This is a genomic window from Amycolatopsis sp. NPDC005003, from assembly GCF_053600695.1.
Map to the genome: position 1 here is coordinate 1 of NZ_JBSGAI010000019.1, position 57,671 is coordinate 57,671.

Consider the following 57,671-nt stretch of genomic DNA (forward strand, 5'->3'; position numbering starts at 1 on the left):
TCGTGTGGGGGTCCGGGTGGCGGGGCCCCCGGCTCGGGGCGCGGTCCCGGATGTCACTGACCTCGTGTGGGGGTCCGGGTGGCGGGGCCCCCGGCTCGGGGCGCGGTCCCGGATGTCACTGACCTCGTGTGGGGGTCCGGGTGGCGGGGCCCCCGGCCCGGGGCGCAGCCCCGGATGTCACCGATCCGCGCTCAGGGGTGGTCGAGCGGGGCCAGCTCGCCGAACGGCCGCCGCACGCGGACCTCGGTGTCCGACACGTCCAGGTCTTCCCAAGGCACGTACCGGCTGTGCCGGTGCAGCCACCGGATCAGCGCCACCAGCGGAGTCGGTCCGCGCTGGTCGTGCCGTTGGTAGCCGAACAACCGGACCCGGCTGCGTCCCACGATCACCCCGCGCACCACCAGCTCCGGCAGCCCGTCCCCACCCGGCGCCGCTTCGGCGCGGAGGTCGCGGATCGCGCCGAGGTCGCGGCCCGCCGCGTCGCGGACCGGGCGGCCGATCAGCTCACCGGCTCGCACGGCCCGCTCCCGGGATCCGGCCGATGATCCGGCGGCGCAGCCAGTCCTCCGACGGGCTGTCCGTCGCCTGGGCGACCGCCGTCGTCACCACGATCGTCGGCTCGATGCGGCGGACGGCGTTCAGCGGGATGCGTTGCGGTGCCTGGGCGCGGAAGCCGCGGCCGATGTGCCGCAGGAGCCTGCCGATCGGGCCGCCGAGGCGGTCGGCGAGCGCCTCCGGGCCGACGAGCAGTGCGTCGACGACGTACGTCCCGTTCTCCTCGCGGAGTTCGAGGTCGTCGACCTTGCCGACCACCGTGCCGTCTTCGCCGACGATCTGCCGGTCGAGCAGCGCGTCGCCGAGATCGATGGGGCCGAGGTCGGGGTTCATCGGCCCGCTCCGGTGAAGATCATCAGCGGGATCGCCACCAGCGCCGCGACGGCGATGACGACGAGCATGCCGAACCCGACGACGTTGCTGAAGCGGCCGTTGGCGTGCTCGCCGAGGTACTCGCGGTCGTTGGCCACGATGAGCACCGGCAGGTAGGTCAGCGGCAGTGCCACCGCCGAGAAGATCAGCGAGATCTCGGTCAGCCCGACCGGGTCGAGGCCGGTCTGCACCACCAGCACCGCGACCAGCAGGCCGGCGCCGACGGTCAGGTGGAAGCGGGCGGCGTTGCGCGGCGCGCGGCGCTTGCCCCAGTCCCAGCCGAAGTACTGCGCCAGCATGTAGCCCGACGACAGCCCGGTCTCCAGCGCCGCGCCGAAGGTCGCGGCGAAGATGCCGATCAGCACGATCACCAGGCCGGCGGTGCCCAGCGCGAGCGTCACCGGCAGCACGATCTGGCTGACCTGGCTGACGTCGACCCCGGCCGGGAACAGCACGGTCGCCGCGCACGCCATCACGGCGACGGCGAGCAGGCCGCCGAGGGGGAACCCCAGCAGCACGTTGGCGCGCTGCACGGACAGGTCCTTGACCGTCCAGCCCTCTTCGACGCCGCCGGAGGAGAAGAAGAACACCTCGTACGGCGTCATCGCCGACGCGAACAGGGCCACCGCGTGGTAGGCGTAGGTCGGCAGTGCCTGGTCGGGCGGCGGGGCGAGCCCGGCGACCTGCGCGCCGAGCGACGACCAGTCGGGGTGCAGGAAGAACACCGCGACGGCGAACACGCCGATCGCGAGCCCGCCGAGCCCGAACCCGGTCTCCATCCGCTCGAAGCCGACCCGCCACACCACCAGCCAGATGAGCACGCCGACCGGCAGCACCCAGACCAGCCGGTCGACCCCGGAGGCCAGCTCGATGACGATCGCGACGCCGCCGATCTCCGCGCACACCGTCAGCAGCGTGATCAGGAACGAGCCGGCGAGGTTGAGCAGCGCCATCCGCGGGCCGAGGCGTTCGCGGATCAGGTCGAACACCGGACGCCCGGACATCGCCACGATCCGCCCGGACATGTCGGCGTAGACGCAGATCCCGAGCACGCCGAGCACGGTCACCCAGACCATCGCCATCCCGTAGCGGGCGCCGACGACGCCGCTTTCGACGAGGTCGCCGATGTCGACGAACCCGCCCACCGCGGTGAGGATTCCGAGGGTGACGGCGAGGAACTTCTTGCTCACGAGGTCACGCCCCAGCGGGCCAGCTCGCCGATGAGGCCCTGCAGTTCGGCGTCGATCCGGTCGAGCCCTTCGTCGGTGCCGTCGCCGAGGCCGTCGTCGAGCCGGTGGGCCACCGCGACGGCGCGGTCGGTGATCGACGCCAGTGCCGCGCGGGCGCGGTCGTCGGTCAGCTTGCCGACGTCCTGGCCGGCGGCGCCGAGTTCGTCGGCCGCGTCGCGGACGGTGACCGACAGGCTGGGCACGGGGGGCACCTCGGCGCGGTCGGCGGTCACCACGAGCCGCAGGAGTTCGAGCTGACCGCGGATCTCCCGGCCGGCGTGCACGGTCTCGGCCTGCGCGTCGGCGCCACAGGCCGCCGTCAGTGCCGCGACCGCGAAGACGGCGGTCACCGCGCAGAGCCGGGTTCGCCGCAGCGCAATCACTGGGCGGGGGTACCCGATCGCGGAGCCGACAAACGTCCGCGCGCTCCACCGTGGACAGACGGGTGATTGAACCGGTGCCAGGGTGGGAGATCCGGGGCCATGCCGAGCGAAATGTCCTTTCGTGCCGGGGACGGACCGGACGAAAACGACCTTCCGGTCACCCGCCCGGCGTGGCCGGTCACAGCGCTCAGCGCGGTGGCGCAGGGCGGCCTGCTGTGGGTCCTGGTGGCCGGGGTGCTGGCGTGGCGGCCGGGGCCACGGCGGCGGGCGGCGGGCCGCGGGCTCCTCGCCGGTGCGGCCGGGATGGCGTTCGGGCACGGCGTGAAGGCCGTGGTCCGCCGGCCCCGCCCGCCGGCGCAGAGCCTGCCTGCCCGCCGCGCGTTGCTCGAACAGCCGAGGTCGTCGGCCTTCCCGTCCACGCACGCGACGACGGCGGCCGCGTTCACGGTCGCCGTCACGCTCACCGCGCCCGCGACGGGAGCCGCGATCGCGCCGCTGGCGGCCGCGGTCTGCTACAGCAGGCTCCGGACGCGGGCGCACTGGCCGACCGACGTGTACGGCGGCGTCGCGATCGGCGCCACCGTGGGCGGCCTCGCGCACCGCAGGCTCAGGCGCGGAAGTACGCCCGGAAGGTGGTGCCGTCGTCGTCGGCGTGCAGGCGGACGAGGTCGGCGAGGTGGTTGACGAGCAGCAGCCCGCGCCCGCGGGGCTGGTACGGGGTCGCCGGGTGGCGGCCGGCCAGCGGATCGGTGAGCCGGCCGCGGTCGTGGACTTCGCAGACGAACTCGCCGCCGCCGCCCCAGAACCGGACGGTGCCCGACCCGCTGCCGTGCTCGATGCTGTTGGACAGCAGTTCCGTGACGACCACCTCGACGTCGGCGACCTGGTCGGCGCCCAGCCCGCAGGCGGCCGCGCGGACGTGGGCCAGCGCCCGGGCCGCCGCGAGGTCGGTGGTGTCCGCCAGTTCGAACGCCCCGGCCGGCACCGGGAGCGGCCGGTTGTACCGGTCGATCAGCCCGCGCGGGTCGTAGGCGGAGCTGGGGCGGCGCCCGGTGCCGTCGACCAGGACCGGGTGCGTGACCTCGGCGTCGGCCAGGACGTCCGGGGCGAGCGCGCCGGCGTCGTACGGGCAGAGGATGGTCCCCTCGCGACCGGTGAAGGCGAGGTTGATGAGGGCCTCGTGCTGGGCGCACGCCGGGTACTCGTCGGCCGAGCGCGCCGCCCAGATCGGCTCGCCGATGATCCGCACCGGCCGGCCGGGGTGGCTGTCGGCGAAGGCGCGCAGCACGCCGGGGATGATCCGCCCGGGGTTGCGCCCGGCGTCGGTCATGTCCAGCATCCGGACCCGCGCGGCGTCGGCGCCGAGTTCCCGCCGCAGCAGCTCGAGGTTCTCCCCGGGGACGGCGACCGCGACCGGCTCGTCGGCGGCGAGGCCGCCCAGGACGAACGGCACGGTGCCGGCCAGGTATTCGGCGGCACCGCGGTAGAACAACGCGGGGTGGCCGAACGCGCCGGTGCCCGTCTCCGCGGTTGCGCTCAAGCTGCCTCTCCTTCCGCCGGGACGTCACCAGTATGCGCGAAGAGGTCACCGCATCGGGCGATCCCCGGTCACCGGGCGCTACAGTGCTGACGGTGCCGATGGCCTTGGCGGGGTTTCCGCTGGTTTCGGGGCCGGATGCGCTGGAGCCGGTGGCCGGGAATCACCGCGATGCCGTCGGGTTCCGCCGCCGCCCGTGGTCGATGACCGGCGTGCCCGGTTCGCGCAGGAACCGTTTCGCGGGTTCGGCGCCGGCTCCGTGCAGCAGCACGCTGCCGAGGACGCACGTCACCGTGATCGACAGGATGGTGTCCGCGGTCCCGCCCTCCGGCAGGCGGTTGAACGCCAGCAGGCCGAACACGATCGACGTCGTCCCGCGCGGGCCGAGCACGCCCACCAGGAGCCGCTCCCGTGCCGAAAACGCCGAGCCGGCCAGGGACAGGAACACCGGCAGCACGCGGGCCAGGGTGAGGGCCACCAGGCAGTACAGCACCACCTGCCAGGAGACGCCCAGCGCGACGATGAGCACGGCCGACACGCCGACCATGAACCACATCACCGTGGTCATCAGCGTGGTGACGTCCTCCAGCAGCCGCAGGTCCGGGCCGAGCACCAGGCCGCCCGTGCGCTGCCCGGCCGGCGCGCTGCGGAGGAAGTGCGCCTGCGCCTGCCGGTGGACGTAGCGGAACGCGATGCCGCAGACGAACGACGCGACGAAGCCGTTGCCGTCGATGCCGACGGTCACCGTGTAGGTCAGCAGCGGCGCGAGCAGGACCGCGATGCGGGAGGACTGCGCGGTCATCCAGTTCCGGCGCTGCGCCCGGTCCATCAGCCACGCCAGCAGGGCGCCGATCACCACGCCGGCGACGACGGCCTTCAGCGCGAACGGCACCACGGTCCCCAGCGCCGCCAGTGGCGTCCGGTGCTGGTCCTGATCACCCGCCAGCACGAGGGCGAAGAGGAACAGCGGGGAGACGATCCCGTCGTTGTACCCGCTCTCGACGTTGACGACGCTGCGCACGCGCGCCGGGACGGCCCGGTCGCGGACCAGCCGTTCGGCCGGGGCGAAGTCGATCGGCATGACGACCCCGGCTATCAGCAGCAGCACCGGCCAGGACAGGCCGGGGAACAGCGCCCAGCCGAGCACCATCGCCAGGCCGAGGCTCAGCGGCAGCGCGATGAGCAGGAGCCGGGCGACCGAACCCGGCGAGCTGCCCCAGAGCCGTCCGCCGCGCACCTCGGTGGCGTCGGTGAACAGCAGCACGGCGAGGATGATCTCCGCGACCTGCTGCACGGCCTGGGTGTTGAGCAGTGCGCTGATCGAGTCCTCGATGAAGAGGCCGGTGGCGACCCCGGCCAGCACCATGACCAGCGGCGCGCCGAGGTACCAGCGGTCCAGGCGGGTGGCCAGCAGCGAGCGGACCACCAGCGCGGCGGCGATCGCGAGGAACAGGGCGTTCATGGGACCTCGGTTTCGGACGGCGGCGGAAAGTCCACAGGGGACTGTCCGAAGAAGACTAAGGGCGCCGGGCGGGCAGCGGCAGGCGCAGTTGCAGCCGGTAGCCGCCGTCGGGCCGCGGCCCCGCCCGGACCGTGCCGCCGAGCAGGGCGGCGCGCTCCTGGAGGCCGACGAGCCCGTGTCGCGCACTGGGCAGCGGCAGGGTCGGCCGGGTGGGCGCGGTGTTGCCGACGGTCACCGTGAGGTCGGTGTCCTCCTGGGCGAACTCGATGGTCGCCGTGCTGCCCGGGGCGTGCTTGCGGACGTTGGTCAGCGCTTCCTGGACGGTGCGGTAGATGGTGCGCTGGACGGCCGTGTCGATCCCGCCCGGTGCGGTGCCTTCGAGGCGGCACTCGATGCCGCTGCCGTCGATCAACCGGTCCAGATCGGACAGGGTGGGCTGCGGGGCGAGCTCGGTGGCCGAGCTGCCGGAGGCGCGCAGCAGGTTGACCATGTGCCGCAGCTCGTCGAGCGTGTCCACCGACAGCCGCCGGACGTTCTCGGCCGCCGCCTTCAGGTCCGGGTCGCGGGTGGAGACGCCCATCGCGCCCGCTTGGACCGCGATCAGGCTGACCTGGTGGGAGACGACGTCGTGCATCTCGCGGGCGAGCTGGTTGCGTTCGGCGGCCAGGATCGCCTGGGCGTCGAGGACGCGTTCGTGCTCGCGGGCCTGGCGGATGTCTTCGAGCCGCAGCGCCAGTTCCTGCCGCGCGTGGACGAGCCTGCCGAAGAAGATCGGGGCCGCCGCGGTCATCGTCGCGTAGATGAGGGTGAGCGCGAGGTCGGTGCGCTGGTACTGGAATTCGAGGCCGGGGATGAAGTAGCCGACCGCGGCCAGCACCCCGCAGGCGGTGAGGAGGACCCGGTTCGCGTACCGCACGGCGACCACGTAGAGCGCGACGAGCGTCGCGATCACCGACCCCACCAGGACGAGCGCGGGCAGGGTCAGCACGAAGGCGGGAACGGGCCACCGCCGCCGGACGAGCAGCGCGCCGACGGCCAGCACCGCCGCGCCGATCTCCCAGGGCTCGGCGGGCTGGTTGAACACGGCGTCGAGGGCGGCGAGGCCGATCAGCCCGGCGTCCGCGAGGACGGTCCGCACCCGGTTCACGACGGCCGGTTTTCCAGCAACCCGGCGCGTTGCGCGACGAGGGCGGCTTGCACGCGGCTGCCGACGCCGAGCTTGGTCAGGATCGCGGAGACGTGGTCCTTGACGGTGCCGACGCTGACGTGGATCTGCTTGGCGATGTCGGTGTTGGACAGCCCGTCCGCGATGAGGACGAGCACCGCGCGTTCGCGCTCGGAGAGCTCGCCGACCTGGGTGGCCGCCGCCGACCCGGCCCCGGAATCGAGGTAGCCGTCCACGACCGTGCGGGTGACCTTCGGCGACAGGACGACGCCCCCGGCGGCCAGCGTGCGGACGAGCTGGGCGAGCTGCTCCGGTGCGGTGTCCTTGAGGATGAACCCGGCCGCGCCGGAGCGCAGCGCGGTGGCGATGTACTCGTCGGAGTCGAACGTGGTCAGCATCGCCACCACCGGCGGGCTCGCCAGCCCGCGCAGCTGCCGCAGCACGGTCAGGCCGTCGACGTCGGGCATCCGGATGTCGAGCAGCACGACGTCGGGGCGCTGCAGGCCCACCTCCTTGACCGCCTGCGCGCCGGTGACGGTCGCCACGACCTCGATGTCGCCCGCCGCCTGCAGGATGAGCCGGAAGCCCGACCGCACCAGCTCCTCGTCGTCGACGACGACCACTCGAACCATGCGCCCAGTCTCGCCGGGCGCGGCCCGGGCCCGCCACCCGGAGCCCGGCGACCGCGGCCCGCCGACCGGCTGGACCGCTCCAGCCGGTCGGCTGGCGGTTCGGGCCGGTTCACCGGTACCGGCGCACTCCGGCCGGCCGCCACGATGGGGTGAGCCGACGGAAGGAGTCTGCTGTGGACAGGCAGCACCGGACGCCCGGCCGGCCCGCTCGATGAACCCGTCGGTGCCCGCCGAGGTGGCCCGCCACGCCAAGGAAGCGGGCCCGCTCGAATCGCCGTGGACCTGGCTCGCCTGCGCGGCGGTGGCCGTCGCGTGCCTGGCGGTCACCCTCCTGGTGCGCCGCCGCCCCGGCGCGCGGCGGTTCGGGATCGCCGTGACCACGGTGTGCGTCCTGCTCACCACGACCGCCGCGGTCAACGCCCACGTCGGCTACGTGCGCTCGGGACCGGACCTGGTGCTGCTGCTGCAGCGCGGCGGCGGCCCGTTCCACGGGATCGGCCGGGCGTTCGAGAGCGAAGGGTCGATGCCCGGGACCCAGCGGATCCGGCTGGCCGACCCGGCGGACCCGGACGCCCCGCTCGTGGAGCGGATGGTCATCGCCGACCCGGCCAACGCCGTGCTGTCCGGCCGGAACTTCCTGCTCCTCCCGCCGGGGTACACCGACGCCGGCAACGCGAACCGGCGCTACCCGGTCGTCTACCTGGTACACGGCAGTCCCGGCGGCCCGGAGGACTGGCTGGCGGCGGGCGATGCCCCGGGGACGCTGCGGCTGTTCTACCGGAACCGGGCGCTCCCGCCGATGATCGTGGTGAGCGTCGACCTCAGCGCGGGCAAACCGGGTCGCAACTGGGAAGGTCTCGACGTCCCGGGCGGGCCGCGGCTGGAGACGTACCTGGCGCGCAGCGTGGTGACCGCGATCGACCGCCGGTACCGGACGCTGGCCGATCGGGAGCACCGCGCGCTCGGCGGCATGTCCGGGGGCGCGTTCGCGGCGTTGAACATCGGCCTGCGGCACAGCGGCGAGTTCGGTTCGCTGTTGCTGAGCATGCCCTACGACACGCCGGAGAACGGCAAGGCGCTCGGCGCGTCGGCGGGCGCCAACACCCCGCGGGAGTACCTGGGCACGATGCCGTTCCCGCGGCCGGTGACGGCCTTCCTCGCGGCGGGAACGGGAGCGCCCGGTGACGTCGCCGACGCCCGCCGGATCGGGGCGGCGTTGCGGTCGCGGGGGCAGCAGGCGGTGGTGCACACCGAGGACGGCTTCGGGCACACCTGGCGCACCGCCCGGGCGACCCTTCCGCACCTGCTCGCCTTCGCGGCCGGGGTGTTCGAGCGGCCGCCCGGGTAGGTCCGGCGCCGGATGCCCGGTTCATCCGGTCCCGGATAGCAGCCGGTTGTTGAGAGGACCCTGAGAGGGGCTCGTGAACTCCCCGGAGCCGGCCCGCGTGGCCCTGGTCAGACGATCAACTCCCCGGGAGGTCACGGATGACTGACATCATCGAGGCGCGGCGCGCGGCCGTCGTCCGCAGCGAGGGTGAGTACCGGCTGGTCACCAACCAGGCCGTGCCGGCGGGCACCCTGCTGTTCACCCTCGAAGGCGAGCTCACGGCGACGCCGACGCGCTTCACCGTCCAGCTCGACGAGCGGCGCCACGTCGACATGCCCGCCGGCTGCCCGCTGGAGGAGGTGCTGGACCGCTACTACTGGCGGTTCATGAACCACGCCTGCGAGCCGGCCGCGGTGATCCGCGACCGCTCGGTGCTCAGCCTGCGCCCGATCCCCGCCTGGTCGGAGATCACCTTCCACTACGCCACCACCGAGTACGACATGGCCGAACCCTTCGACTGCCGCTGCGGCAGCGAGCGTTGCGAACGCGTCGTCCAGGGCTTCCGCTACTTGACGCCGCAGCGGCGCGAGGACCTGCGCGCCCTCCTGTCGCCGTACCTGCTGGCCGTGCTCGACGGCCGCCTCGCCGAACCCGTCGGGGCGTGAGGGGTGAGCGAAGCGCTCCAGCGGGGCAGGGCCGCCGAGGCCCCGCTCCTGCACCACTTCTTCGAGCAGTCGGCCCGCCGGTGGCCGGACGCGATCGCCGTCGACCTCCCGCCGTCGGCCGGGCGGCCGCGGCGGACCGTCACCTACCGTGACATGCAGCGCCGGTCCTCGGCCGTCGCCCGTGCGGTGCAGCACGCGGTCCGGCGGCCGGGGATCGTCGCCATCCTGCTGTCCCGCGCCACCGAAGACCTCTACCTGGCCCAGCTCGGCGTGCTGCGCGCCGGCTCGGCGTACGTCTGCGTCGACCCGTCGTTCCCCGACGAGCAGCTGGGCCACATCCTCGGCGACGCCGCGCCCGCCCTGCTCGTCACCGATCGGGCGGGGCACGAACGGGCCCTGCGCGCCGGCTACACCGGGGCGGTGCAACGCGTCGACGGCCCTGCCGAGCCCGCGGCGCAACCGGTCATCGCTCCGGCGGCGCCGCCGGGACTCGCCTACGTCATCTACACCTCCGGGACCACCGGCAAGCCCAAGGGCGTGCTCATCGGGCACCAGGGCGTGGTCAACCTGATCCGGTCGGACGTCGCCGAGTTCGGCCTCGGGCCGGGGGACCGCGTGGCCCAGGGTTCGTCGCCCGCGTACGACTCCTCGGTCGAGGAGGCGTGGATGGCGTGGGCGTGCGGCGCCGCCGTCGTGGTGATGGACGACGAGACCGCGCGCCTGGGCCCCGACCTCGTGCCGTGGCTGCGGCGCGAGCGGATCACCGTGCTGTGCCCGCCGCCCACCCTGCTGCGCGCGACGGCGTGCGAAGACCCGCGGCGGGAACTGCCCGACCTGCGCCTGCTCTACGTCGGCGGCGAAGCGCTGCCCGACGACGTCGCCGAGCGCTGGGCCCCGGGCCGCCGGATGGTCAACGGCTACGGGCCGACCGAGTGCACGGTGACCTGCCTGCGCGCCGACGTCGTGCCGGGCCGGCCGGTCGCCGTCGGCAAGCCGGTGCCGGGCATGCGGGCCTGGGTCCTCGACGAGCGGCTCGAGCCGGTCCGGCCGGGGGAGCGGGGCGAGCTGTGCATGAGCGGCGCCGGCCTGGCGCTGGGCTACCACGGCAAGCCGGAACTCACCGCCGAGAAGTTCCCGCAGCACCCCCGGCTGGGGCGGCTCTACCGCACGGGCGACCTCGTGCACGCCGAAGCGGACGGCACGCTGTTCTACCACGGCCGCATCGACTCCCAGGTCAAGCTGCGCGGCTACCGGATCGAGCTGGAGGCCATCGAGGCGTCGCTGGCCCGGTTCCCCGGCGTGCGGGAGGCGGCCTGCCGGGTCCAGGGCGAGGGGGCCGGCCAGGTGATCGCCGCGCACCTGGTGCCCGACGGCCCGATGCCGGACGCCGGGGCGCTCAAGGACCACCTGCGCAAGGCCCTGCCGGTGTACATGATCCCGGCGGTGTTCGCGGCGGCGGAAACCTTGCCGCGCAGTGCCGGGGGCAAGCTCCGCCGCAACGACCTCCCGGTGGTGGCCACCGGACGGCGGCACGCGGCCGAACCCACCGCCGCCGAACCCGCCGCGGACCGGCCCGCGGGCAGCGAAACCGAGGAGTTCATCGCGGCCGCCCTCCGCGAAGTGCTGGAAACCCCGGACATCGGCCTCGAGGACGACTTCTTCGACGACCTCGGCGGCAGCTCGCTGCAGGCGGCGATGCTCATCTCGAAACTGCGCGTCAACCCGCTGACCGAAGCCATCGCCGTCCGGGACGTCTACCGGGCCCGCACGGTGTCCGGACTGGCGCAGCTGGCCGCCCCGGTGACCCACGACGAGATCGACGCGGTCGCGGCCCCGGCCCGCAACGCGGTCGCCATCACCCTGGCCCAAGCGGCGTGGCTGACCGCCGAACTGGCGATCGCCGCGCCGATCGGCTGGTTCGCCGCGTTCGTCGCGCTGCCGTGGCTGGCCGAGCGGATCGGCCTGGTCCCGCTGCTCGTCCTGCTGCCGTTCGCGCTGGTGGCGATCGGGTTCGGCTGGACGCCGATCGCGGTGTTCCTCGCCGTGCGCGCGAAGAAGCTGCTCATCGGCAAGTTCGAACCCGTGCGGGTGCCGGTGTGGAGCGGGTTCCACCTGCGCCTGTGGATCGTGCGGCACCTGCTGCGGTTCGTGCCGTGGGGCACCATCGCCGGCACCGAGTTCCAGAACATGGCGTTGCGGCGGCTCGGCGCGCGGATCGGCAAGCGCGTGCACATCCACCGCGGGGTCGACGTCGTCCAGGGTGGCTGGGACCTGCTCGACATCGGCGACGACGCCACCATCGGCCAGGACGCCCAGCTCGGCCTGGTGCAGCTGACCGAGGGGCACCTGGTGATCGGCCGGATCACGGTGGCCGGTGGGGCCACCGTGGACGTCCGCGCGGGGATGTCTCCCAACACCCGCCTCGGCCGCGGCTCCTGGCTGGCCGCGTTGTCGTCGCTGCCGTCCGGGACCGCCGTGCCCGACGGACGGCGCTGGGACGGCGTCCCGGCCCACGACGCCGGTCCCGCCCCGCAGGCGCCGGTTCCCGTCGTCACGGGCAGCATGCTGTCGCCGTTCATGCACGGGCTCGCGACCATCGCCGCCCGGGCGCTGTTCACCTGGGTGTTCGCGCTGCCGCTGTCGATCGTCCTGATCGCCTTGGTACTGGCCTTCGACGTCACCTACCCGGCGCTGCTGGAGGCGGTCACGCAGCCGTGGGCGCACGTGGGGTTCATGCTCGTCTTCGCGCTGGCGAGCTGCCTGTCGCTGCTGATCGGGGTCTGGGTCGAGGCGCTCTGCGCCCGCGCTCTCGGGCGCGTCGAGGAAGGCGTGATCAGCCGCTGGAGCCCGGCCTACATCCGGGTCGGCCTCAAGACCGGCCTGGTCACCACGGCCGGCAACTGGCTCTCCGGCGGGCTGTTCTGGCCGGTGTGGCTGCGCTGGGCCGGGATGAAGGTCGGGCGCGGCTGCGAGATCAGCACGATCATCGACGTCGTCCCGGAGCTGGTCGAGATCGGGCCGGACACCTTCTTCGCCGACGGCATCTACCTCGGCGGTCCCCGGATCCAGCAGGGCACGGTCACGCTCGCGCGGACCAGCCTCGGCCACGACACGTTCCTCGGCAACCACGCCGTCATCCCGGCCGGGCAACGGCTGCCACCGGACATCCTGATCGGCGTCTGCACGGTGGCCGACGACCGCATCATGCGGCCGGGCACGTCGTGGTTCGGCCATCCGCCGATGTTGTTGCCACGCCGCGAAATCGTCGAGACCGACCGGAGCCTCACCCACGAGCCGTCGTTCGCGCGGGTCGTCACGCGGGTGTTCTGGGAGTGGCTGCGGTTCGCCATCCCGGTCGTGCCGCTGGCGGTGATGACCGCGTGGTTCGTCATGATCGCCTACGCCGCAAAGGCGTTGCCGCTCGCCGCGTTCATTTTCCCGGGCGCCGCCTTGGTGACCGTGGTGACCGGGCTCCTGCCGTGCCTGGTCGTCCTCGCGCTGAAGTGGGGGCTGCTCGGGCGGGTCAAGCCGGGCGTGCACCCGCTGTGGTCCTGCTGGTGCAGCCGGTGGGATTTCCTCTACGTCGCTTGGGGGGTCATCGCGGGCGGCGTGCTGTCGGCGCTGGAGGGCACCCTGATGCTGCCGCTCTACCTGCGCCGCATCGGCATGGACATCGGCAAGCGCGTCGTGCTCGGCGAAGGGTTCGCCCAGGTCGTGGACCCCGACATGCTGCACTTCGGCGACGGCGCGACGGTGAGCGCGATGTTCCAGGCTCACACGTTCGAGGACCGCGTGCTCAAGATCGACCACGTCCACGTCGGGGCGCACTCGACGCTCGCGCACGGCACGGTTCCGTTGTACGGGGCCGAAATCGGTGAACACGCGCACGTCGCCCCGCACAGCGTGATCATGAAGCAGGAGCACCTGCTGCCGCGGTTGCGCTACGCGGGCGTGCCGACGAAGGAGCAGAAAGCTCCCTCGCCGCGCACGAACCCGGAGCCGCGGACCGAGCCGCTGCGGAAGGGCAGGCACCGGCCCGCCCCCGAGCCGCCGACCCAGGCGTTCTGGCAGGTCGACCGGACCTTCACCGTGCCCGGCGAGCAGCCGGGCCGGCGAAGTGCCCAGCCTATGGTTCCGTCAGGTCGAACCGCTGGAGGGTGACCGCGCCGCCGAGCGCCTGGGTGGCGTGGTTGAAGACGGCGAAGCGGTAACCCATGAAGAACTGCCAGGCGTTGTTCAGCGTGAACGCCGAGCCCAGCGGGGTGAAGGTCACCCCGTCGGTGCTGTAGGAGAACCGGGCCTGGCGGCCGGTGCCGGGGCGGATGTCGGCGGTGGTGCGCAGCCAGATCTTGGTGCCCGCGAGGGCGGCGCTCGCCACCTCCGTCCCGGTGCCGGTGGTGTTCCAGTTGCCGTCCATGGTGAGGCCGTTGACCATGACCACCCGGTTGTGGCCGCCGTCGCGCTTGACGCCGATGTAGGCCGAGGAGTCCCGCAGCATCGCCAGCCCGGTGCGGTCGCCGTCGCGCATCGACGTCAGGTCGAGTGTGGCGGTGGCCGTGGACGACGGGCCCTGGATCCGGTGGGTCAGGGTGTTGCGGGCGGAGTACAGGTCGTTGGTGACCGTCGCCGTGGACAGCTTGAGCCCGTTGCCGACGGAGAACTTCGTGGTGTCGGGGTTGTGGTTCCACTCCCACTGCGGGCTCAGCGCCGGGCCGGGGAACGTGTCGGTGCCGGTCATCGGCTCGACCTGACGCGGTGGCGGCGGCAGGTTCGGCGCCGGGTAGGTCGTGCCCCAGCGGCCGTTGACCGTCTGGAGTTTCGGCCAGCCGTCGGCCGTCCAGGTGACCGGGGCGAGCGCGGGGACGCGGCCGCCCGGGTAGGCGTCGACGAAGGCCAGGTAGTACCAGTCGCCGTTCTGCGTCTGCACCAGGCCGCCCTGGTGCGGGACACCGCCGCCGGAGATCGGGCCCGGCAGGTCCAGCAGCACCTGCTGGATGGTGTACGGCCCCCAGGGGCTGCTCGCCTTGAGGATGTACTGGCCGTTGGCGGGACGGGTCACGAAGATGTAGTAACTGCCGTTCCGCTTGTAGAACCGGGAGCCTTCGAGCGTGCCGATGTTCGACGGGGTCTGGAAGACCTGCTGCGAACGGACTTCCGTCTTCCCGTCCTTGGAGAGCTGGGCGACGCTGAGGGTGGTGTTGCCGTAGGCGACGTACATCGTGTCGTCGTCGTCCACGAGCATGCCCGCGTCGTAGTAGCACTTGTCGATCGTCGTGTGCTTCGACCACTGACCGTCGACCGCGGTGGCGGTGTAGATGTAGGTCTTGGCGAAGTCGATGCACCCGCCCCAGTAGTACGTGTCGTTGCTGGCGCGGTGGTTGAAGAACGACGCCCAGATGCCGCGCACGTAACCACGGCCGCCGTTCAGGTCGTACTTGGCGCCGAAGTCCAGCTTGGGCACGGAGTGGCCGGCGAACTCCCAGTGCACCAGGTCGTAGGAGCGCAGGATCGGCGCGCCGGGGGAGTAGTGCATCGTCGAGGCGGAGTAGTAGTAGGCGTTGCCGACCCGGATGATGTCGACGTCGGCGAAGTCCTGCCACAGCACCGGGTTCGTGAAGGTGGTGGGCTGGTTCGGGGTCGTCGTGGTGGTCGGGGTCGTCGTCGTGGTGGTGAGGGTGGTCGGGGTCGTCGGCGTGGTCGGGGTGGTGGGTTCGACGCCGCCGGTGCAGAGGGTGCCGTTGAGCCGGAACTCCGCGGGCACCGGGTTGGCCGAGGTGAACGTCCCGTTGAACCCGAACTCCGCCTTGCCGCCGGTGGGGATGGCCGCGTTGTAGGAGACGTTCTTCGCGCTGACCGCGGTGCCGGCCTGGGTGATGGTCGCGTTCCAGTGCTGGCCCACCTGCTGGCCGGCGGCGAACGACCATTCCAGCGTCCACCCGCCGCTGATCGCGTCACCGAGGTTGGTGACCGACACGGACGCGCCGAAGCCGCCCTGCCATTCGGAGGTCTTCGCGTAGGTGACCGAGCACCCGGCCGCGGCGTGCGCGGCCGGGGTCGCCACCAGGACGGCGCCGGCGAGGCCGGTCGCGGCGAGCAGGGCCGAGGCGGCCGCCCGGGATCGTCGGCGTGACACAAGTGTCCTTTCTGGTCGGTGGGGGAGCTCAGGCCGTGAACTGCCACCAGTTCACGTTGAACAGGTAGCCGCTGCCGCCGGTGAACCGCAGGACCAGGTCCTGCGTGCCGGTCACTCCGCTGACCGGGCAGGACACCGACGTCCACGTCTGCCAGCCGCCGGTGCCGGGCACGGTGCAGCGGCCCACGACCGTGCCGGTGGCGCTGCCGAGGCGTACCTCGATCGTGCCGCCGGAGCTCGCCGAGGCGACGCGGGCGGTGAACGTCTTCGCCCCCGCCCCGAAAGCGACGTTGCGGACCTTGACGTTGTCGCCGTTCTCGATCCAGCCGATGTTCATGCCGCCTTCGGAGGCCGGCTCGGTCTCGATCCCCGAGCCCCAGTTGATCGTCTCCGCTTCCTGCCGGGTGTAGGGGTCGAGCGTGTCGGCCGGCGGCGGTCCGCCGGTCGTCATGGTGATCGTCGGGATGCTGCCGTCGGCGTTGTAGGCGAACTTCTCCACCGCCACCGAACGGGTGTAGCCGCCCCCGCCCGGCAAAGCGCCGTTGTGGTAGAAGAAGTACGAGCCGCCCTTGTAGTCGATGATCCCCGGGTGGTTGGTGAAGCTGCTGCCCTGCGTGGGCATGACGGTGCCGCGGTAGGTCCACGGCCCGGTCGGGCCGGGCGAGGTCGAGTAGGCGATGAACTCCGAGCAGCACTTGGCCGCGAAAACGTTGTAGTACGTGCCGTTGCGCTTGTAGACCCAGGGGCCTTCTTCGTACAGCGTCGGGCGGTTGCCGCCGTTCGGGCGGGTGCCGAACCCGGCCGTGGTGAGCGGGATCTGGTTGATCCCGCCCGAGTACGACGTCATGTCGGTGTTGAGCCGCACGTACGACAGGTTCGGGTTGCCCCAGTACAGGTACGCCTGGCCGTTGTCGTCGATGAAGACGGTCGGGTCGATCTCGCCGTTTTCCACCAGGGGACGGCCGATGGCGTCGCGGAACGGCCCGGTCGGGCTGTCCGCGACGCCGACCCCGATCGCCATCCGGCCGGTCGACCGGTTGACCACCGGGACGTACCAGTAGAACTTGCCGTTGCGCTCGACGGCCTGGCCGGCCCAGGCGTCCTGCTTGGCCCAGCTGAACGTCGCGAGGCTCATCGGCGAGCCGTGGTCGGTCCAGTTGACCATGTCCGCCGACGACCAGACCCGCCAGTCCTTCATGGTGAAGTAGGTCGAGCCGTCCTCGTCGTGTCCGGTGTAGAGGTAGACGCGTCCATTGTGGACGAGTGGGGCCGGGTCGGCGGTGTAGATGTGCTGCACGATCGGGTTGTCGGCGTGCGCGGTGCCGGGCAGGATCGCCGTTGCGCACAGGGCCGCGGTCATCCAGGCGAGCAGGCGCCTTCGGTGGGGCACGGTGGTCTCCGTTCGTCGGAAGGGGATCAGCTCGCCGCGCAGGTCGACGTGATGCCTTCGGCGTTGCCGGTGCCCTGGAAGCCGAACTCGGTCGTCTGCCCGGCCGCGACATTGCCGTTGTAGGAGACGTTGGACCAGGTGACGCTGCCGGTGGTGCCGCTGTTGGTGGCGCTCCAGCCGTTGGTCACGGCCGCCCCGCCGGGCAGGTTCGTCGTCACCTTCCAGCCGCTCAGGCCGCTGGACCCGGCGGTGACCTTCAGGTTGGCCACGAAGCCGCCGTTCCACTGGTTCAGCGTGACCGAGGCGGTGCAGCCGCCGGGGTTGGGCGTGGTCGGGGTCGTCGGCGTGGTCGGCGTGGTGGGAGTGGTCGGCGTCGTCGGCGTGGTCGGGGTCGTCGGGGTGGTCGGCGTGGTCGGGGTGGCGGCGTTCAGGGCGTCGAGGACGCTGTTGTAGGCGGCCTTCTTGTTGCCGTTGCCGTCGAACAGCAGCGGGTTCTCCCCGGTGCGCCAGGAGTCGGTGTCGCGGATGCCCCACGTGGTGATGCCGGCGCAGCGGGAGACGGCCATGCAGGCGCGGGTCACCGCGGCATACGCGTTGGCCTGGTTGGAGCCGGAGATGTCGAGCTCGGTGATCTGGACTTCGACGCCGAGGTCGGCGAACCGCTGCAGGTTGGCCTGGTAGTCACCGGGCGGGTTGCCGGAGAGGTGGGACTGGAAGCCGACGCAGTCGATCGGGACGCCGCGGGACTTGAAGTCGCGGACCATGTTGTAGATGCCGGTGCTCTTGGCGTTGACGCCGTCGGTGTTGTAGTCGTTGTAGCAGAGCTTCGCACCCGGGTCGGCGGCCCGCGCCGCGCGGAACGCGGCCTCGATCCAGTCGTTGCCGGTGCGCTGCAGGTTGGAGTCGCGGCGCCCGCCGCTGCCGCCGTCGGCGAACGCCTCGTTGACGACGTCCCAGGCGTAGATCTTGCCCTTGTAGTAGGTGGCGACCTGGGTGACGTGGTTCATCATCGCCTGGCGCAGGTCGGAGCCTTCCATGCGCTGCGCCCAGCCCGGTTCCTGCTGGTACCACAGCAGCGCGTGCCCGCGCACCCGCTTGCCGTTGCTCACGGCGTGGTTGAGGATCCGGTCACCGCCGCTGTAGTTGAACTGGCCGCGGTTGGGCTCGGTGGCGTCCCACTTCATCTCGTTTTCGGCGGTGACCATGTTGAACTCCCGGTTGAGGATGTTCACGTAGGTCGAGTCGCCGAGTTTCCCGGCCGCCACGGCGGCGCCGAAGTACCGGCCGCTCTGGGCCGCCGCCGCGCCGAGCGTCGAGGCCGCGCCGTCGGCGGAGTTGGCGAGCACCAGCGAAACCCCGAGCGACGTCGCCAGGAAAGCCGAAGCCAGCGCGGCGCGGGAGAATGACCGCGATGTCATCTTCATCTTCACACCTTCATTCGTATGCTGCGATTTCGCTGTCACGGGCTGGTGCACGTGGCCGCGCCGAGGCTCGCCGCGCCGGGCCCGGACACGAGGAAGCCGAAGGTCGTCGAGGCGCCGGCACCGAGCGCGCCGTTGTAGGCGACGTTCTGCACGGTCACCGAACCGGTGCCGGTCGCCGTGCCGCCCCAGATCTGGGTGATGTTCTGCCCGGCGGGCAGGGTGAACTTCGCGGTCCACCCGGTGAAGGCCGCGGTGCCGCTGTTGGTGACGGTGACCTCGCCCTGGAAGCCGCCGTTCCAGCTGCCCACCACCCGCGGGGCCGCGGTGCACGGGCCGCCCGTCGGGGGCTGGGGATCGTCGCCGCCGATGCTGCCCGGCACCGCCTTGAGCGCGTTGTACCAGGTGGTGGCCATCTTGCTGTAGCCGGCGGCGTTGGGGTGGATGCCGTCGGGCAGGTCCGCGACGGCGACCGAGGGGTACATGTCGACCAGGTGCACGCGCTTGCCGGCGGCGGCCTTGGCCCGCATGTCCGGGGCGATCGCCGCGTTGAAGGTGCGGACGGTCTGGTCGGCGAAGCTGATCGGGATGATGGTGGCGACGAAGACGTCGGTGCCCGGGACGAGGTTCGTGATCCGGTCGACCAGGGCCGACAGCCGCCGCGGCGCGCCGCCCGGGTCGCTGCCGTACATGTCGTTGGTGCCGATGTGGAGCAGGATCGTGCGGGGCCGGTAGGTGTTCAGCCAGCCGGTGACGTTCTGGTCGATCTGGGCGATGGTCCAGCCGGGGTGGCCTTCGTGGTTGCGGTCGGGCATGCTCGCCGGTCCGTCGGACAGCGAGCCGACGAAGTCGATCGAGCGCCCGTCGGCCCGCAGTTTCGCGCCGAGGTCGAGGCGGTAGCCGCCGATCGAACCGCCCTGGGTGATCGAGTCCCCGAGCGGCATGACCGGTACCGCGGCGGCGGCCTCCGCGGCCGCGGGCGCGACACCCAGTGCGACGCAGGCCGCCAGCACACCGGCGATGATCTTCGCGAGTTTCATCGGGGAATCCTTCGTCTGCCGCGGGGCGGTTCCTGCATTTCGCGCCGTATTCCGCTCGATTGGCCAGCGTATCCGCGCCCGGTATTCATGACCAAGATCCGGTGAAATTTACAGTTCTTCCGCGGTTTCGAAACTTTCGGCGCGGGGCCGGGCGCCCGCGCGGCGCCCGGCCACCGGCGCGAACTAGTTGACGCTCGCGGAGAACGAGTTGACCGCGAGGCCGACCCCGCCGCTCCACGGCTCGAACCCGGCCTGGATGCTGGTGAGGTACCAGGACCGGTCGACGCGGGTGCGGTTGTCGACGTCGTTGACGAAGTCCAGCACGTTGAACGACCAGCCCGAAAGGGTGGACTGGGCCACGTAGGACACCACGTCGTTGCCGCCGTTGTTGCCCTGCCACACTTCCCAGCCGCGCCCGCCGATGCTGGTGGTGCCGACCCGGCCGCCGACCGGCTGCACCCCGCCGGTGCGGTTGAACCAGATCATGATCTCCATCTGGTTGACCCCGTTGGTCTTCGGTGTCGGGTCCAGCCAGATGTCGTAGGAGGCGTCGAAAACGCCGCCGGCGTAGGTGTAGGAGATCGACGACGGCGCGCTGCCGATCCGGCTGAGCTGCCGGGGCAGGGGCGAGCCGGGGGAGCAGTTCGAATAGTGGCACCCGACGTAGACCGCCGGGTACGACAACGGCGCCCCGCCGCTGGTGGAGCCCTGCTGGGTCTGGATGCGGAACCCGCTGCCGGTGACGTTGATGCACTGCTGGGCGCTGCTGCCCCACCGGTTGTTCATCACGACGTACCGGCCGCCGATGGTGGTCGTGCCGTACTGGTCGCAGATCAGCGTGTCCGCGTGCGCGGCCGGGGCGACGGCGACCGGCGCCGCGAGCCCGGCCGCGGCGAGCAGCACCGCGGACAAGGCGTTCCTCAGTTTCATGGGTCTCCTCCACGTCGTTGTGGCATTTTCTGGGAGCGCTCTCAACCTGAAGTGATATCGATGTAACCACAGCGACGGGCCGGTGCAAAGAGGTTCCCGGTGATCAATTTTCGGAGTACGGGTTTCCGGTCGCGCCACGTTGGGAGCGCTCCCGGTCACGCGGCCGCGCGCAGCGTCCACCTCTGGTTCGCCTGCCCGTTGCAGGTCCACAGGATCAGCTTGGTCCCGGCGGTGGTGCCCTGCCCGGTCGCGTCGAGGCACTTGCCGGACTGCACGCCGGTGACCGAGCCGTCGGCGTTGACGTTCCACTGCTGGTTGGCCTGGCCGGAACAGGTCCAGATGATCACCGCGGTGCCGTCGGCCGTACCCTGCCCGGACGCGTCCAGGCACTTGTTCCCCGCGGTCGTCAGCTGCTTGCCGGAGGGCGTCCACGGCGCTCCGGCGCAGTCGGCCAGCTGCACCGCGGTGCCGTCGGCGGAGGACGTGACGTCGGCGCAGCGGCCCGACTGCGTGCCCACGAGCTGCCTCGCCGAGGACTGGCCGGGGGTGCCGATGCTGCCCGGGACCGACTGCAGCGCCGAGTACCAGACCGCGGCCATCTTGCCGTAGCCGGTGGCCGTGGGGTGGACGCCGTCGGTCAGGTCGGCGGTCGTCAGCGCGTCGTGCATGTTCACCAGGTGCACGTGCTTGCCGGCGTTCTGCTTGCTCTGCACCATGCCGGGGATCGTGGCGTTGAAGGTGCGCCCGGCGGCCTCCTGGCCGCTGTTGGCCATCGGGATGATCGTCGCGACGAAGACCTCCGCGTCCGGCATCGCCCCCGTGATGTGGTCGACCAGAGCGGACAGCCGGGCCGGCGCGCCCGAGACGTTGTAGTTCTGCAGGATGTCGTTGGTGCCGATGTGCAGCAGGACCGTGTGCGGGCTGCTGGTGCGCAGCCAGCCGGTGATGTTCGCGTCGATCTGGTCGATGCGCCAGCCCGGGTGGCCTTCGTGGTCGTGGTCGCCGAGGGACGCCGGCCCGTTGAACTGCGAGCCGACGAAGTCCACCTGGTAGCCACCGGCCGTGACCCGCTGCCAGAGCCCGATCCGGTACCCGCCGGGCACCTGCGTGCCTTCGGTGATGGAATCACCAAGGGGCATCACCCGGATTCCGCCGTTCGATTCGGCGGCGGCGGTTCCCGGCAGCAGGGTGCCGGCGAGGACCGCAGCGGCGGCGGCGAGCCACCCGAGCCGTGCGCGCATCTCGTCTCCTCGAGGATCGGCCGTCACACGGCGGTGATGGCCCACTGGTTGTTGGTGCTGCTGTTGGGTGTCCAGAGGCCCACGGTCGAGCCGGCGGCGGTGCTGCCCATGCCGTCGAGCGCGGTGCCGGTGGCCCGGTTGACGATCTGGTACCGGCCGTTGCCCAGGCCGGTCAGCTTCCACTGCTGGCTGGTGGCGCCGGTCCACGCCGTCTGCGCGCAGGTGGCGCCGTTGGCCGTGTTGCCCCGGCTGTCGGCGACCATCCCGTTGGTGCGGTTGACGATCCGGACGTACCCGCCGCCCGCGTCGGTCAGCTGCCACTGCAGGTTCGTGCTGCCGTCCCAGTTCCACTGCTTGAGCGGGGAGCCGGCCGCGACGCTGCCCCCGCTGTCCAGCACCAGACCGGTCGTGACGTTGGCGATCCGGGCCCAGCCGGTCGGCAGGGGACCGGAGCCGGGAGTGGGGATCTGGCCGGAGAACGTCAGCTTCACCACGTACGCCGGCGCGTCGAAGGGCGGGTTGGCCGAGGGGAGCTGGACCCGCAGCGCGGAGGCGTCCTGCACCGGAGCGGGCAGGGTGGTGGCGGTGCCGGCGTCCGGGCCGAGCAGCTGGGCCGACACCAGGTTGCCCAGGTTGATCCGGCTCGAACTCAGCGTCGTGATGGGGAAGGTGCTCCCGGGCCAGCCCAGCACGGTCGCGTACAGCACCGTGTTGTCCTTGCTGCGGGTGAACCGGACGTCGGTCCTCGTCCCTTCCACCGGGGTGGTGAACGAGCCGCCGCCCATCTTCGTCGGCCCCTCGCCGTAGACCGCCCACGCGCGGGTGCCGTAGACGGATTCGCCGAACCGCTTGAGGTAGTTGCCGATGCCGAGCAGGATCGTGCGCTGCCCGGACGGGATGGTGCCGTCCGCCATCGGCGCGATGTTCAGCAGCATGGTGCCGTTCTTGCTGACCCGGTCGAGCAGCGAGTGCAGGATGGCCTTCATCGAGTAGTAGCCGATGCCGTTCGTGTAGCACCAGCTGGAGCTGGAGATGCTGTCGTCGGTCATCCAGTACGGACTCAGGAGATCACCGGGTCCGCCGCGTTCGAAGTCGAAGACCTCCCCGCGGTTGTTGAACCCGTCCTTGTAGGTGGCGACGACGTCCTTGTTCCAGGCCACTGCCTGGTTGTAGTAGCGCGAGAGGAAGTTCAGCCGCTGCGCCTCGGCTACCTGGGTCAGGTTGAAGTCCTGGTAGACGAGGTCGGGCTGGTAGCCGTCGACGACCTCGCGGAGCTTGTCGAACCAGAGCTGGTTCTCCGCCTGCGTGCCGTTCTGGCCGAACAGCCGGCGCAGCGACTCGGTGGACTGGTTCGGCACGTGGTCGTAGTAACCGGTGAAGTGGTACGCGTGGTGCAGTGCCGCGAGCAGCTTGAGGCCCTTCGCGCGGATGGCGTCCGCGTGCAGCCGCAGCAGGTCCAGCTTGGGCCCGGTCCTGACCGAGTTCCACTCGTTGGCCGTGCTGTTCCACATCGAATAACCGTCGTGGTGCTCGGCGACCGGGCCGGCGAACTTCGCGCCGGCGTCGGCGAAGAGCTGGGCCCACTCGGCCGGGTCGAAGTTCCCGCCCGCCGACTTGAGCTTCGGCGCGAACTGCACCCAGTTGCCCGCCTTGTCGCGGGCGCCGTTGATGAAGTTCTGGTACGGCCACGCCGACGGGTCGCCGAACACCTGCTTGTGGTGGTTGTTCTCGGTGGACCCGGCGATGTACATGTTCCGCGGGTACCACTCGTTGCCGAACGCGGGCACGCTGAACACGCCCCAGTGGTAGTAGATGCCGAACTTGGCGTCCTGGAACCACTCCGGCGCGGGCGGGTGCTGGTCCACCGACGCCCAGCTCGGCGTGTAGCTGCTGGGTCCTTCGGTGGCCCACCCGGGCCGGATGCGGACCACGCCGGCGGCCGCGGCGGCCCCGGCCACCACGATCAGCCGGCGCCGCGACAGCTCGAACGAAGACATGAGGGGCCTTTCAGCTCAGTGACCACTTCTGGTTGTTCGCGGCAGTGCAGGTGGCCAGCTGGATCGCGGTGCCGTTCGCGGTCCCGGAGCCGGTCACGTCGAGGCAGAGGCCGGATTGGACACCGGTGACGGTCCCGTTCGTGTTGAACGTCCACTGCTGGTTGTTCTGCCCGTTGCAGTTCCAGATGATGACCTTGGTGCCGGGGGTGGTGCCCCGGCCGGTGGCGTCCAGGCACCGCGTTCCGTTGTAGACGGTCAGCTCGCCGCTGCCGCCGCGGGTCCACGTCTGGTTGCTGCCGCCGTTGCAGTCCCAGATCTGGACCGCGGTGCCGGGCGTGGTGCTGACGCCGTTGACGTCGAGGCACTTGTTCGCGCCGACGGCGTGCACCGCGCCGGTGTTCGTCGGGCCGCCCCCGCTGCCGTAGCCGGCGGCGATGACGCTGGCCTGCACCGCGTTCTCCGTGGCGTCCGTCGGGAATCCGCTGGTCACCGCGCCTTCGAAGAACTCGCCGACACCGGAGTTGCTGTTGTCGCCGCCGGTGCCCAGCAGGATCGAAGGCTCCAGCTTCATGGGCGAGTAGCCGCGCGGCAGCCCGCCGGAGTACGGCGTGGTGAGGCCGCCGGTGGTGGCGTCGCCGTACTTCAGGGTGAAGTTGCTGGTGCCGTTGTTCTTCTCCCACGCGCTGACGAACGGGTGGTGCACGCCGGGGTTGTTCGGGTCCTTGTTGGACCCGGTTCCGGTGTGGTACATGCCGTTCTCGAGGTCGGCCTCCACCCACGGGCCGGTGCCGGTGCAGCCGTTGAACCAGCAGGCGGTGCCCCAGTAGATGGCGTTCATGGTGGCGTTGCCGGTGTCGTTGTGGGAGATCTCGCCGCTGCCGTAGTCGAAGCAGCACCACTGGTTGACGTAGTTCGACGAGGTGATCATGTAGATCCCCTCGGGCTGCGCCCCGACCGGCACGTTCTTGGCGTTGTCGACGCGGTAGCCGACGCCCTGGGTGACCTTGATCCCGTACACCGGGTGCCCGCCCACGGTCACCGGCAGCGCCATCGCGTCCGCGCCGATGTCCGACCCGTTCGGGCCGGGGCCCTTCCAGAACCCGCCCCACGAGATCGGCAGGTCGTTGTGGTTCGCCGTCTGATCGTAGATCTTCGTGACCGTGCACTTGGTGCCGGCGCAGAAGGAGACCTGCGGGGCCGAGTCGGCGACCCCGCCGGCGGCCAGCAGGCCGACGTCGAGGTACCTCTGGTCCGAGGCCCGCTGGATCTGGTACAGCGGGCCGTTGTACGCCCCGAAGAGGGCGCGGGTGGTGCTGTGCGCGGTGACGCACGGCGTGCCGCCGGCGGCGTAGAGGTCGCACGCTTCCTGCGTGGCGGCCTGGGCGGCGGCGCCCGTCGCGGCCACCGCGCCGGTGGCCAGGACGACGGCCGTCACGGCGGCCTGGACGGTTCTGAGCAGCTTGCGGGAGACCATGGCCGAACTCCTCTGTTCGTCAGCCGAGAGTCCACTTCTGGTTGGCCGCGCCGGTGCAGGTGGCCAGCTGGGTCGGGGTGCCGTTCGCGGTCGAGGACCCGGTCACCTCGACGCACAGTCCGGATTGGACACCGGTGATGCTGCCGTCGGCGTTGACCTGCCACCGCTGGTTGCCCTGGCCGTTGCAGTTCCAGGTCACGAGCTTGGTGCCCGGGGTGGTGCCCTGGCCGGTGGCGTCCAGGCACCGGGTGCTGTCGCCGCTGTAGACGGTCAGCTCGCCCGCGGTGGTCCGGGCCCAGGACTGGTTGGTGCCGCCGTTGCAGTCCCAGATCTGGACCGCGGCGCCCGGCGTGGTGGAGACGCCGTTGACGTCCAGGCACTTGCCGAGGGCGCGGACCGCGCCGGTGGCCGGGGTGCTCCCGCCGGTGCCCGCGGCGGCGATCACCTGCTGGGCGCCCGACGGCCAGTTCGTGCCGCTGACCTGGACGTTTCCAGTGAGCACGTTGTTGTGCGGCGGGCCCGTGGCCACCTGGGTCGCGCCGCCGTTGTACCAGTTGCCGCTGAAGGTGCTGTCGTTGGTGTTGTTGCTGCCGTTGGCGTTGGTGAAGGCCCAGACCCCGGAGTCCTGGATCACGTTCGCCGAGACGCTCACGTACCGGGAGCCTTCGTCGAGGTACAGGCCCACCGTGCGGTTGTTGTCGAAGATGTGGTTGTGGTCGATCGAGCTGCCCGGGTTGGCCGACAGGTTGTAGATGCTGCCGCCGTCGTGCATCAGCTTCTTCGTGCCGTGCACCCGGTTGTAGCTGACGACGGTGTCCCGCAGCGTGGTCGGCGTCGAGTAGACGGGCTGGTAGTCGTACAGGCCGCGGTTGCGGTAGTCCTGGCTGCCGCCCTGGTCGTTGGCGCCCCAGCCCCAGCCGACGTCGATGCCGTCGTAGGTCAGGTTCGAGACGTCGTTGTGCGTGATGACCGTGTGCGTCGCGTAGGTCGAGAGGATGCCGGCCATCTCGCGGTAGTCGAGGGCGACCCGGCTCACCGTGTTGTACGAGATGGTGACGTCCTTGTTCGTCATCGCGGGGTTCGACGGGTGGTGGGCGTCGGGGCGCACGCCGCCGACGATGATGCCGCCGCCGGAGTTTTCGGTGAAGGTGTTGTGGTCCACGGTGATCGACGACGCGCCCAGGCCGACGCCGGAGGCGTGGGCGTTCGCGTCGTTGCCGATGCCCAGTGCCACCTGGCCGAGGTGGGTGAAGGTGTTGCCGCTGAAGGTGATCCCGGTGGCGGCCGAGACCTGGACGGCCGCGGGGGCCTGCGCCCAGGTGTTGCGGGCGCCCTCGAACTGGCGGCAGCCGGACTGGCAGGAGGTGAGGAAGTCGCCCGGCATCGGCGCCGCGGCCGGGAGGAACGTGCCGGTCTGCTGGTTGGCGTACCCGACCGAGGTGCTGGGCGTCAGCCAGGTGGTGTGCTCGAAGTTCAGGCCCTTGAAGGCGAGGCCGCGCACCGGGTTGTCGAGGGTGCCGCCGATCTGCAGCAGCGACTGCAGCCGCGGGAGCTCGACGTCGTGGCTGCCGGGGACCCAGCCGCCGGGCGCCTTGTAGTAGAGCTTCCCGGCCTGCGGGTCGAGGTACCACTGGCCGGTGTTCTTCAGGAAGGAATAGGAGTTCTCGAGGAACAGCTGACCGCCGCCGAACGGCTTCGCGAGGGTGTCGTAGCCCCAGTTGTTGTTGTTCCAGGCGGGCTGCTGCATGACGATCGAGGTGCCGCTGATGCGGTCGACGGGGGAGTAGCGGTCGGTGAACGAGTTCTGGCTCTCCACCTCGATCCGGTTCTGCTGCGGCAGCGTGGCCAGGTAGTTCAGCGCCGGGTTGGTGATGGTCATGCCGCTGGTGGTGAACTGCACGTCGTTGCGGGAGATCGCGATCCCCGCGCGCGGGGCGAGCGCGCCGTCGACGAACAGCTGCCGGGAGTCGGCACCCTGGGGCACCGACGCCACCCAGATGTTCTGGCCGGCGTCCTGCACCGACCAGCCGGTGACCTGGGTGCCGCCGGAGAGGACCGGCTTCTGGCCGGGCGCGGCCTGCCAGGTGACGGTGTGGCCGTTCTGCCCCGAGTCGGCGCTGGTGAGCCGCAGCGGGGCGGCGAGCCGGTAGGTGCCGCCGGCGAACTGCACGACGACGTCGTTGGCCGCCGACTGCGCGCGGGCCAGCTCCTGGGCCTTCGCCGGGGTGGCGACCGGCTGGGCCGGCGTGCCGGGGTTCGTGTCGCTGCCGTCCGGGGCGACGGCGATGGTGACGGTCGCGGCGTGGGCGGCCGGGGTGGCGACCGCGGTCACCACGAATGCGGTGACGAGCGCGGCGGCGATGCGCGGCGGCATGGGCGTGCACCTCTCCGGGACGGGGTGGCGCCAACCGTCCACTGTGTACTGGAACTGGGGCCCGGCCGGCCGGGCGCGGGGCCGGGCCGGCCTCCGGCCGGCGACGGGCCGGGTAGGATGTGTACGACTCATCCGACGCGGCGAGGGGCCGGCGGCTTTCGAAACTTTCGAGGCTGCTCGAGGGGTTTTCCGTTGTGGTGTCGGTGATCCATGAGAGCAGCGCGCCTGCCCGGCGTCAAGCGAGGAGCAGGCTCATTGCTCCGTCCTGACCTGGTGGCGGCCGCCTGCGATGTAACTTTCAGGCCGCTCCGGCCGAGATTGACCGGATGGCGGGTCAAGGAGGTAAGGTGCTGACCGGAGTTGCTGAGTCATACTCATTACGTGACCCGTGACGAGGAAGTAGCACCGCCTGTCCCGTACCGCCCCGGCTACGAAGTGGTGGCGGAGCAGATCCTGCGGCTGATCGCCGAACTGGAACTGCGGCCCGGCGACCGGATGCCGACCGAGAACGAGCTGGCGGCGCGGATGGGAACCAGCCGGACCATGGTGCGGGAGGCCGTCAAGATCCTCTCGGCCATCGGCCGGGTGCGAGCGCACAAAGGACGTGGGCTGTATGTCTCCGACGACGAGGGCATGCTGGGCGGGCACCGGTGGGGCGGGTTCTTCCTGCCCGCCGATCTCGACCACGTCTACATGCTCTTCGAGTTCCGCCGGATCCAGGAGACGGCGGCCAGCCGGCTGGCCGCGGCCAACGCCACCCCCGCCGAGCTGCGCGCGATCGAGGCCGCCGCCGAAACCTGCCGGCACGGCCACCTGACCGGGCAGACCTCGCTGTTCGACCGGGGCGACGACGACTTCCACGCCGGGATCGCCGCCGCCTCGCACAACCAGTTCCTCGTCGCGGCCATCGGCGAGGCCCGCCGCCTGCAGCGCCAGTCGAACATCATCGGGATGTCCGGCGCGATCGGCGGGCACGCGGTGGGCGCGATCGAGGAGCACGCCGCGATCTTCCGGGCGATCCGGGACGGCGACCCGGACGCGGCGGCCCACGCCGCCGGCGTCCACCTGGACAACACCCTGGAGGACTACCGCCGGGAGATCCAGCGCCGGCTCTTCGGCCGGTGACCGCATTCGCCAGACGTTCCATTGTGGACCCTTACGCTCCCGGGAGCACCCCCGGCCCGGGAGGACGACGACGTCCGTAGACAGTGCTGTTTACAAGCAGAGGGAGCCGTTGTGATGCTGAAGAGATCCCTGTTCGCCTCCGCCGTGATCGGAGCCGTGCTCGCGCTGGGGGTGAGCGGCACCGCGCAGGCCGCCCCCGCTGCCGCGGACGCACCGGCCGTCGCGGCCGCCGGCACCGCGGGGTGCGGGAAGGCGCCCGGGCTGGCCAGCGGCAACCACACGATCTCCAGCGGCGGCCAGAACCGCAGCTACATCCTGCGGGTGCCGGCGAACTACGACAACAACCACCAGTACCGGTTGTTCGTCGGCCTCCACTGGCGGGGCGGGACGATGAACGACGTCGACTCGGGCGGGAGCGACGGCTACAACTGGTCCTACTACGGGCTCCGCCGGCTGGCCGACAGCTCCGGCAACAACACGATCTTCGTGGCGCCGCAGGGCAACGGCAACGGCTGGGCCAACCCGAACGGCCAGGACGTCACCTTCATCGACGACCTGCTGAAGCAGGTCGAGGCCGCGCTGTGCGTCGACACCACGCAGGTGTTCGCCGGCGGCTTCAGCTACGGCGGCGCGATGAGCTACGCCCTCGCCTGCGCCCGCCCGACCGTGTTCCGCGCGGTCGCCGTCTACTCCGGAGCGAACCTCAGCGGCTGCAACGGCGGCACCCAGCCCGTCGCCTACATCGGCATGCACGGCATCGCCGACAACGTCCTGCCCATCTCCTCCGGGCGGCAGCTGCGCGACCAGTTCGTGCGGAACAACGGCTGCACCCCGCAGAACCCGCCGGAGCCGGCCAGCGGCAGCCGGACCCACATCGTCACCGCCTACTCGGGCTGCCGGGCCGGGTACCCGGTCGTCTGGGGCGCCTTCGACGGCGGGCACGACCCGGGCCCGAAGGACGGCGGCGGCAGCGGCTGGCAGACCTGGACCTCGGGCGAGGTCTGGAAGTTCATCACGCAGTTCGGCACCACCACCCCGCCGACGCCGCCGGTCCAGACCGGCGTGAACTACAAGCTGACCGCCCAGCACAGCAACAAGCTCGTCGGGATCACCGGCGCCTCGACGGCGGCCGGCGCGCTCATCGAGCAGGAGTCGGCCAACGGCGGGCTCAGCCAGCAGTTCGACTTCGTCGACTCCGGTGACGGCTACTACCGGGTCCGGGCCCGCCACAGCGGACTGGTGCTGCAGGCGGCGAACGCCAACAGCGGCGCGGACATCAGCCAGCAGGCCGACACCAACGCCACGGCGCAGCAGTGGCGGGTCGTCGACCAGGGCAGCGGCGCGGTGAGCCTGGTCAACCGGTTGAGCGGCCTGGCACTGGACGTCTGGGGCGTTTCCACCGCCGACGGCGCGCGGATCTCCCAGTGGACGTTCACCGGGAATCCCAACCAGCGGTTCCAGCTCCAGCGTGCCTGAGCCCGTGTCCGTGGTCGAATCGCCGGGGTTCCGGCCCACCCTGGCCGACGTCGCGCGGGCGGCCGGGGTGTCGATCGCCACGGCTTCCCGCGTGCTCAACGGGTTTCCGCGGGTGAGCCCGGAACGCCGCAAGCAGGTGGAATCGGCGATGCTGGCGCTGGGTTACGCCCGGCAGCGGGCCGCGAAAGCCAGCAGCGCCCGGCACACCGGCTCGATCGCACTGGTGGTCTGCGAGGAAGTACCGCGGTTGTTCACCGACCCGTACTTCCCGCGGATCGCCGCCGGGGTCGGCCGGGAGCTGGCCGCGGTGGGTGTGCAGCTCGTGCTGCTCACGGTGCCGGCCACCGACGACTACCAGTCGCCGGTGGTCCGGTACCTCGACGGCGGGCACGTCGACGGCGCCCTCGTCGTCGGCATGCACGGCCGCCGCCCGCTCGACCTCGACTGGCTCGGCATCCCGGTGGTGTTCGGCGGGCGCCCGGGCCAGGCGGGGCGGACGGGCCGGCTGCCGTACGTGGACGTCGACAACCAGGCCGGCGCGCGGCTGGCGACCCAGCGGCTGCTCGACGGCGGCCGCCGGGTCGTGGCGACCGTCGCCGGGCCGCAGGACATGACCGCGGGGGTGGACCGGCTGCTCGGGTACCGCCAGGCGATGACCCGGGTCGGCCGGTACGACGAGACCCTCGTGGTGTGCGGCGACTTCGGGCAGGCGTCCGGCGAGTACGCGACGGCGCGGCTGCTGAGCCGGCGCCCGGACGTCGACGGGATCTTCGCCGCCTCCGACATGATGGCGGTCGGGGCGTTGCGCGCGCTTCGCCGCGCGGGCCGGAAGGTCCCCGAAGACGTCGCTCTCGTCGGGTTCGACGACCTGCCGATCAGCTGCTGGACCGACCCGCCGCTCACCACGGTGCGCCAGCCGGTCGAGGAGATGGGCGCGCGGATGACCGCCGAGCTGCTGGCGATGATCGACGGCGCGGCCCCGCGCCGGAGCACGGTGCTCGACACCGAACTGGTGCCGCGCAAGTCAGCTTAATGCCGGTGTCCACAATGGACTAGGAGGAATCGTGCGCGTGTTCGTGGTGGTGGCCGCGATGCTGGCGGCGGCGGTGGCCGGGGCCGTCCCGGCTTCGGCGGCCGCCGGGCCGCTGGTGAGTGCGGCGTCGGGGCGGTGCCTGAACGTCAAGGGCGGCACCGACGCGCCGGGAACGGCGTTGGAGATCCAGGACTGCGGCGGCCAGGCCGGGCAGGCGTACGAATTCACCACGGCGGGTGAGCTGCGCACGCTGAACGGCACCCGGTGCGTGGACGCCTACGGCGGGCGGACCGCGCCCGGGACGGCCGTGATCATCTGGTCGTGCAACGGCCAGGCGAACCAGCAGTGGCGGCAGAACGCCGACGGGACGATCACCGGTGTCCAATCGGGACTGTGCCTGGACGTGACCGGCGCCGGCACGGCCAACGGCACCGCGGTCGTGCTGTGGACCTGCCACGGCCAGAGCAACCAGCAGTGGAGCACCGGGAGCACCCCGCCCCCGCCGACCGGGACGGCGCCGTGCGACATCTACGCCTCCAGTGGCACGCCGTGCGTCGCCGCGCACAGCACGGCCCGGGCGCTCTACGGGAACTACGCCGGCAACCTGTACCAGGTCCGGCGCTCGTCCGACAACACGACCCGGAACATCGGCCTCCGCGCGGCGGGCGGCACCGTCGACGCGGCCGCCCAGGATTCCTTCTGCGCGGGCACGAACTGCGTCATCACGGTGGTCTACGACCAGTCCGGGCGCGGGAACGACCTGTGGTACCAGGGATCCACGGTGGTCCCGGGGTCCAGCCAGAGCAGCCCGGCGAAGGCCACGTCGGAGTCGCTCACGGTCGGTGGCTCGAAGGCGTATTCGCTGTACATCAACCCCGGCAACAGCTATTGGCGGGACGGGCACCTGACCGGGGTCCCGACCGGCAGTGCGCCCGAGGGCATGTACATGGTGACCAGCGGGACGCACGTCAACAGCGGCTGCTGCTTCGACTACGGCAACAGCGAGACGACGAGGAAGGCCGACGCCGCCGGCGCGATGGACGCGATCAACTTCGGGACGCAGTGCTGGTTCGGCGGGTGCCAGGGTTCGGGCCCGTGGGTGCAGGCCGACCTCGAGTGGGGGCTGTACCCGGGCGGCAGCCAGCAGTGGAACCCGAACCAGCGGGCGCTGCCGAGCAAGTTCGTCACGGCGATGCTGAAGAACAACGGCACGTCCCGGTTCGCGCTCAAGGGCAGCAACGCCCAGTCGGGCACCCTCACGACCATGTGGGACGGCGGCCTCCCCGGCGGCTACAGCCCGATGAAGAAGCAGGGCGCGATCATCCTGGGCAGCGGCGGTGACTGCTGCAAACCCGGCGGCGGGGCGAACCTGAGCGCGGGGACGTTCTACGAGGGGGCGATGGTCGCGGGCTACCCGTCGGACGCGACGGAGAACGCGGTCCAGGCGAACGTGGTCGCCGCCGGCTACCGCTGAGCCGCCGGGGCGGACGGGAGGGGCTTTCCCCGCGGGTGCCGCGGGGAAAGCCCCTTTTCGATGACTTCACCACCAGCGGTGCCCTCAGCGAACCGGTTCGCCTCCATTCGGCCGATTGTCGGTGGATTGCTTGCGGCGTACGTTCCTTGTTGGTCGAACCGGTTCGATGAGACCGTCGACCTCCGCACGTCCACCGCCAAAGGAGCCGTCTGTGGACACCTCGCGTCAGCGGCCACGCGTCCGCCGTGGCCTGGCCGCCCTCCTGATCACCGGAGCACTCACCGGTGCCTCCGCCGTCGCCCTTTCCGCACCGGCCCGGGCCGCGGACGAGTCGGTCTCGGTCGACTTCTCCGCCGCCGGCGGCTCGCCCACGTACCGGGCGTCCGGGTGGATCTACGGTATGACCGAGAACGCCTCGAACCCGCCCGACCACTTCTTCCGGGACGTGAACTTCCAGGCGATGCGGGCCGGCGGCGCGCAGCTGGACAGCCCCGGCGGCTGGGTGTCGGGCAAGTACGACCGGCGGTGGACCGCCACCCGCGCCCAGCTCCTGCGCACCCGGTCGCTCGGCGGCCAGTTCGTGCTGCTGGTGCACGACCTCTGGGGCGCGGACGGCTACCCGATCTCCCGGTTCCCCGGCGACAACGGCGACTGGTCGGACTACGACGCCTTCCTCACCCGGCTGATCAACGACGTGCGGGCGACGGGCGCCCCGGTGGAATGGGACATCTGGAACGAGCCCAACATCTCGATCTTCTGGAACCGCTCGCAGAGCCAGTACTTCGCCATGTGGCAGCGGGCGTACCAGCGCATCCGGGCGGCCTTCCCGGCGCACGCGATCGTCGGCCCGAGCCTGGCCGGGGTGCCCTCCACCGGCACCAGCTGGTGGACCCAGTACCTCGACTTCGTCCGCGGCTCGAGCACGGTCCCGGACATCGTGAGCTGGCACTCGCTGCCGGGCGACCCGGTGGCGAACGTCGCCGCGGCCGACGCGTCACTCGGCTCGCGCGGCATCCCGCACCCGCGGCCCTACCAGATCAACGAATACGGCGCGTCGAACGAGCAGAACCCCGGTGACGGCGCCTGGTACATCGCCCGGCTCGAGCGGGCCGGCGCCGACGGGCTGCGCGCGAACTGGGCCAGCGGCGGGAACCTGCACAACGACCTGGCGAACCTGCTGGTCCGCAACTCCGCCGGCCGGTACCTGCCCAAGGGGGAGTGGTGGGCCTACCGCTTCTACGGCTCGCAGACCGGCCAGCTCGTGAGCACGAAGCCCAGCCAGGCGTACGACCCCTTCGCCACGAAGGCGGCCGGGGTGGCGAAGGTCCTCGTCGGCGGCGGGAGCACGACCGGGAACGTCGCCGTCGCCCTGCAGCGGCTGGACACCACCTCCGGGATCGTCCAGAACAACCAGGTGCGGGTCGTCGTCCAGCAGATCCCCGCCAACGGCGGGGCCGCGGTCCAGAGCCCGGTGACCATCCGGGACTCGCTGGTGGCCGTCTCCGGCAACGCCGCGACCGTCACCGTCCCGCACGGCAGCGTCGACGACGCGCTGAGCATCACCCTGCTGCCGCCCTCGGACAGCAGCTTCACGACCGTCGCCGTCGCCCAGCATTCCCAGCAGTGCCTGGACAACACCGACCTCGGCACCGCCGACGGCAACCGGCAGCAGCAGGACTTCTGCGAGGGCGGCGCCCAGCAGCAGTGGAGCTTCCGGCCGGTGGCCGGCGTCGCGGGCACGTACACGGTGGTCAACCAGCAGAGCGGCAAGTGCCTCGAGGTGGCCGGTGCCTCGGCCGACGACGGGGCCGCCGTCCAGCAGCGCACCTGCACCGACGGCGCCACGAACCAGCAGTTCTCGCCGCGCCGGGTGACCTACGGCGGCAACGACGCCCACGACTACCAGCTCGTCGCCCGGCACAGCGGCAAGTGCGTCGACGTCAGCGGGGTTTCCACGGCCGCCCGCGGCGTGGTGATCCAGTGGACGTGCAAGCCGGTCGGCCAGAACAGCCCCCTCAACCAGACCTGGCGGCTGTGGGGCCGGGGACCGGCCTGACGCCGGCGGCCCGGCGCTCAGGCGCCGGGCCGGTTGCCGGTGGGGATGGTGATGGGTGTGCTCGTCGGTGACGTGCCCTTGTTGAGGAACAGCATGGCGAGCGCGCGGATGAACTGGTCGAAGAGGGAGAAGCCGGCCGGGGCGATGGGCAGCAGCCCTTCCCGGAAGGCGATGTACGCGGGCCACCCGGTGCGGATCAGGGTGGCCGCCGCGTAGTCGCGCGGCAGGCCGAGCCAGTCGCCGACTTCGTTGCTGAGCACGTACCGCACGAACTCGTTCAGGAAGCCGCGGGTGACGCCGAGGTCGATCTGCGCGGTCAGCCCGAGCAGGTCCGCGGCCAGCTCCTTGCCTTCGGGTGTCGGGGCGAGCAGCGGGGTGAGCACCTGGGCCGACTGCGCGTCCGCCGCGGCCCACGTCTGCGGGATGAACTCGTCCCGGACGCCGAGCAGGTGGATGGCGACCTGCCACTGGTGCAGGAAGGCGGCCTCGTCCGCGGCCGACATCGGGACGTGCCACTCGCGCAGCTTGCGGTGCACGAAGGTGCCGAGGCTGTGGAAGGTGACCAGGATGTCGCCGTTGCTGATCGGGATCCGCTCGTCGGCGACGGCCCGCCAGTGCGGTGACTGCGGCAGCAGGTGGCGCACGGCGGCGTGCACCAGCCGGGTCTTGTTGGCCGTGACGACGAACTGGCCGGCGGGCTCCAACGCGCCGGCTTCGCTGAGGTCGTAGCCGAAGGTGAACGTCTTCGCCGCGCGGTCCTGCATGTTCGCGCCGCCCGCGGACCAGTAGACCGACCGGGCCTCGCGCGGGATGACCGTGCTCATGATGCCGCTGCCCAGGCCGTAGAGCAGGAACAGGTAGGTGTCCTTGCGCCGGTTGAAGTCGGCGGCGCGGCGCAGCTTGGCGGGATCGGCCCAGGACGGCAGCCCGTTGACCCGCTGCAGCCAGGTGGTGAGGTCGGCGGGCAGGCCGGCGGGCAGCGGGTCGTCGTTGTCCACCCACGACCGCAGGGCGGTGTTGACCGCCGGCACCCGGCCGCTGTCGACGAGCCCGGCCATCAGTCCGTCGACTTCGTCGTCCCAGACCCACCAGGGGTCGGCGCCCGCGGCGGCCCAGGCCGGGACGGCGCTCGCCGCGCTCACCAGCCCCAGCGCGACACCGAGGGAGAGAACGTTCCTCCTGCTGAGATTGCTCATTTACTTACCTAGCTTCCTTGGTAGGCAGTAGCCGTTCAGGCTGAGTATGAGCGGTGCTTGGGGAGAGATTCCTCATTAACATAGAAGCTCACTCGCGGGTCGGCAAGACCCGGCGTGCCTGTGGTTGACTGACACGCATGGCCCCGCGCACCTCTCCCCGGCGGCCGCGGTGACCGCCGAGCCGGCCGCGGCGGTCCGGCCCCGCAACCGACGGCAGCTCATCGTCGAGGCGGGCGCCGCGGTGTTCAGCGAGCGCGGCTACCACGCGGCGTCCATGGAGGAGATCGCGGCGCGCGTGGGCATCACCGCGGCCGCTCTGTACCGGCACTTCCCGAACAAGTACGCGTTGTTCGCCGAGTGCGCGAACGTGATGGCGGACCGGCTCGTCGCCGCGCTCGCCGAGGTGCCCGCGGACGCGCCGCTGGCGGATGTCTTCGCCGCCGTCACCCGGGTCACCGTCGCCCACCGGGAAACCGGGGGCGTGTACCGCTGGGAGGCCCGGTACCTCGAGCGCGCGGACCGCCGGCTGCTCGCGGCCAAGTTCGCGCACGTCGTCGAGCGTGTGGCGGAGGCGGTGCGGCGCGAGCACCCGTGGCCCGGCGAGCACCTGCGGGCGGTGGGGGCGCTGGGCGCGATCGGGTCGGTCACGACGCACCACAACTCGATCGGCCGGCGCCGGGTGGAGGAGCTGCTGCGGGGCGCGGCCCGGCGCGTGGCGGCCACCGACCCCGCCGCGGCGCCCGCGCCCGCCGTGGAGATCCCCGCCCCGCCGGTGCCCCGGACCCGGCGTTCGGAGATCCTCGCGGCCGCCGTCCCGCTGTTCGAACGGGACGGGTTCGCCACCGTGACGAACGGCCGGATCGCCGAGGCGGTGGGACTGGTGCCGTCGGCGCTCTACCGCTACTTCCCCGGCAAGGCCGACATCCTGGCGGCGGCGTGCCTCCAGGCGGCGGGGCTGCTGGCCCAGGCGGTCGAGCACAACCTCCGCGGAACGACCGATCCGCACGAAGCCCTGAGCGCCCTGACGGCGACGTACGTGGCGTACAGCTTCGAGCACAGCGCCCTCAACAGCGTGGCGAACGCGGAAATCGCCGGCTTGCCGGAGGCGCTGCGCCGCCCGCTGGTGGCGGCGCAGCGCGAGCACATCGCGGTGTGGGAGCAGCACCTGTGCGAGGCCTGCCCGGGACTCGACGCCCGCCGGGCCCGGGTGCTGGTGCACGCGGGCTTCGGCGTGGTGGTCGAGGCCGGCCGCCGGCTGCGGTGGGCGGACCGGCCGGAACACCGGGCCGCGGTGGCGGCGCTGCTGGTGAGCGCGCTCGATCTGTGACGCCTCAGGCCTTGGTTTCGCACCGCACGTGCGGCGCGGCCTCGGTCCCGGAGGCCACGCAGTCGACGACCCGGCCGGGCGCGGGAACGGGATAGCTGAAGAAGATCGGCCCGTCGCCGTCCGTGCCCGCCGAGAACTTGACGACCGTGTGGTGCCGGTTCCCCTTGCCGTGCAAGGTTTTCGAGTAGTACGTGGTGTGCGGCCCGATGGCGGTGGTCAGGCCGTCGCCGTCGTCGTCGAGCTCGTGGACGTTGAGCACGTAGTCCCCGGTGGTGTACTTGCCTTCGTCTTCGTGCCCGGCTTCGGCGGGGGCGGCGCCGGTGATTTCGGGCGAGACGGGATCGGCCGCGGTGGCGATCACGGTGGCCCCGGCGGCGACCACGGCCACGCCGGCCACGGCCACGGAGACGACGACTCGCTTGGCGGTGAACTCCATGGTCCCTCCCTCCCCACCTGATCATCACGTTAAGGCGGGAAGGGCCCGGTCACCTCGGCCGAAGGGGCGGTTCGGGTGCCGCGGCCTCGTCCTTTCGGCCGAGGCCCGGCGGGGCCGGCCGGAGCGCGGTGACCGGCCGGCCGATCGGGGTTATCCTGGGTGTGGGCGGGAGGGGCCCATGCGTGCTCACTGGTGGTTGCTCCTGATCTTCGTCGTCGGCGCCGCCGGGCTTCGCCTGGCGACCGGCGACTGGTGGAGCGTGCTCTGGGCGGTCCCGATGGCGCCCGTCCTGACGGAGGTGGCCGTCTTCACCGCCCGCCGATCGCGCCGGCACGTCGAGCTCGCCGACCGGCCGCCCGTGCGCCCCGGCACGGTCAAGACCCTCCGCAGCGCTGCTGTCGAGCTGGGCTGCGGGCTGGTCCCGCGCAGCCAGTACCACCTCACGAGCGAGGCCCACCAGGTCTGGATCGCGGCCCACGTGTGCGGGCCGGATGAGAGCCAAGGCCGCTTTCCCGAGAAGTACGTGCTGACGGAAGTCTCGATCGACGAGTGGACGGGTATGCGCTAGCGGCCCGAGCCCGGCCGCGCCCGCCGCCACACCGCCAGCGCCGTCGCGGCCAACGCGCCTCCCGCGGCAGCGACGACGCCGTGGTGCCGGCTCGCCCACAGCTGCACGCTCCTCGGCGTCGCCTCCGCGTCGAACCGGCCGTGCGCCCCGAAGTCCTGCCCGCGATCCGCCGGCGACCACAGGTTTTCCGGCTGGTCCGGTGGTTTCGGCGCCCCTGTCTGCTGGGACCGGTAGCCGGTCCGGGCGAGGTACCGGTCGAGCACGCCGGGGGCAACGGCGTTCGCGAGCAACGTGCCGGCCGTGCTCCCGCCGACCCAGTACTCCCGGCGGCGCGGGTGGCCGGCCGCGTGCAGCACCGCGCGGGCCGCCACCTCCGGCTGGTAGATCGGCGGCACCGGCTGGGCCTGGTGCGGCAGTTTCGACCGCACCCAGGAGAACTGCGGCGTGTTGACGGCCGGCAGCTGCACCATCGTCGTGCGGACACCGCTGCCGTCGTGCAGGAGCTCGCAGCGCAGGGCCTCGTTGAACCCCTGGATCGCGTGCTTCGCGCCGCAATACGCGCTCTGCAACGGGATTCCGCGGTACGCCAGTGCCGAACCGACCTGCACGATCGTGCCCCGGTCGCGCGGCTTCATCCGGCGCAGGGCGGCCATGGTGCCGTGCACGTACCCGAGGTAACTCACCTCGGTGACGCGGCGGAACTCGGCCGGCCCGATCTCGGCGAACGGCGCGAACACCGACGTGAACGCCACGTTCACCCACACGTCGATCGGGCCGAGTTCCTCCTCGGCCCGGGAGGCGGCCGCCTCCACCTGGCCGAAGTCGGCGACGTCGGTGGGGATCGCCAGCGCCGTCCCGCCGAGGCGGGTGACGTCTTCCGCCGCGGCTTCGAGCCCTTCCTTCCCCCGGGCCAGCAAGGCGACCCTGGCCTGCCGGGCCCCGAACGCCCGCGCGACCGCGCGGCCGATGCCGCCGCTCGCCCCGGTCACGACGACGACCTCGGCCGGGCTCACGGCGTGCGGCCCTTCCCGCCCGGCAGGAACTCCTGCAGCTTCGTCTTGACGCCCTGGGCGACCAGGTGCACCGCGTCGGGGTCGCCCTTGAGGACGGCCTGGGCGGCCGACTTCACCTGCTCGAAGGTGGCGTGCGGCGGGATCGGCGGCACGTCCGGGTCGCAGCGGACGTCCAGCACCGCCGGCTTGCCCGCGGTGAGCACGGTGTCCCAGGCCGAGGCCAGCTGGTCCGCCTTGTCGACCGTGACGGCGGCCAGCCCGAGCGACAGCGCGAACCCGGCGTAGTCGACGTCCGGCAGGGTCTGGGACTCCTCGAACTTCGGCGCGCCGCCCATCGCGCGCAGCTCCCACGTCACCTGGTTGAGGTCGTTGTTGTGGAAGACGCAGATCACGCAGCGCGGGTCGCTCCACAGGTGCTGGTAGCGCGCGATGGTGATCAGCTCGGCGAGGCCGTTCATCTGCATGGCGCCGTCGCCGACGAGCGCGATCACCGGCCGGCCGGGGTGGGCGAACTTCGCGCCGATGGCGTACGGCACGGCGGGGCCCATGGTGGCCAAGGTGCCCGACAGGGACCCGCGGATGTCGCCGCGGATGCGCAGGTTGCGGGCGTACCAGTTGGTGGACGAGCCGGAGTCCGCGGTGACGATGGCGTCCTCCGGGATCCGCTTCGACAGCTCCGACACGATCGCCATCGGGTTCACCGGATCGGCGTCGACGGCGGCTTCCTTCTCGACGGTCTCCCACCAGGAGGCGACGTTCTTCTCGATCGTTTCGCGCCAGGACCGGTCCGGCTTGCCGGCCAGCTTCGGCAGCAGCGCCCGCAGCGTGGCCGCGCTGTCCCCGACCAGGTTGACCTCGGTCGGGTAGCGCATCCCGATCAGCCGGCCGTCCAGGTCGATCTGCACCGCGCGCGCCTGCCCGAAGTCCGGCAGGAACTGGCTGTACGGGAAGTTCGAGCCGACGATCAGCAGCGTGTCGCAGTCGCGCATCAGCTCGTAGCTCGGCCGGGTGCCGAGCAACCCGATCGAGCCGGTCACCCACGGCAGGTCGTCGGGCAGGACGTCCTTGCCCAGCAACGCTTTCGCGACGCCGGCGCCGGTGACCTCGGCCACCTGGCGGACCTCTTCGGCCGCGCCGCGCGCGCCTTGGCCGACCAGGATGGCGACCTTTTCGCCGGCGTTGAGCACCTCGGCCGCCGCGTCGAGCTCCGCCTCGGACGGCACCGGCCGGGACCACGCCCGGCTCGGCGGGCTGGAGGGCACCTGCTTGAACGCGTGCTGCGGCGGCGAGTACGGCTCCTCCTGCAGGTCCGCGGGGATGATCAGGGCGGTCGGGCAGCGGGACGCCTCGGCCGTCCGGATCGCCCGGTCGAGCGCGTTCGGCAGTTGCTCGGCGACGTTGACCTCGACGAGGTATTCGCTCGCGACGTCCTTGAAGAGCGCCTGCAGGTCGACCTCCTGCTGGTAGCTGCCACCCATCGCGCTGCGCGCGGTCTGCCCGACGATCGCGACCACCGGGACGTGGTCGAGCTTCGCGTCGTAGAGCCCGTTGAGCAGGTGGATCGCGCCCGGGCCGGAGGTGGCCATGCAGACGCCGGCCCGGCCGCTGAACTTCGCGTAGCCGACCGCCGAGAACGCGGCCATCTCCTCGTGCCTGGCCTGCACGAAGCGGGGCTGGTCGTCCGCCTTGCCGAACGCGGCGACCAGCCCGTTGATGCCGTCGCCCGGGTAGGCGAAGACCTGCTCCACGCCCCACTCGCGCAGGCGCTGCAGCAGGTGGTCACCGACTGTCTGGCTCATGTGTCCTCCCTTGCCGTGCGTGCCGCCGTCGGCGCTCACGATGAGCGCGTACCCGGTTTGGGTGCCGGTCATGCTTGCCCGCCCGGCCCCCCGAGCCGGCGTTTGCCCGCGAGGAAGCCGGGTACCCACGCGACGGTCCGCATCGTGATCGGAGGTCCCGGCGGTGGGAAAGCGCGACGGCATCACCGAGCCCTGGGGGAGCAGAACGCCCTACGGACCGGGGGAGCCGTGGCCGGTCCGGGTGGACAGTCACCTGGCGGACGGCCTGCGGCCGGAGGACGTCGACCGCTGGGTCCCGAGCGCCGCGGTGCTGCATTCGAACGGCGACGGGCTCGACATCGCGGTGAAGGACGGCCGGATCGCCGGGGTCCGCGGCCGTGCCGGAGACCGCGTCAACCACGGCCGCCTCGACCCGAAGGACCTCTTCGCCTGGCAGGCGAATTCGTCGCGGGACCGGCTGACGACGCCGCTGGTGCGCAAGCACGGCGAGCTCGTCGAAGCGAGCTGGGCCGAGGCGATGGACCTGGTCGTCCGGCGCAGCAAAGAACTCCTCGACGTCCACGGGCCGGGCGCGCTCGGCTTCTACACCAGCGGCCAGCTGTTCGCCGAGGAGTACTACACGCTCGCCGCGATCGCCCGCGGCGGCCTGGGCACCAACCACCTCGACGGCAACACCCGGCTCTGCACGGCGACCGCGGCCGCGGCGCTGAAGGAGTCCTTCGGCTGCGACGGCCAGCCGGCGTCCTACACCGACGTCGACCACGCCGACGTCATCGCCCTCTTCGGGCACAACATGGCCGAAACGCAGGCCGTCCTGTGGTCGCGCGTGCTCGACCGGCTCGCCGGGCCGAACCCGCCCGCGGTGCTGTGCGTCGACCCGCGGGACACCCCGGTCGCCCGGGCGGCGACGCTGCACCTGGCGCCGCTGCCCGGGACCAACGTCGCCCTGATGAACGGGATCCTGCACGAGATCGTCGGGCACGGGTGGGTCGATCGCGAGTACGTCGAACGCTGCACGGTGGGCTACGACGACCTCGCGGCGACGGTGGCGGACTACCCGCCCGAGCGCGCCGCGGAAATCTGCGGCCTCGACCCCGCGGAAATCCGCGAAGCCGCCCGGCTGCTCGGCTCGGCGGAGCGGCTGCTGTGCACGGTGCTGCAGGGTTTCTACCAGTCACACCAGGCGTCCGCGGCCGCCGTGCAGGTCAACAACCTCGTGCTGCTGCGCGGCATGCTGGGCAAGCCCGGCGCCGGCGTGCTGCAGATGAACGGCCAGCCCACCGCCGAGAACACCCGCGAATGCGGCGCCGACGGCGACCTGACCGGGTTCCGCAACTGGGCCAACGACGCGCACGTGGCCGAGCTGGCGTCGCTGTGGAACGTCGACGTCGACAGGATCCCGCACTACGGGCCGCCGACGCACCTCATGCAGATGCTGCGCTACGCGGAGACCGGCACCCTGCGGTTCCTGTGGGTCTCGGCCACCAACCCGGCGGTCTCCCTGCCCGAGCTGCACCGGATAAGGTCCATTTTGGACTCCTCGCGGCTGTTCCTGGTCGTGCAGGACGCCTTCCGCACCGAGACGGCCGAATTCGCCGACGTCGTGCTGCCCGCGGCGATCTGGGGCGAGAAGACCGGCACGTTCACCAACGCCGACCGCACGGTGCACCTGTCGGAGCAGGCCGTCGACCCGCCCGGGCAGGCGCGGCCGGACCTGGACATCTTCCTCGACTACGCGCGGCGGATGGACTTCCGGGGCAACGACGGCGAGCCGTTCCCGCAGTGGCGCGACGCCGAGACGGCGTTCGAGGCGTGGAAGCGCGCGTCCGCGGGACGGCCGTGCGACTACAGCGGCTTGAGCTACGCGAAACTGCGCGAGACCGGCGGCATCCAGTGGCCGTGCACTTCGGACAGTCCTGATGGGACCGAACGGCTGTATGCCGACGGCAAATTCTTCGCCCAGCCCGATTACTGCGAGAGCTACGGCCGCGACCTCGTCACCGGCGCGCCGATGGAACCCACCGAGTACCGCGCGATGAACCCGGACGGCAAGGCCATGCTGAAGGCGGCCGAGTACGTCCCGCCGCACGAGACGCCGGCCGAGGACCACCCGTTCTTCCTGGTCAACGGCCGGACGATCCACCACTTCCACACCCGCACGAAGACCGGCCGGGCACCGGAGCTGCGCGCGGCGGCGCCGGAGGTGTGGCTCGAGGTGTCCGAACGCGACGCGGCGGCCGCCGGGCTCGCCGAGGGCGACCTGGCGGAGGTGTCGACACCGCGCGGGGCGGTCCGCGCCCGGGTCCGCGTCGGCGGCATCCGCGACGGCGTGCTGTTCCTCCCGTTCCACTACGGCTACTGGGACGTCGAGCACCCGGCGGGCAAGGACGGCGACCGCGCGGCCAACGAGCTGACCTTCACCGACTGGGATCCGGTGTCCAAGCAGCCGCTGTTCAAGACGGCCGCGGCCGCGCTGCGCCGGGTCGGCCCGGGGCCGGCGCCGGCCGCCGAGCCGGTGCCCGCACCGGTCGAGGAGGAGATCGTCCGATGAAGCTGGACCTCGTGCTGCGGGAACTGCACCGCGCGGAGACGCACCTGGCCAAGGACTTGCTGAAGGTGTCCGACCGGCACCACGCCGAGCACGAGGTCCACCACGTCGCCCGCGACCTGGCGGCCTGGTCGGCGGCGCACGTGCGGGACATCGCCCGCGCCGGCCGGGCGCAGGGCCTGGACCTCGACGAGGAGGTGCCCGGCCCCGGCCCGCTGGAGCCGTTGCGGACGGCGCTGTCCGAGCTGAGCGGCCGCCGCCCGGAGCCGGGGATGCTCCTGCTGGCGGACCTGCGCCGCCTGCACCGGCGCGCCGCGGGCGTTTCGCTCGACTGGGAGCTGCTCGCACAGGGCGCGCAGGCGGCGAAAGAGACCGGGCTGCTCGAGCTGGCGACCCGCCGCCACCCGCAGACGCTGCGGCAGCTCAAGTGGACCAACGCGATGCTGAAGGTGCTCTCGCCGCAGATCCTGACCAGCTAGGTCGGCCGTCGGCCGCGGGGGTGGTGCATGAGCGCCCGAGAGAGCGGCGCCCGAGAGCAGCGCCCGAGAGCAGCGCCCGAGAGCGGCGCCCGAGAGCAGCGCCCGAGAGCAGCGCCCACCCTCCCGGGGGTCCGTCCCCGCTCCAGCGTATCGCTGCCTCCCGACGAAAACCGGCCGAACCCGCCGTTCGAGCCGACTTGTCCACACCCCTGCCGAGATGTGGGCAACGGGGATCAGGCCGGTCGGCGAACCCCTGCGCCGCGAGCCGTGGTGGCGCGACCGCTCGGTGCGGCTCCGGCCGGCGCGCCGCCTGGACGACTACGAGCACCCGCGGCCGGGGCCTGCGCGGCCGCAAGATCGCGAGGTCCGGGCAACGAGCCGCCGGCGTGCCGCGGGAGGCCCAGCGGCCGGTGGACGAGCAGCGGTCGCGCGAGTGGTGGTCGACGGATCGACGCGCTGACTCCTCACCCCGCCTTGGCCTGGCGTTCCCGCAGGAACGCCAGCGGGTTGTCACCCAGGCTTTCGATGGCCCGGCGCCGCACGACCGTGCTGACCGCCGTCATCCCGACGCCCCAGACCGCGACCACCACGACCACCGCGGGCGCCGGCAGGATCCGGCCGAGGTGGGCGAGGTTCACCGTGACCACCAGGGACGCGACCCGGGCCACCCGCTGGTACCAGCGGCCGGGATCGGCCGAAAACACGCGGGTGCCGGCGATGTAGATCATCAGGCCCGAGGTGAGCAGCCAGGCCGCCGCGGCCGGCGGGGAATCGTGCAGCGAAAGGTTCAGCCCGGCCGCGACGAGCAGCAGCGCGAAGGCCGGCGTCAGGTGGCCGCCCGCGTACAGCGAATAGGCGAGCATGGGGTTGCCGCCGGAGAGCCCGAGCATTTTCTCGGACAGCTCCGCGGCCGAAGTGAAGTACAGCCACCACAACGCGCCCGCCAGCACCAGGCCACCGGCCATGGCCGCCCAGTAGGCGAAGTCGTCGGCCGGGCGTTCGAGCGCGGCGGTGCCGACGGTGATCACCAGCTCGCCGAGCAGCAGGATCATGAACAGCCCGAAGCGTTCGGCGAGGTGGGCGGAGTCGACGGCCAGGTTCGGGTCGCGGGGCCCGTCGAACATCGCCTGCCGCCGCTCCCGGGCGGTCGTCCGTTCGCCGCGGTGCCGGCGACGGCCGCCGAGGAGCAGGAAGCCGGCCTCCTGGATCAGGGCGAACGCCCAGATCCCCCAGCCGCCCGGCACCACCGCCGAAACCCCGAACAGGACCGCGGAAATCGCGTACCCCGTGCTGATCCGGCGCTGGTCGAGCCCGGGCCGCGCGGGCCACCGGTGGGCGGCCGCCAGGAGCACGCGGACGGCGGCCATCGCCGCCACGAAGACCGTGGGATGCCCCTCGAAGACGTGGTGCACCTGGGTGGCGGCGATCGCGCACGGGATGGTGCCGGCCAGCACGAACAGCCGGTCGGCCGCGCGGCTGTCGTCGCCGCGGCGGTTGTAGAGCACGGCGAAGCCGATCCACGTCCACCACAGCGTGGCGAACAGCCCCAGCGCGCCGGCGATGCGGGCCCAGTGCGGGTCCGCGACGATGCTGTGCGCCACCTGGCCCACCGCGAACACGAAGACCAGGTCGAAGTACAGCTCCACCCAGCCGACCCGCTTGCCGTGCGCGGCGCCGGGGTCCAGGTCCACATCGGTCACGGCGGGGATTCTGCCGCACCCGGTGCCCGGCACTCCCACCCGGGCGTGGCGGGAATTAATAACCCACCATTCGAACAATGGCCGAATTCGCCCCGGCGGCCGCTGTCGGTAATTCTGCCGCCAGTGCGGAGTCGAGCTAGTTTACTGATCAGTAGGCCTCGGAGCTGCGTGAATGTGGTTGAACGGTGTGCAAGCAGCGATCATCGGAACACAATGAGTGAGCCACGTAAATAATTCGATACCCGTGTCCGGAAACGCCGCCGCGCAGGGTTGACAAGGACGCGGGACGTGATGTCTTCTGCTGGTCGGCCTGATCAACGCCACGTCTTCCCTGGGGCCCTTCGACCTGTCCGAACTCGACGTCGGCCGTCCGCGCGGCCGGGAATCGAGCGATTCCGCCATGCACGAAAGCAGAGCCACGCTCCGCCGCCCGGCGGAGGCCGCGTGGTGGCCGGCGCACTGGAGCGTCCGCACCAAGATCAGCGTCGTCCTGCTGCTGCCGGTCCTGGTCGCGGTGGCGCTCGCGGAAATCCGGATCCAGGGCGAACTCGACCGGGCGACCGCGCTCAGCGCGGCCCGCGACCGGCTGCCGGTGCTGCGCGACACGATCGACCTGACCGCGTCGCTGGGCGAAGAGATGGTCGCCGCGGTCGCGGTCCCGGCCGGGGCGCCGGACACGCTCACCGCGGCCGTCGACGCGAAGGTGGCCGCGGTCCAGCGCGACGCCGGGTTCTCGCCGTTGCCCGGCGACACCGGCCGGGCGCTGAACACCGCGCTGGGCAAGCTCTCCGGGATCCGCGCGGCCGGTGCCGGCGGGGGCGACGTCCGCTCGAAAGCCGCCGGCTACAACGACATCATCGCCACCCTCGGCGACCTCGTGCCCGAGTTCGTCCCGGCCGACGCCGGCGCCGAAACCACGGCCGGCGCGGAAAACGCCCGGCTGCTGGTGCACCTGAGGGCCGAGCTGGCCACCGAGGAAACCTATGCGCGGGCCACGCGGAACAGCCCGGAGGACGCTTCGCTGCGCCCGGCGATCGTGCAGACCGCGGCCGAGCAGGAAGTGCTCGGCGAGCAGGCCGAGCACCAGCTCCCGGGCGAGCTCCTGGCTCGCTTCAAGGCCGCGACGGGGTCCGCCGAGGCCCGCCTCGACGCGCTGCAGGAGACGGGCGCGCCGCTCGCCACGTTCGCCCCCTCGATCGCCGCCGAGACCGCCGGCGTGACGGCCGTGCTGAACGACGTCGCGGCGAAGCTCGCGGGCGACGTCTCGGCCGCGGCCGACCGGGCCCGCGCGGACTCGCTGCGCGACACGGCCCTGGTGCTGGGGTCGCTGCTCGGCGCGCTCGCGATCGCGCTGCTGGTGGTGCGATCGCTGGTCACGCCGGTGCGCCGGCTGCGCGCCGCCGCCCTGCGCGCGGCGAACGACCAGCTGCCGGAGACGGTCCGGCAGATCCGCGAAGGCCACGACGTCGACTGGCGCGCGGTACCCGGCTCGGGGGTGCGGACCGACGAGGAGATCGGGCAGCTGGCGCGGGCGTTCGACGACATGCACCGCCAGGCGGTCCGGCTCGCCGTCGAGCAGGCCGAGCTGCGCAAGCAGGTCAGCGAGATGTTCATGACGCTGTCGCGGCGGAGCCAGTCGCTGGTCGAGCAGCAGCTGTCGATCATCGAAGACCTCGAGGCGGGGGAGCAGAACCCGCGCCGGCTCGACGAGCTGTTCCGCATCGACCACATCGCCACCCGGCTGCGCCGCAACGGCGAGAACCTGCACGTCCTGGCGGGCGGCCGCCCGGTCCGCCACGGCCGCGAGCCGGTGCCGACCCGCGACCTCCTGCGCGCGGCGACGTCGGAGGTCAAGGACTACCGGCGGGTGGCGCTGGGCAACGCGCCGCGCAGTTCGGTCCAGCCCGAGGCGGCGGCGGACGTCGTGCACATCCTCGCCGAGCTGCTGGAGAACGCGACGCGCTTTTCGCCGCCGGAGCACAAGGTGGCGCTGACGGCCGACCGCGGCGCGGACGGCGGGCTGCTCATCGAGGTGGTCGACCAGGGCCTCGGCATGACTCCGGAGGAGCTGGCCACGGTGAACGACCGCCTGGCGGCGGCCGGCACGGTCGGCCCGGAGACGACCCGCCGGATGGGGCTGTTCGTGGTCGGCAGGCTGGCGGCCCTGCACGGGGTGACGGTCCGGCTGCGGGCCACCGGAACGGCGGCCCGCCACGCGGGCGTGACGGCGAGCGTCCACGTCCCGGGCGCACTGGTGATCGCGGATCTGGCCCGCCCGATCGGCGCGGGCCGCCGCGCCCCGGCGAGCCGGGGCGGCCACCCGCGGCCCCCGGTGGTGCCGGCCCAGGCCTCGACGCCGATCTTCGAGCAGGTGGTGACGAGCTGGTTCACCGAGCCCGCGGCCAAGCCGGTGGTCCGCCGCAACGGAGCGACGGGCCCGGTGAAGTGGCCGACGGTCGGTGAGCAGTCCCCGGCCGCCACGCCGGGCCACGCCGGCCAGAGCGAAACCGCGGCGGGATCCCCGGCCGGAACGAGTTCCGCCGGCCACCCCGGTTCCGCGCCGGAGGAGAAATCCGCGATCGGGTCTTCCGCCGCGCACCGGGCACCGGTGGCCGAACCCGCGGCCCGGCCGCCCGCGGTTCCGGCCGACCGGGTCGCCGACGCGGAGCCGGCGAACGAGACTTCCGGAGCGCACCGCGCGATCCCGGCGGAAACCGTCACGGACACTCCAGGCTCCACCACGCGTCCCGCCACCACCTCGGTGGGTGAGTGGGACACCCCGGCCGACCGCACGCGGCAGGCCGCGGAAAGCGCTCTCAAACCCGCCCCCGCCCAGCGGCTCACCGAGGCCGGGCTGCCCACCCGGCGGCCGGGCGCCCAACTCGCCCCCGGTGCGGTCGTTCCGCGCGTGCGCGAACAGACCGGCGGCACCTTCCGCGACGCCGCCGCCGTGCGCAGCAGTCTCTCGCGGCACTACCAGGGCATGCGCGCCGCCCGGTTGGAGACCGCCGCGCGTGCCGAACAATCCGGAAAGGACGAAGTGGATCCGCGATGACGGAACTGCACCCCCGGCGCTCCGCCACCGAGCCGGCCGCCCGGTCCCTGAGCGGGACGCTGCCCGCGCCGCCCGAACGGTCCGCCACGCTGAACTGGCTGGTCAACGGGTTCGTCGAGGACGTCTCGGGTGTCGCGCACGCCGTGCTGGTCTCCGCCGACGGGCTGCTCGTGGCCGCCGACGAATCGCTCCCGCGGGAGCGCGGTGACCAGCTCGCGGCCATCGCGGCCGGGCTGTCCAGCCTCTCCCTCGGCACCGCCGAGCTGTTCACCGCCGGGCGGGTCGTCCAGTCGGTGATCGAGATGGAGCAGGGGTTCCTGCTGCTGATGAGCGTCGGCGACGGCTCGAACCTCGTCGTGCTCGCCTCGACCGGCTGCGACATCGGGCTGGTCGGCTACGAGATGACGATGCTGGTCGAGCGGGTGGGGCAGAAGGTCGACGTGCCCGCGCGCGAGATGCCGGTGGCCCAGGACCACCGGTGATCGACGACGCGCACGGGGACGAGCCGCGCCGCAGCCCGGCGCTCGCCCGCCCCTACGCGTGGACGGAAGGCCGCACGGCCCCGGCGGTCGAGATCGCCGTCGAAGCGCTGGTCGAGACCACCGCCGACGGCCGGGCCGAAGCCGGCTACCAGACGTCGAGCGCGTCGGCGGAGGTCCTCGAGCTGTGCGTCCGGCCGCGGTCGTTGATGGAGATCGCCGCGCTGCTGTCCGTGCCGCTCGGCGTGGTCCGCGTGCTCGTGTCGGACCTGATGCAGGACAACCTGGTGATCGTCCGCGACACGCTGTCGGACACCGCCACCTGGGACGAGCGCCACGACCTGATGGAACGCGTGCTGCACGGGCTGCGCGACCTGTAGAGAGGACTTCGCCATGGAGCATTTCGCGCTGGGGCACTGGCTGCTCGTGCTCGCGTACCTGACGTCGGTCGTCGGCTGCGCGCTCGGGCTGGCGTGCGCGGTCCAGGCCCGCCACGCGGCCGATCCGCGGCACCGCGTGCGGTGGCTGGTGCTGGCCGCCGTTTCGATCGGCGGCGTCGGCATCTGGCTGATGCACTTCGTGGCGATGCTCGGCTTCAGCACCCCGGGCATGCCGGTCCGCTACGACATCTTCCGCACGGTCCTGTCGGCGATCCTTTCGGTGACGGCGGTGTTCGCGGGGCTCGTGGTGGTCGGCGGCCGCGCGAAGTTCGGCTGGTGGCGCCTCGCCCTCGGCGGCGTCATCACCGGCCTGGCGGTGAATGTCATGCACTACACGGGCATGTCGGCGCTGCGGGTGAAGGGCGACTTCGGCTACGACGGCGGCCTGGTGGCGCTCTCGGTGGTGATCGCGGTGGTGGCGGCGACGGCGGCGCTGTGGTTCGCGGTCTTCCTCGACCAGCTGTGGCTGCGGCTGCTGGCCGGCTTCGTGATGGGCGCGGCGGTGACCGGCATGCACTACACGGGCATGGCGGCGGTCCGGATGAACATGGACATGAACGCGCCGGACCCGGCGGGCGCGGAGGTGTTCTCCTTCCTGTTCCCGGTGTTCGTGCTGGCGGCGATCGCGATGGCGGTGCCGCTGTGCGCGGTCCTGATGGCGCCGGCGGTGTCCCCGAAGGCCGCCGAGCCCGTCGCGGAAGACGCCGTCACGGTGTGAACCGGCCCGCGGGAACGCCCCGCGGGCCGGTGCTTTCACCTCCCTACAGGCCGCACAGCAGCGAACAGGCCTTGGCCGCCGACCAGTCCGTTGTGGACGGAGGCGTGCCCGGCGGGACGTTCACCGGCAGGTAGCTCACCTTCGCCTTGTTGGTGATGGGGAACAGGTTCAGCAGCGCGAACGTCGTGCAGTACACCTGCTTCGACCCGCCCGCCGCCAGGGTGAACGGACCCGTCTGGCACGACGGCTCCACGGTGTCCACCACCTGCGCGGACGTGATCCCCACCGGACCCTCGTCGGTCACCGTGATCCGCCAGTACGCCGAGGCGACGAGCACCCCGAGCAGGCCCACCGGGGCCTGTTTCGCCCACGGTCCGGCGCCGCCCGGGCCGCACCGGTCCGGGTGGACCGCCGTGCAGATCTCCTTCTCCACGGTCACCTTCGGGGTGCACGACGCGCCCGGGGCGACCGGGAGCGTCACCGTGTTGGAGGTGAACGAACCCGTCGAGTCCGTGCCCGTCGCCGTGTTCGCCACCGACGTCACCAGGCAGTCCGCCGAGATCGCCGTGCGGAAGCACAGCTGGGGTGCGTCACCCGCGAAGTCGACCACCAGTGACCCGCTGAAGCCCGCCGCGCTGTGCAGGACCAGCGTCGTCGTCACGGTGATCGACGGGTGGGCCGCCACCGAGACGCCGCTGAGGTCGACCGAGCCGTCCGGGGCGAAGCCCGGGGTCGGCACCACCGCGTTGTCCTGGTCGACGACCGTGACCCGCGACGCCGCGAAGTCGACGTTCGCCGGGTCGACGCCCGTCAGCCGCGCGGACGTGTAGCCCTGGACGTGACTTCCGCCGTCGCAGTAGAAGTCACCCGGACGCAGGGTCACCTGCCCGCCGGAGCGGACACACGGCGTCGCGCCGGTGGCCGGGTCCATCGAGAACAGCACGCCCGCGTCGCCCAGGCCGATCAAGCAGCCCGACGGCGGGTCGTACGCGTAGCCGTAGTCCCGGGTGTTGCCACCGGCCGCGTTCGGGTGCGTGATGGGGCCCGGCAGGCCCGCGCACGCCGACGCCGTCGTCCAGTCGTGGCACAGCGCCGCACCCGCGATCCCTCCGCTCCAGACCGGGAGGTAGCTGCGGACGTGGCCGTTCGGATCGGTGACGACCTCGGGGTTGAAGACGATCACGCCCGCCGCCAGCGCGGCCGCGCCGGGCGGTGGCGGCAGCACCGACCCGTCCAGCGCGTAGCACGTCGTGACGTCGTCGCTGCCCGACGTCGACGAGCACGCGCCCACCGGGGCGCCGGTCGTGCTGTAGGCCGTGTAGGCGTTGTAGGTGACGTTGCCCGCCGGACCGGTGGGCCGGGAAGCCGCCCAGCCGGCGCAGGCCGCGTTCGTCGCCGGGTCGAAGCACCCCAGTTGCGGCTGCAGTGCGGTGCCCGGCGCCGCCGTCGATGCGAACACCTTGCCCGCCACCACGGTGAGCGCACCGTAGACGTACGGCTGGTCGACGGCGGGCAGGACCGGCGCGTACGGCTGGCCACCGCAGGCGCTCCGCGTGGCGATGGTCCAGCAGATCACCGCGCCCGAGGTCACCACGCCGTAGAGGTTGCCGCCGCTCTCCACGAAACCCGTGAGGTTGTTCACCGGTGGTGACCCGCCGAGGGTGGCCAGCGGCCAGAACCCGCAGTTGGCCGCGGCCGCCAGGTCGAGGCAGCCGACGCCGGCCGACGTCGCCGTGAGGCCGGGGTAGTAGACCTTCGCGGGCGCGGCCGGGTCCCGCACGTACTGCTCGATCAAGGGGGACGTGATGTCCCCGGCCCCCAGGGTGCCGAGCGGGCCCGGCGCGGTGTTGAGCACCTTCGGCCACGGGCCGCCCGGGCACCGCGCGCCGGTGGCGAGGTCGGTGCAGACCACCTTCGGCGTGGTGGCCGCCGAGTGGTGGTAGATGTTCCAGGCCTGCAGCACGCCGCCCGGGGTGCGGTACAGGATCGGCGAGAAGCCGTCGCCGCCGGTCGCGGTGGTCACCGCCTGCACCGGCGGGGTGAGGGCGCCGGTCAGCTGCGTCGCGTCCGGGCCCGAGGCGGGGGTGGTGGCGCGGACGGCGGTGACGCCGGACGCGGGTTCGGTGCCGGTGAACGTGCTGCCGTCGGTGGACCACTGCGGCGTCCAGCCGGGCGGGACGTGCAGCGAACCGGGCTGGTAAGCCTGCCCGGCCCCGACGGCGTCGGTGATCGTGGCGGCCCCGGTGGTGGTCGCGTGGTCTTCGTAGCCGACGACCCAGTTCGCGGTCGCGCCGTGCGCGGCCGGGGAACCGGTGCCCTGCACGGACTTCGTCAGCGCCGAGACCGCCGGTGCGGGGTCGGCGGCGGCGGGCAGGGGGACGGCGGTGGCCGCCGTGAGCACCAGGGGCAGGACCGCCCCCAGCATGCGTCTTCGCATGGTTGGTCCTCGATTCTGAAAATGGACTGAATTTGTCCAGGAATCATTTCCTGGCCGAAGGAAAATCCTATGCCGCTTCGGCGGGGTGTTTGAAGCACTCTCACTCGCGCGCCGAAAAGGCGATGCGAACAGCGCAATTGCCGGGCTGTTTGCCGGGTAAGGCGCCTAGCGTGACGAGCAGGTCTCCGGGTTGTCGTCACCCGGACGCCGTCCGCGTTCACTCGTTCGGGTAATGAGGGGAGGCTAAGAATGCGTGTTTCCCGATGGGCCCGAAGAATTATTCACCGGATGTCCGTCGTGGTGGGGCTGGTCCGCTGTGAGCGGATTCGCTGGCCCGGCGGGGATCTTGGTGCTTGGGTGGCGGTATGGAGATCCTGGTGCTGGGCGGAACGGCGTGGGTGGGCCGGGAGCTGTCCCGGCAGGCGATCGGCCGCGGCCACCGGGTGACCTGCCTCGCGCGGGGCGAGAGCGGCGAAGCCGCCGGCGGCGCGAGGCTGATCGCCGCCGACCGGCGCGATCCGTCGGCGTACGAGCCCCTGCTCGACCGGGTGTGGGACGCGGTCGTCGAGGTGTCGTGGCAGCCGGGTTTCGTCCGCGGCGCGCTCGAGGCGCTGGGCGGCAAGGCCGGGCACTGGGTGTACGTCTCGTCCGGCAACGCCTACGCCTCGCACGCCACGCCCGGGGCGGACGAGTCTGCGCCTTTGCTTGCCCCGACGGACCGGAGCGAGGTCGACCGCTCGTTGTACGGCGAAGCGAAGGTGGCGTGCGAGCAGGCGTCGAGGGCGGTGGTGGGCGACCGCCTCCTCGTCGCGCGAGCCGGGCTCATCGGCGGCCCGGGCGATCACACCGGGCGCTCGGGCTACTGGGTGGCCCGCGCGGCCCGCGATCCGCGCGGGCCGATGCTGGTCCCCGGCACCCCGGCGGTGCCCACCCAGGTGGTCGACGTGCGGGACCTCACCGCGTGGCTGCTCGATTCCGCGGAGACCGGAACCGCCGGGACCTACGACGCCGTCGGTCCGGTCGTCCCGTTCGGCGAGTGGGTCGAGCTGTCCCGCGCCGCCGGCGGGCACACCGGCCCGGTGGTCACCGCCGGGGCGGAGTGGCTGCTCGCCCAGGGCGTGGCCGAGTACATGGGGCCCGAATCGCTGGCGATGTGGCTGGTCGAGCCGGGCTGGGAAGGCTGGTCGGCCCGCGACGGATCGGCGGCCCGCGCCGCGGGGCTGCACCACCGGCCCCGGACGGAGCTGCTGGCGGACACGTTGACCTGGGAACGCGAGCAGGGCCTGGACCGGGAACGGCGCGCGGGCCTCAGCGCCCGGCGCGAGCGTGAGCTGCTCGACGCCCTCGGCTGACGGTCCCGAGCTACCCGAGGCGGCCTTGGTTGGTGCCTCCGTCGAGGGGGTGGCGGGGGCACGGGTGGCGCACCGAAGGCCGCCTTAGGGTGCCTGGATCGGCGGCCGGAAGCGAAGCGGGCTGCTAGCCGGATTCGGCGTCGAAGCGGAGTTTCGACGTGATGCGGTAGCGGTCGCCCCGGTACGCCGAGCGGGTCAGCTCCACCACCCGGCCTCCTGCGTCGCGGGTGCGCCGCTCGATGTGCAGGATCGGCGCGTACACCGCGATCTCGAGGAGCTCGGCCTGGCCGGGGTCGGTGACCGCGGGCTCGATCGTCTGCACCGCGTCCTGCACGGTGATCCCGAAGCGTTCCCGCAGCAGGCGGTAGAAATTGCCGGTCTCGAGGTCCGCCGGGCGCAGGCCGGGGACCAGGGCGGCGGGCAGCGCCAGGTTTTCGATCGCGATCGGCTCGTCGTCGACGTGCCGGACGCGGGTCACGCGCAGCACCGGCGTGCCCGGCTCGAGCTCCAGCTCCGCGGCGAGGGGCCGCGGGGCCGGGGACACCGCGAACGCGACCACCCGGCTGGTCCAGTGGCCCTCCGCGGGTGGCACCGCGAGCCCGGTCGCCAGTTCCTGGGTGACCTTCTGCGGGCTGGTGAACGTGCCGCGGCCGCGCTGGCGCACCAGCAGCCCGGTGCGGGTCAGCTCGTCGATGGCGGCCCGGACGGTCGGGCGCGAGACGCCCAGCTCCGCGGCCAGGTCCCGTTCCGAGGCGAGCCCGGTGCCGGGGCCGGCGTTCTCGATCACCTTCAGCAGGTGCCGCCGGACGCGGTCGCGCTTCGCGGTGGGCGGCCGGTCCACCGGTTCCCCGGCTTGGGGCGAAGCCCCGGATGTCACATCTTCTTTTCGGGGGCTCCGGGTGGCGGAGCCCCCGGCCTGGGGCGAAGCCCCGGATGTCACATCTTCTTTTCGGGGGCTCCGGGTGGCGGAGCCCCCGGCCTGGGGCGAAGCCCCGGATGTCACAGTCAAGGCACCGTCTTCCCGGGTACTCCGAGCGCGCCGGCGAACCGGACGCGCTCCTTCGGCAGGGCACCCAGCGCGCGCAGCCGGCCGAGGTGGGCGGCGAGGCGCTGGTGGAAGTCAGCATAACCGCGGCCCGGCGGTGACCAGGCCCGCTCGGCCAGCGCGCACAGCCGTGGGAACGCCAGGTGCCGCACGTGGTCGGGCGTCGGTGCGTGCTCGGTCCACAGCTGGGCCTGGGTGCCGAGTACCCCGGGGCCGTCGCCATCGCTGACCGGGAGCCCGCCTGCCAGCGGGTCGAAGCGGTAGACGTCCTCCAGTGTCGTCACGGGCTCGTGGGGCGGCTCGCCGGGGTCCTCGCTCTGCCGGTAGTCGAAGTACGTCGACGTGTGCGGTGCCATGACGACCTGGTGGCCGCGGGCGACGGCGAGCGCGCCGTGGGCCGCGTCGCGCCAGGCCGTCACGATCAGGTCCGTGGGCAGCCGGCCCGCGGCGTGGCCGGTCTCGTCCCAGCACACGGCCCGGCGGCCCAGGTCCGCGACGATGCCGTGCAGCCGGCCGAGGAACCACGGGTGCAGCTCGGCGGGGCGCACCCCGAGGGCGGCCGCTTTCCGCCGCGCGTCCGGGCTGGTCTCCCACTGCGTGGTCGGGCACTCGTCGCCGCCGATGTGCAGGTACGGCGACGGGAACACCTCGGCCACCTGTGCCAGCACGTCCCGGCAGAAGGCGAAGACGTCTTCGTGGACGCCGAGGATGTCCGGGCTGATGCCCCACTCCGTCCACACCGGCAGCGCCACCGAAGGCCGGTTGCCCAGCGACGGGTAGGCGGCCAGTGCCGCGCGCACGTGCCCCGGCAGGTCGATCTCCGGCACGATCCGGACCCCGCGCTCGGCGGCGAAGGCGACCAGCTCGCGCAGCTCCCGCCGGGTGTAGAAGCCGCCGTGCGGGATGCCGTCGAAGACTCCGCTGCCCGCGGGCCCGACCATCGACTCCGCGCGCCAGGCCCCGACTTCGGTGAGCCGGGGCCTGCCGTCGATTTCGATCCGCCAGCCCTGGTCGTCGGTGAGGTGCAGCTGCAGGACGTTGTACTTGTGCAGGGCGAGCAGGTCGACGAACTCGCGCAGGAATTCGAGCGGCATGAAGTGGCGGGCGACGTCGAGCAGCACCCCGCGCCACGGCAGCCGGGGCGCGTCGCGGACGGTCAGGCACGGCAGCCGCGGGGCCAGCTGGCGGATCGTCTGGACGCCGGCGAGGAGGCCCGCTTCGGTGGACGCCGTGAGCAGCGCCCGGTCGGGGGTGACTTCCAGGGTGTACTCCTCCGGCCCGAACCCCGGCCGCAGCGCGAGCCGGATGACCGGTCCGTTGTGGACCAGGGGGAGGCCGGTGTAGGCGGCGAGCAGGCGGGCGGGGCCCCGGGTGCCGGGTCCGGCCAGGATCCCGGTGGGCACGCAGGAACCGGCGTGGCGGGTCAGCCGCGCGGGGCGGGGGATGAGCATCAGCCCTTCACCGCGCCCGCGGTCATGCCCTCGACCAGGTGGCGCTGCACGAGCGCGAAGAAGACGACGACGGGCAGCGCGAACAGCGTCGACGCGGCGATGAGGCCGCCGTAGTCGGTGCCCGTGGCGGTGCTGAACGACACCAGCCACACCGGCAGGGTGTAGCCCGAACTGTCCTTCATGATCACGTAGGCGAACAGGAAGTCGTTCCACGCGGTGATGAAGGCGAACACGCTGGTCGCGATCAGCCCGGGCAGGACCAGGGGCAGCAGGACCGAGCGCATGACGCGCCCGCGCGTCGCGCCGTCGACCATTGCCGCCTCCTCCAGTTCGACCGGGATGCCGTGCAGGAAGCCGCGCAGCGTCCAGATCGTGAACGGCAGCACGAGCGCCACATAGGTCAGGATCAGCCCGGGCAGCGTGTCGAGCAAGTGCGTGCTCTTGAGGCTGAGGAACAGCGGGATGACCAGCGCGGGCACCGGCACCATCTGCAGCACCAGCACGCCGACGAGGAAGCTGCGGCGGCCGAAGAACCGGAAGCGCGTCAACGCCGTCGCCGCGAGAAAGGCGACCACGATGGACAGGACGACGACCGCCACCACGACCACGGCGCTGTTGGCGAGGTCCTGGACGAACCCCGGCTTGGCGAGCGCGCCGGCGAAGTTGTCCAGGGTGACGTCGACGGGCAGGAATTCGGGCGTGGGCTGGAGGATCTTGCCCGTGGGTTTGAACGCCGTGAGCACCATCCAGTACACCGGGAAGATCCACACGAGACAGAACACGGTGGCTGCCGCGTTGCGGCCGAAGCGCCGGATCACAGGTCCTCCCCGGAGCGGACGAGCCGCCGCACGTACACGGCGGTCAGGCCGACCAGCAGCACGACCGAGACGACGGCGATCGCCGCGCCCTGGCCGAAGTCGTTGCGGCTGAAGGCCCGGGTGAAGGTCCAGATGCCCAGCGTCGTCGTGCCGCCCGCCGGGCCGCCCTGGGTGAGGATCCAGATCTGGTTGAAGACGGTGAAGTCCCAGATGACCGAAAGGATGGTGACCAGCCCGAGGATCGGCTGCAGGAAGGGGAGGGTGATCGTGCGGTGTGTCCGCCACGGCCCGGCGCCGTCCAGCGCCGCGGCTTCGTAGT

The 57,671-nt window shown here is 72.2% G+C and carries 45 protein-coding genes (1 of these 45 running past the window's edge); 18 read left to right on the forward strand and 27 right to left on the reverse strand.

Features of this window, described 5'->3' with window-relative positions:
- Nucleotides 1-191 precede the first annotated feature (191 nt).
- From ACWED2_RS22400 to ACWED2_RS22415, 4 genes are read right to left on the reverse strand one after another with little or no spacing between them, the layout of a single operon-like run.
- Complete coding sequence (locus tag ACWED2_RS22400) at nucleotides 192-518, reverse strand: hypothetical protein (RefSeq protein ID WP_449692422.1); 327 nt, start codon at nucleotides 516-518, stop codon at nucleotides 192-194.
- Complete coding sequence (locus ACWED2_RS22405) at nucleotides 505-888, reverse strand: PRC-barrel domain-containing protein (protein WP_449692423.1); 384 nt, start codon at nucleotides 886-888, stop codon at nucleotides 505-507. Before ACWED2_RS22405 ends, ACWED2_RS22400 begins: the two co-directional genes overlap by 14 nt.
- Nucleotides 885-2,117: an NRAMP family divalent metal transporter gene (locus tag ACWED2_RS22410; protein ID WP_449692424.1), complete on the reverse strand. Its 1,233-nt coding sequence runs from the start codon at nucleotides 2,115-2,117 to the stop codon at nucleotides 885-887. Before ACWED2_RS22410 ends, ACWED2_RS22405 begins: the two co-directional genes overlap by 4 nt.
- The gene (locus ACWED2_RS22415; protein WP_449692425.1) at nucleotides 2,114-2,539 is read right to left on the reverse strand and encodes a hypothetical protein; all 426 of its coding nucleotides are present in this window, start codon (nucleotides 2,537-2,539) and stop codon (nucleotides 2,114-2,116) included. Before ACWED2_RS22415 ends, ACWED2_RS22410 begins: the two co-directional genes overlap by 4 nt.
- A gap of 99 nt (nucleotides 2,540-2,638) precedes the next feature.
- On the opposite strand from ACWED2_RS22415, the gene ACWED2_RS22420 reads away from it, so the two are divergent.
- Nucleotides 2,639-3,223: a phosphatase PAP2 family protein gene (locus ACWED2_RS22420; protein ID WP_449692426.1), complete on the forward strand. Its 585-nt coding sequence runs from the start codon at nucleotides 2,639-2,641 to the stop codon at nucleotides 3,221-3,223.
- Here ACWED2_RS22420 and ACWED2_RS22425 read toward each other — a convergent pair.
- The 4 genes from ACWED2_RS22425 to ACWED2_RS22440 form a co-directional block, all read right to left on the reverse strand.
- Nucleotides 3,147-4,079 carry an anti-sigma factor RsbA family regulatory protein gene (locus ACWED2_RS22425; RefSeq protein ID WP_449692427.1) on the reverse strand — a complete coding sequence of 311 codons (933 nt, stop codon included), beginning with the start codon at nucleotides 4,077-4,079 and terminating at the stop codon, nucleotides 3,147-3,149. The two genes, ACWED2_RS22420 and ACWED2_RS22425, sit on opposite strands and share 77 nt — an antisense overlap.
- A 160-nt stretch (nucleotides 4,080-4,239) precedes the next feature.
- Complete coding sequence (locus ACWED2_RS22430; protein WP_449692428.1) at nucleotides 4,240-5,538, reverse strand: cation:proton antiporter; 1,299 nt, start codon at nucleotides 5,536-5,538, stop codon at nucleotides 4,240-4,242.
- Between the two features lie 55 nt (nucleotides 5,539-5,593).
- Nucleotides 5,594-6,685 carry a sensor histidine kinase gene (locus tag ACWED2_RS22435; RefSeq protein WP_449692429.1) on the reverse strand — a complete coding sequence of 364 codons (1,092 nt, stop codon included), beginning with the start codon at nucleotides 6,683-6,685 and terminating at the stop codon, nucleotides 5,594-5,596.
- Entirely contained in the window at nucleotides 6,682-7,335 is a 654-nt protein-coding gene (locus ACWED2_RS22440; RefSeq protein ID WP_449692430.1) for a response regulator, read from the reverse strand. The genes ACWED2_RS22435 and ACWED2_RS22440 overlap by 4 nt, the downstream gene beginning before the upstream one ends.
- A gap of 223 nt (nucleotides 7,336-7,558) precedes the next feature.
- On the opposite strand from ACWED2_RS22440, the gene ACWED2_RS22445 reads away from it, so the two are divergent.
- The 3 genes from ACWED2_RS22445 to ACWED2_RS22455 all read left to right on the forward strand — a co-directional run bounded on the left by ACWED2_RS22445 (nucleotide 7,559) and on the right by ACWED2_RS22455 (nucleotide 13,488).
- Nucleotides 7,559-8,683: an alpha/beta hydrolase gene (locus ACWED2_RS22445; protein WP_449692431.1), complete on the forward strand. Its 1,125-nt coding sequence runs from the start codon at nucleotides 7,559-7,561 to the stop codon at nucleotides 8,681-8,683.
- 137 nt (nucleotides 8,684-8,820) lie between these two features.
- A complete protein-coding gene (locus ACWED2_RS22450) occupies nucleotides 8,821-9,327 on the forward strand; it encodes an SET domain-containing protein-lysine N-methyltransferase (RefSeq protein ID WP_449692432.1) in 507 nt (168 codons plus the stop codon).
- Between the two features lie 3 nt (nucleotides 9,328-9,330).
- Nucleotides 9,331-13,488, forward strand: a complete 4,158-nt coding sequence (locus tag ACWED2_RS22455; protein WP_449692433.1) for an amino acid adenylation domain-containing protein — start codon at nucleotides 9,331-9,333, stop codon at nucleotides 13,486-13,488.
- Here ACWED2_RS22455 and ACWED2_RS22460 read toward each other — a convergent pair.
- From ACWED2_RS22460 to ACWED2_RS22500, 9 genes are all read right to left on the reverse strand, one after another.
- Nucleotides 13,454-15,460: a family 43 glycosylhydrolase gene (locus ACWED2_RS22460; RefSeq protein WP_449692434.1), complete on the reverse strand. Its 2,007-nt coding sequence runs from the start codon at nucleotides 15,458-15,460 to the stop codon at nucleotides 13,454-13,456. The genes ACWED2_RS22455 and ACWED2_RS22460 overlap by 35 nt on opposite strands.
- 28 nt (nucleotides 15,461-15,488) lie before the next feature.
- The gene (locus tag ACWED2_RS22465) at nucleotides 15,489-16,850 is read right to left on the reverse strand and encodes a glycoside hydrolase family 43 protein (RefSeq protein WP_449692435.1); all 1,362 of its coding nucleotides are present in this window, start codon (nucleotides 16,848-16,850) and stop codon (nucleotides 15,489-15,491) included.
- A 26-nt stretch (nucleotides 16,851-16,876) separates the two neighbouring features.
- Complete coding sequence (locus ACWED2_RS22470) at nucleotides 16,877-18,274, reverse strand: endo-1,4-beta-xylanase (RefSeq protein WP_449692436.1); 1,398 nt, start codon at nucleotides 18,272-18,274, stop codon at nucleotides 16,877-16,879.
- Between the two features lie 35 nt (nucleotides 18,275-18,309).
- Nucleotides 18,310-19,311: a cellulose binding domain-containing protein gene (locus ACWED2_RS22475; protein ID WP_449692437.1), complete on the reverse strand. Its 1,002-nt coding sequence runs from the start codon at nucleotides 19,309-19,311 to the stop codon at nucleotides 18,310-18,312.
- Between the two features lie 183 nt (nucleotides 19,312-19,494).
- On the reverse strand, nucleotides 19,495-20,241 hold the full coding sequence (locus ACWED2_RS22480) for a GH12 family glycosyl hydrolase domain-containing protein (protein ID WP_449692438.1): 747 nt from the start codon (nucleotides 20,239-20,241) through the stop codon (nucleotides 19,495-19,497).
- Between the two features lie 155 nt (nucleotides 20,242-20,396).
- Complete coding sequence (locus tag ACWED2_RS22485) at nucleotides 20,397-21,482, reverse strand: ricin-type beta-trefoil lectin domain protein (protein ID WP_449692439.1); 1,086 nt, start codon at nucleotides 21,480-21,482, stop codon at nucleotides 20,397-20,399.
- A gap of 23 nt (nucleotides 21,483-21,505) precedes the next feature.
- Nucleotides 21,506-23,479 carry an alpha-L-fucosidase gene (locus tag ACWED2_RS22490; protein ID WP_449692440.1) on the reverse strand — a complete coding sequence of 658 codons (1,974 nt, stop codon included), beginning with the start codon at nucleotides 23,477-23,479 and terminating at the stop codon, nucleotides 21,506-21,508.
- Nucleotides 23,480-23,489: 10 nt separating this feature from the next.
- Nucleotides 23,490-24,953: an arabinofuranosidase catalytic domain-containing protein gene (locus ACWED2_RS22495; protein WP_449692441.1), complete on the reverse strand. Its 1,464-nt coding sequence runs from the start codon at nucleotides 24,951-24,953 to the stop codon at nucleotides 23,490-23,492.
- Between the two features lie 19 nt (nucleotides 24,954-24,972).
- Nucleotides 24,973-27,327, reverse strand: a complete 2,355-nt coding sequence (locus ACWED2_RS22500; protein WP_449692442.1) for a ricin-type beta-trefoil lectin domain protein — start codon at nucleotides 27,325-27,327, stop codon at nucleotides 24,973-24,975.
- Nucleotides 27,328-27,708: 381 nt separating this feature from the next.
- Here ACWED2_RS22500 and ACWED2_RS22505 point away from each other — a divergent pair, with 381 nt between their 5' ends.
- The 5 genes from ACWED2_RS22505 (at nucleotide 27,709) to ACWED2_RS22525 (ending at nucleotide 34,491) form a co-directional block, all read left to right on the forward strand.
- Entirely contained in the window at nucleotides 27,709-28,452 is a 744-nt protein-coding gene (locus tag ACWED2_RS22505; RefSeq protein WP_449692443.1) for a FadR/GntR family transcriptional regulator, read from the forward strand.
- A gap of 114 nt (nucleotides 28,453-28,566) precedes the next feature.
- The gene (locus tag ACWED2_RS22510; RefSeq protein WP_449692444.1) at nucleotides 28,567-29,928 is read left to right on the forward strand and encodes an RICIN domain-containing protein; all 1,362 of its coding nucleotides are present in this window, start codon (nucleotides 28,567-28,569) and stop codon (nucleotides 29,926-29,928) included.
- A 4-nt stretch (nucleotides 29,929-29,932) separates the two neighbouring features.
- Nucleotides 29,933-30,961 carry a LacI family DNA-binding transcriptional regulator gene (locus ACWED2_RS22515; RefSeq protein WP_449692445.1) on the forward strand — a complete coding sequence of 343 codons (1,029 nt, stop codon included), beginning with the start codon at nucleotides 29,933-29,935 and terminating at the stop codon, nucleotides 30,959-30,961.
- Nucleotides 30,962-30,992: 31 nt separating this feature from the next.
- Nucleotides 30,993-32,435: an arabinofuranosidase catalytic domain-containing protein gene (locus ACWED2_RS22520; RefSeq protein WP_449692446.1), complete on the forward strand. Its 1,443-nt coding sequence runs from the start codon at nucleotides 30,993-30,995 to the stop codon at nucleotides 32,433-32,435.
- A gap of 211 nt (nucleotides 32,436-32,646) precedes the next feature.
- Nucleotides 32,647-34,491, forward strand: a complete 1,845-nt coding sequence (locus ACWED2_RS22525; RefSeq protein WP_449692447.1) for an RICIN domain-containing protein — start codon at nucleotides 32,647-32,649, stop codon at nucleotides 34,489-34,491.
- Nucleotides 34,492-34,508: 17 nt separating this feature from the next.
- Here ACWED2_RS22525 and ACWED2_RS22530 read toward each other — a convergent pair whose 3' ends face one another.
- The gene (locus tag ACWED2_RS22530) at nucleotides 34,509-35,687 is read right to left on the reverse strand and encodes an oxygenase MpaB family protein (RefSeq protein WP_449692448.1); all 1,179 of its coding nucleotides are present in this window, start codon (nucleotides 35,685-35,687) and stop codon (nucleotides 34,509-34,511) included.
- A 169-nt stretch (nucleotides 35,688-35,856) separates the two neighbouring features.
- On the opposite strand from ACWED2_RS22530, the gene ACWED2_RS22535 reads away from it, so the two are divergent.
- Entirely contained in the window at nucleotides 35,857-37,014 is a 1,158-nt protein-coding gene (locus ACWED2_RS22535) for a TetR/AcrR family transcriptional regulator (protein ID WP_449692565.1), read from the forward strand.
- Between the two features lie 4 nt (nucleotides 37,015-37,018).
- On the opposite strand, the gene ACWED2_RS22540 is transcribed toward ACWED2_RS22535, so the two are convergent.
- A complete protein-coding gene (locus tag ACWED2_RS22540; RefSeq protein ID WP_449692449.1) occupies nucleotides 37,019-37,450 on the reverse strand; it encodes a hypothetical protein in 432 nt (143 codons plus the stop codon).
- 178 nt (nucleotides 37,451-37,628) lie between these two features.
- Between ACWED2_RS22540 and ACWED2_RS22545 the strand changes: the two genes are divergently transcribed.
- Nucleotides 37,629-38,018 (forward strand): hypothetical protein, encoded by a 390-nt coding sequence (locus tag ACWED2_RS22545; RefSeq protein ID WP_449692450.1) that lies wholly within the window; start codon nucleotides 37,629-37,631, stop codon nucleotides 38,016-38,018.
- On the opposite strand, the gene ACWED2_RS22550 is transcribed toward ACWED2_RS22545, so the two are convergent.
- Together ACWED2_RS22550 and ACWED2_RS22555 are read right to left on the reverse strand one after the other, a co-directional pair.
- Entirely contained in the window at nucleotides 38,015-39,031 is a 1,017-nt protein-coding gene (locus tag ACWED2_RS22550; RefSeq protein WP_449692451.1) for an SDR family oxidoreductase, read from the reverse strand. The two genes, ACWED2_RS22545 and ACWED2_RS22550, sit on opposite strands and share 4 nt — an antisense overlap.
- The gene (locus ACWED2_RS22555; RefSeq protein WP_449692452.1) at nucleotides 39,028-40,830 is read right to left on the reverse strand and encodes a thiamine pyrophosphate-requiring protein; all 1,803 of its coding nucleotides are present in this window, start codon (nucleotides 40,828-40,830) and stop codon (nucleotides 39,028-39,030) included. Before ACWED2_RS22555 ends, ACWED2_RS22550 begins: the two co-directional genes overlap by 4 nt.
- Nucleotides 40,831-40,993: 163 nt before the next feature.
- On the opposite strand from ACWED2_RS22555, the gene ACWED2_RS22560 reads away from it, so the two are divergent.
- Both ACWED2_RS22560 and ACWED2_RS22565 read left to right on the forward strand, forming a co-directional pair.
- On the forward strand, nucleotides 40,994-43,381 hold the full coding sequence (locus ACWED2_RS22560) for a molybdopterin oxidoreductase family protein (RefSeq protein ID WP_449692453.1): 2,388 nt from the start codon (nucleotides 40,994-40,996) through the stop codon (nucleotides 43,379-43,381).
- Nucleotides 43,378-43,857 (forward strand): hypothetical protein, encoded by a 480-nt coding sequence (locus tag ACWED2_RS22565; RefSeq protein WP_449692455.1) that lies wholly within the window; start codon nucleotides 43,378-43,380, stop codon nucleotides 43,855-43,857. The genes ACWED2_RS22560 and ACWED2_RS22565 overlap by 4 nt, the downstream gene beginning before the upstream one ends.
- A gap of 464 nt (nucleotides 43,858-44,321) precedes the next feature.
- Here the strand turns inward: ACWED2_RS22565 and ACWED2_RS22570 are convergent, their stop codons facing one another.
- On the reverse strand, nucleotides 44,322-45,557 hold the full coding sequence (locus ACWED2_RS22570) for a low temperature requirement protein A (protein WP_449692456.1): 1,236 nt from the start codon (nucleotides 45,555-45,557) through the stop codon (nucleotides 44,322-44,324).
- A 400-nt stretch (nucleotides 45,558-45,957) separates the two neighbouring features.
- On the opposite strand from ACWED2_RS22570, the gene ACWED2_RS22575 reads away from it, so the two are divergent.
- The 4 genes from ACWED2_RS22575 to ACWED2_RS22590 are packed head-to-tail and all read left to right on the forward strand — an operon-like array spanning nucleotide 45,958 to nucleotide 50,249.
- Nucleotides 45,958-48,612, forward strand: a complete 2,655-nt coding sequence (locus ACWED2_RS22575; RefSeq protein ID WP_449692457.1) for an ATP-binding protein — start codon at nucleotides 45,958-45,960, stop codon at nucleotides 48,610-48,612.
- Complete coding sequence (locus ACWED2_RS22580) at nucleotides 48,609-49,094, forward strand: roadblock/LC7 domain-containing protein (protein ID WP_449692458.1); 486 nt, start codon at nucleotides 48,609-48,611, stop codon at nucleotides 49,092-49,094. The genes ACWED2_RS22575 and ACWED2_RS22580 overlap by 4 nt, the downstream gene beginning before the upstream one ends.
- Complete coding sequence (locus ACWED2_RS22585) at nucleotides 49,091-49,471, forward strand: DUF742 domain-containing protein (RefSeq protein ID WP_449692459.1); 381 nt, start codon at nucleotides 49,091-49,093, stop codon at nucleotides 49,469-49,471. Before ACWED2_RS22580 ends, ACWED2_RS22585 begins: the two co-directional genes overlap by 4 nt.
- Nucleotides 49,472-49,484: 13 nt before the next feature.
- On the forward strand, nucleotides 49,485-50,249 hold the full coding sequence (locus ACWED2_RS22590) for an MHYT domain-containing protein (RefSeq protein ID WP_449692460.1): 765 nt from the start codon (nucleotides 49,485-49,487) through the stop codon (nucleotides 50,247-50,249).
- A 43-nt stretch (nucleotides 50,250-50,292) separates the two neighbouring features.
- On the opposite strand, the gene ACWED2_RS22595 is transcribed toward ACWED2_RS22590, so the two are convergent.
- Nucleotides 50,293-52,686, reverse strand: a complete 2,394-nt coding sequence (locus tag ACWED2_RS22595) for a DUF7617 domain-containing protein (protein ID WP_449692461.1) — start codon at nucleotides 52,684-52,686, stop codon at nucleotides 50,293-50,295.
- A gap of 365 nt (nucleotides 52,687-53,051) precedes the next feature.
- Between ACWED2_RS22595 and ACWED2_RS22600 the strand changes: the two genes are divergently transcribed.
- A complete protein-coding gene (locus tag ACWED2_RS22600) occupies nucleotides 53,052-54,038 on the forward strand; it encodes an NAD-dependent epimerase/dehydratase family protein (RefSeq protein WP_449692462.1) in 987 nt (328 codons plus the stop codon).
- Nucleotides 54,039-54,162: 124 nt separating this feature from the next.
- Here ACWED2_RS22600 and ACWED2_RS22605 read toward each other — a convergent pair whose 3' ends face one another.
- The 4 genes from ACWED2_RS22605 to ACWED2_RS22620 form a co-directional block, all read right to left on the reverse strand.
- Nucleotides 54,163-54,879: a GntR family transcriptional regulator gene (locus ACWED2_RS22605; protein WP_449692463.1), complete on the reverse strand. Its 717-nt coding sequence runs from the start codon at nucleotides 54,877-54,879 to the stop codon at nucleotides 54,163-54,165.
- A gap of 164 nt (nucleotides 54,880-55,043) precedes the next feature.
- Nucleotides 55,044-56,534, reverse strand: a complete 1,491-nt coding sequence (locus ACWED2_RS22610) for a beta-N-acetylhexosaminidase (protein ID WP_449692464.1) — start codon at nucleotides 56,532-56,534, stop codon at nucleotides 55,044-55,046.
- Nucleotides 56,534-57,352 (reverse strand): carbohydrate ABC transporter permease, encoded by an 819-nt coding sequence (locus tag ACWED2_RS22615; RefSeq protein WP_449692465.1) that lies wholly within the window; start codon nucleotides 57,350-57,352, stop codon nucleotides 56,534-56,536. The genes ACWED2_RS22610 and ACWED2_RS22615 overlap by 1 nt, the downstream gene beginning before the upstream one ends.
- On the reverse strand, nucleotides 57,349-57,671 hold the final stretch of the coding sequence (locus tag ACWED2_RS22620; protein ID WP_449692466.1) for a carbohydrate ABC transporter permease. It continues 601 nt past the right edge of the window; only the last 323 of its 924 coding nucleotides appear in the window; its start codon lies off the right edge, out of view; the stop codon is at nucleotides 57,349-57,351. Before ACWED2_RS22620 ends, ACWED2_RS22615 begins: the two co-directional genes overlap by 4 nt.

Bases quoted from the DNA above. Each gene is read 5' to 3' on its own strand.
- ACWED2_RS22490 (WP_449692440.1), bottom strand. From the start codon at position 23,479: ATGTCTTCGTTCGAGCTGTCGCGGCGCCGGCTGATCGTGGTGGCCGGG.
- ACWED2_RS22420 (WP_449692426.1), top strand. From the start codon at position 2,639: ATGCCGAGCGAAATGTCCTTTCGTGCCGGGGACGGACCGGACGAAAAC.
- ACWED2_RS22440 (WP_449692430.1), bottom strand. From the start codon at position 7,335: ATGGTTCGAGTGGTCGTCGTCGACGACGAGGAGCTGGTGCGGTCGGGC.
- ACWED2_RS22610 (WP_449692464.1), bottom strand. From the start codon at position 56,534: ATGCTCATCCCCCGCCCCGCGCGGCTGACCCGCCACGCCGGTTCCTGC.
- ACWED2_RS22590 (WP_449692460.1), top strand. From the start codon at position 49,485: ATGGAGCATTTCGCGCTGGGGCACTGGCTGCTCGTGCTCGCGTACCTG.
- ACWED2_RS22575 (WP_449692457.1), top strand. From the start codon at position 45,958: ATGCACGAAAGCAGAGCCACGCTCCGCCGCCCGGCGGAGGCCGCGTGG.
- ACWED2_RS22450 (WP_449692432.1), top strand. From the start codon at position 8,821: ATGACTGACATCATCGAGGCGCGGCGCGCGGCCGTCGTCCGCAGCGAG.
- ACWED2_RS22510 (WP_449692444.1), top strand. From the start codon at position 28,567: ATGCTGAAGAGATCCCTGTTCGCCTCCGCCGTGATCGGAGCCGTGCTC.
- ACWED2_RS22580 (WP_449692458.1), top strand. From the start codon at position 48,609: ATGACGGAACTGCACCCCCGGCGCTCCGCCACCGAGCCGGCCGCCCGG.
- ACWED2_RS22565 (WP_449692455.1), top strand. From the start codon at position 43,378: ATGAAGCTGGACCTCGTGCTGCGGGAACTGCACCGCGCGGAGACGCAC.
- ACWED2_RS22500 (WP_449692442.1), bottom strand. From the start codon at position 27,327: ATGCCGCCGCGCATCGCCGCCGCGCTCGTCACCGCATTCGTGGTGACC.
- ACWED2_RS22480 (WP_449692438.1), bottom strand. From the start codon at position 20,241: ATGAAACTGAGGAACGCCTTGTCCGCGGTGCTGCTCGCCGCGGCCGGG.
- ACWED2_RS22555 (WP_449692452.1), bottom strand. From the start codon at position 40,830: ATGAGCCAGACAGTCGGTGACCACCTGCTGCAGCGCCTGCGCGAGTGG.
- ACWED2_RS22475 (WP_449692437.1), bottom strand. From the start codon at position 19,311: ATGAAACTCGCGAAGATCATCGCCGGTGTGCTGGCGGCCTGCGTCGCA.
- ACWED2_RS22495 (WP_449692441.1), bottom strand. From the start codon at position 24,953: ATGGTCTCCCGCAAGCTGCTCAGAACCGTCCAGGCCGCCGTGACGGCC.
- ACWED2_RS22545 (WP_449692450.1), top strand. From the start codon at position 37,629: ATGCGTGCTCACTGGTGGTTGCTCCTGATCTTCGTCGTCGGCGCCGCC.
- ACWED2_RS22470 (WP_449692436.1), bottom strand. From the start codon at position 18,274: ATGAAGATGACATCGCGGTCATTCTCCCGCGCCGCGCTGGCTTCGGCT.
- ACWED2_RS22530 (WP_449692448.1), bottom strand. From the start codon at position 35,687: ATGAGCAATCTCAGCAGGAGGAACGTTCTCTCCCTCGGTGTCGCGCTG.
- ACWED2_RS22430 (WP_449692428.1), bottom strand. From the start codon at position 5,538: ATGAACGCCCTGTTCCTCGCGATCGCCGCCGCGCTGGTGGTCCGCTCG.
- ACWED2_RS22600 (WP_449692462.1), top strand. From the start codon at position 53,052: ATGGAGATCCTGGTGCTGGGCGGAACGGCGTGGGTGGGCCGGGAGCTG.
- ACWED2_RS22595 (WP_449692461.1), bottom strand. From the start codon at position 52,686: ATGCGAAGACGCATGCTGGGGGCGGTCCTGCCCCTGGTGCTCACGGCG.
- ACWED2_RS22485 (WP_449692439.1), bottom strand. From the start codon at position 21,482: ATGCGCGCACGGCTCGGGTGGCTCGCCGCCGCCGCTGCGGTCCTCGCC.
- ACWED2_RS22405 (WP_449692423.1), bottom strand. From the start codon at position 888: ATGAACCCCGACCTCGGCCCCATCGATCTCGGCGACGCGCTGCTCGAC.
- ACWED2_RS22540 (WP_449692449.1), bottom strand. From the start codon at position 37,450: ATGGAGTTCACCGCCAAGCGAGTCGTCGTCTCCGTGGCCGTGGCCGGC.